The organism is uncultured Cohaesibacter sp., assembly GCF_963556055.3.
GTDB lineage: Bacteria > Pseudomonadota > Alphaproteobacteria > Rhizobiales > Cohaesibacteraceae > Cohaesibacter.
On the sequence record NZ_CAUVYE020000031.1, the window covers coordinates 65,172 to 122,842 of the forward strand.

40 protein-coding genes (2 of these 40 cut by a window edge) are annotated in these 57,671 nt (G+C 53.7%); 11 read left to right on the forward strand and 29 right to left on the reverse strand.

Annotation, left to right across the window (positions count from 1 at the left end; genetic code table 11):
* Positions 1 to 725: the 3' portion of a sulfate adenylyltransferase subunit CysD gene (cysD, locus tag ACHZB8_RS19845; protein ID WP_316862872.1), read on the forward strand. Its footprint begins 175 nt before the window's first position; only the last 725 of its 900 coding nucleotides appear in the window; its start codon lies off the left edge, out of view; it ends in the stop codon at positions 723 to 725.
* A complete protein-coding gene (cysN, locus tag ACHZB8_RS19850) occupies positions 725 to 2,629 on the forward strand; it encodes a sulfate adenylyltransferase subunit CysN (protein WP_316862874.1) in 1,905 nt (634 codons plus the stop codon). Before cysD ends, cysN begins: the two co-directional genes overlap by 1 nt.
* A 51-nt stretch (positions 2,630 to 2,680) precedes the next feature.
* Here the strand turns inward: cysN and ACHZB8_RS19855 are convergent, their stop codons facing one another.
* The 6 genes from ACHZB8_RS19855 to ACHZB8_RS19880 all read right to left on the reverse strand — a co-directional run bounded on the left by ACHZB8_RS19855 (position 2,681) and on the right by ACHZB8_RS19880 (position 9,232).
* Positions 2,681 to 4,699: a tetratricopeptide repeat protein gene (locus tag ACHZB8_RS19855; protein WP_316862876.1), complete on the reverse strand. Its 2,019-nt coding sequence runs from the start codon at positions 4,697 to 4,699 to the stop codon at positions 2,681 to 2,683.
* 306 nt (positions 4,700 to 5,005) lie between these two features.
* Positions 5,006 to 5,353 (reverse strand): hypothetical protein, encoded by a 348-nt coding sequence (locus ACHZB8_RS19860; RefSeq protein WP_316862878.1) that lies wholly within the window; start codon positions 5,351 to 5,353, stop codon positions 5,006 to 5,008.
* 264 nt (positions 5,354 to 5,617) lie between these two features.
* Positions 5,618 to 5,962, reverse strand: a complete 345-nt coding sequence (locus ACHZB8_RS19865; protein ID WP_316862880.1) for a hypothetical protein — start codon at positions 5,960 to 5,962, stop codon at positions 5,618 to 5,620.
* A gap of 274 nt (positions 5,963 to 6,236) precedes the next feature.
* Positions 6,237 to 7,499, reverse strand: coding sequence for a glycerate kinase (locus ACHZB8_RS19870; protein WP_316862881.1), 1,263 nt, complete (start codon positions 7,497 to 7,499; stop codon positions 6,237 to 6,239).
* Positions 7,499 to 8,380: a 2-hydroxy-3-oxopropionate reductase gene (glxR, locus tag ACHZB8_RS19875; protein ID WP_316862883.1), complete on the reverse strand. Its 882-nt coding sequence runs from the start codon at positions 8,378 to 8,380 to the stop codon at positions 7,499 to 7,501. Before glxR ends, ACHZB8_RS19870 begins: the two co-directional genes overlap by 1 nt.
* Before the next feature lie 72 nt (positions 8,381 to 8,452).
* On the reverse strand, positions 8,453 to 9,232 hold the full coding sequence (locus ACHZB8_RS19880; RefSeq protein WP_316862884.1) for an aldolase/citrate lyase family protein: 780 nt from the start codon (positions 9,230 to 9,232) through the stop codon (positions 8,453 to 8,455).
* Between the two features lie 632 nt (positions 9,233 to 9,864).
* Here ACHZB8_RS19880 and ACHZB8_RS19885 point away from each other — a divergent pair.
* Positions 9,865 to 10,602 (forward strand): FadR/GntR family transcriptional regulator, encoded by a 738-nt coding sequence (locus ACHZB8_RS19885; RefSeq protein ID WP_316862885.1) that lies wholly within the window; start codon positions 9,865 to 9,867, stop codon positions 10,600 to 10,602.
* Between the two features lie 27 nt (positions 10,603 to 10,629).
* On the opposite strand, the gene ACHZB8_RS19890 is transcribed toward ACHZB8_RS19885, so the two are convergent.
* The 5 genes from ACHZB8_RS19890 to ACHZB8_RS19910 form a co-directional block, all read right to left on the reverse strand.
* Entirely contained in the window at positions 10,630 to 11,679 is a 1,050-nt protein-coding gene (locus ACHZB8_RS19890; protein ID WP_316862886.1) for a LacI family DNA-binding transcriptional regulator, read from the reverse strand.
* A gap of 84 nt (positions 11,680 to 11,763) precedes the next feature.
* Positions 11,764 to 13,290, reverse strand: a complete 1,527-nt coding sequence (gene garD, locus ACHZB8_RS19895) for a galactarate dehydratase (protein WP_316862888.1) — start codon at positions 13,288 to 13,290, stop codon at positions 11,764 to 11,766.
* 19 nt (positions 13,291 to 13,309) lie between these two features.
* The gene (locus ACHZB8_RS19900; protein ID WP_316862890.1) at positions 13,310 to 14,800 is read right to left on the reverse strand and encodes a tripartite tricarboxylate transporter permease; all 1,491 of its coding nucleotides are present in this window, start codon (positions 14,798 to 14,800) and stop codon (positions 13,310 to 13,312) included.
* Positions 14,801 to 14,824: 24 nt separating this feature from the next.
* Positions 14,825 to 15,265, reverse strand: a complete 441-nt coding sequence (locus ACHZB8_RS19905; RefSeq protein ID WP_316862891.1) for a tripartite tricarboxylate transporter TctB family protein — start codon at positions 15,263 to 15,265, stop codon at positions 14,825 to 14,827.
* 117 nt (positions 15,266 to 15,382) lie between these two features.
* Positions 15,383 to 16,426, reverse strand: coding sequence for an ABC transporter substrate-binding protein (locus ACHZB8_RS19910; protein ID WP_316862892.1), 1,044 nt, complete (start codon positions 16,424 to 16,426; stop codon positions 15,383 to 15,385).
* A gap of 495 nt (positions 16,427 to 16,921) precedes the next feature.
* Here ACHZB8_RS19910 and ACHZB8_RS19915 point away from each other — a divergent pair, with 495 nt between their 5' ends.
* The 7 genes from ACHZB8_RS19915 (at position 16,922) to ACHZB8_RS19945 (ending at position 25,527) form a co-directional block, all read left to right on the forward strand.
* Positions 16,922 to 18,223 (forward strand): enolase C-terminal domain-like protein, encoded by a 1,302-nt coding sequence (locus ACHZB8_RS19915; protein WP_394706230.1) that lies wholly within the window; start codon positions 16,922 to 16,924, stop codon positions 18,221 to 18,223.
* A gap of 459 nt (positions 18,224 to 18,682) precedes the next feature.
* Positions 18,683 to 19,660, forward strand: a complete 978-nt coding sequence (locus ACHZB8_RS19920) for an ABC transporter substrate-binding protein (protein WP_316863375.1) — start codon at positions 18,683 to 18,685, stop codon at positions 19,658 to 19,660.
* Between the two features lie 82 nt (positions 19,661 to 19,742).
* Positions 19,743 to 21,251 (forward strand): sugar ABC transporter ATP-binding protein, encoded by a 1,509-nt coding sequence (locus ACHZB8_RS19925; protein ID WP_316862894.1) that lies wholly within the window; start codon positions 19,743 to 19,745, stop codon positions 21,249 to 21,251.
* On the forward strand, positions 21,248 to 22,225 hold the full coding sequence (locus ACHZB8_RS19930; RefSeq protein WP_316862896.1) for an ABC transporter permease: 978 nt from the start codon (positions 21,248 to 21,250) through the stop codon (positions 22,223 to 22,225). Before ACHZB8_RS19925 ends, ACHZB8_RS19930 begins: the two co-directional genes overlap by 4 nt.
* 50 nt (positions 22,226 to 22,275) lie before the next feature.
* Complete coding sequence (locus ACHZB8_RS19935; RefSeq protein ID WP_394706238.1) at positions 22,276 to 23,214, forward strand: ABC transporter permease; 939 nt, start codon at positions 22,276 to 22,278, stop codon at positions 23,212 to 23,214.
* 1 nt (position 23,215) lies between these two features.
* Positions 23,216 to 24,223, forward strand: a complete 1,008-nt coding sequence (locus tag ACHZB8_RS19940) for a LacI family DNA-binding transcriptional regulator (protein ID WP_316862898.1) — start codon at positions 23,216 to 23,218, stop codon at positions 24,221 to 24,223.
* Positions 24,224 to 24,285: 62 nt separating this feature from the next.
* A complete protein-coding gene (locus tag ACHZB8_RS19945) occupies positions 24,286 to 25,527 on the forward strand; it encodes a Gfo/Idh/MocA family oxidoreductase (RefSeq protein WP_316862899.1) in 1,242 nt (413 codons plus the stop codon).
* A gap of 121 nt (positions 25,528 to 25,648) precedes the next feature.
* On the opposite strand, the gene dctP is transcribed toward ACHZB8_RS19945, so the two are convergent.
* From dctP to ACHZB8_RS20035, 18 genes are all read right to left on the reverse strand, one after another.
* On the reverse strand, positions 25,649 to 26,701 hold the full coding sequence (gene dctP, locus ACHZB8_RS19950; RefSeq protein WP_316862900.1) for a TRAP transporter substrate-binding protein DctP: 1,053 nt from the start codon (positions 26,699 to 26,701) through the stop codon (positions 25,649 to 25,651).
* A gap of 144 nt (positions 26,702 to 26,845) precedes the next feature.
* A complete protein-coding gene (locus tag ACHZB8_RS19955; RefSeq protein WP_316862902.1) occupies positions 26,846 to 28,135 on the reverse strand; it encodes a TRAP transporter large permease in 1,290 nt (429 codons plus the stop codon).
* A gap of 30 nt (positions 28,136 to 28,165) precedes the next feature.
* Positions 28,166 to 28,690: a TRAP transporter small permease subunit gene (locus ACHZB8_RS19960; RefSeq protein WP_316862903.1), complete on the reverse strand. Its 525-nt coding sequence runs from the start codon at positions 28,688 to 28,690 to the stop codon at positions 28,166 to 28,168.
* Between the two features lie 189 nt (positions 28,691 to 28,879).
* The gene (locus ACHZB8_RS19965; protein WP_316862905.1) at positions 28,880 to 29,242 is read right to left on the reverse strand and encodes a hypothetical protein; all 363 of its coding nucleotides are present in this window, start codon (positions 29,240 to 29,242) and stop codon (positions 28,880 to 28,882) included.
* Positions 29,239 to 31,173, reverse strand: coding sequence for a M48 family metalloprotease (locus ACHZB8_RS19970; RefSeq protein ID WP_316862906.1), 1,935 nt, complete (start codon positions 31,171 to 31,173; stop codon positions 29,239 to 29,241). Before ACHZB8_RS19970 ends, ACHZB8_RS19965 begins: the two co-directional genes overlap by 4 nt.
* Positions 31,173 to 32,183: a hypothetical protein gene (locus ACHZB8_RS19975; RefSeq protein ID WP_316862907.1), complete on the reverse strand. Its 1,011-nt coding sequence runs from the start codon at positions 32,181 to 32,183 to the stop codon at positions 31,173 to 31,175. Before ACHZB8_RS19975 ends, ACHZB8_RS19970 begins: the two co-directional genes overlap by 1 nt.
* Positions 32,180 to 40,366, reverse strand: a complete 8,187-nt coding sequence (locus ACHZB8_RS19980) for a hypothetical protein (RefSeq protein WP_316862908.1) — start codon at positions 40,364 to 40,366, stop codon at positions 32,180 to 32,182. The genes ACHZB8_RS19975 and ACHZB8_RS19980 overlap by 4 nt, the downstream gene beginning before the upstream one ends.
* A 4-nt stretch (positions 40,367 to 40,370) precedes the next feature.
* Positions 40,371 to 41,636, reverse strand: a complete 1,266-nt coding sequence (locus ACHZB8_RS19985) for a hypothetical protein (protein WP_316862909.1) — start codon at positions 41,634 to 41,636, stop codon at positions 40,371 to 40,373.
* Positions 41,633 to 42,151: a hypothetical protein gene (locus ACHZB8_RS19990; protein ID WP_316862910.1), complete on the reverse strand. Its 519-nt coding sequence runs from the start codon at positions 42,149 to 42,151 to the stop codon at positions 41,633 to 41,635. Before ACHZB8_RS19990 ends, ACHZB8_RS19985 begins: the two co-directional genes overlap by 4 nt.
* Positions 42,144 to 44,321 carry a hypothetical protein gene (locus ACHZB8_RS19995; RefSeq protein ID WP_316862911.1) on the reverse strand — a complete coding sequence of 726 codons (2,178 nt, stop codon included), beginning with the start codon at positions 44,319 to 44,321 and terminating at the stop codon, positions 42,144 to 42,146. Before ACHZB8_RS19995 ends, ACHZB8_RS19990 begins: the two co-directional genes overlap by 8 nt.
* Positions 44,314 to 45,921, reverse strand: coding sequence for a hypothetical protein (locus ACHZB8_RS20000; RefSeq protein ID WP_316862912.1), 1,608 nt, complete (start codon positions 45,919 to 45,921; stop codon positions 44,314 to 44,316). Before ACHZB8_RS20000 ends, ACHZB8_RS19995 begins: the two co-directional genes overlap by 8 nt.
* Positions 45,921 to 47,012, reverse strand: coding sequence for an AAA family ATPase (locus tag ACHZB8_RS20005; protein WP_316862913.1), 1,092 nt, complete (start codon positions 47,010 to 47,012; stop codon positions 45,921 to 45,923). Before ACHZB8_RS20005 ends, ACHZB8_RS20000 begins: the two co-directional genes overlap by 1 nt.
* Before the next feature lie 30 nt (positions 47,013 to 47,042).
* Entirely contained in the window at positions 47,043 to 47,957 is a 915-nt protein-coding gene (locus tag ACHZB8_RS20010) for a hypothetical protein (RefSeq protein ID WP_316862914.1), read from the reverse strand.
* Positions 47,954 to 50,593 (reverse strand): VWA domain-containing protein, encoded by a 2,640-nt coding sequence (locus tag ACHZB8_RS20015; protein ID WP_316862915.1) that lies wholly within the window; start codon positions 50,591 to 50,593, stop codon positions 47,954 to 47,956. The genes ACHZB8_RS20010 and ACHZB8_RS20015 overlap by 4 nt, the downstream gene beginning before the upstream one ends.
* Positions 50,590 to 52,221, reverse strand: coding sequence for a hypothetical protein (locus ACHZB8_RS20020; protein ID WP_316862916.1), 1,632 nt, complete (start codon positions 52,219 to 52,221; stop codon positions 50,590 to 50,592). The genes ACHZB8_RS20015 and ACHZB8_RS20020 overlap by 4 nt, the downstream gene beginning before the upstream one ends.
* A complete protein-coding gene (locus ACHZB8_RS20025; RefSeq protein WP_316862917.1) occupies positions 52,218 to 53,189 on the reverse strand; it encodes a DUF58 domain-containing protein in 972 nt (323 codons plus the stop codon). Before ACHZB8_RS20025 ends, ACHZB8_RS20020 begins: the two co-directional genes overlap by 4 nt.
* Positions 53,186 to 54,400, reverse strand: coding sequence for an AAA family ATPase (locus ACHZB8_RS20030; protein WP_316862918.1), 1,215 nt, complete (start codon positions 54,398 to 54,400; stop codon positions 53,186 to 53,188). The genes ACHZB8_RS20025 and ACHZB8_RS20030 overlap by 4 nt, the downstream gene beginning before the upstream one ends.
* Before the next feature lie 7 nt (positions 54,401 to 54,407).
* Positions 54,408 to 56,165, reverse strand: a complete 1,758-nt coding sequence (locus ACHZB8_RS20035; protein WP_316862919.1) for a hypothetical protein — start codon at positions 56,163 to 56,165, stop codon at positions 54,408 to 54,410.
* 376 nt (positions 56,166 to 56,541) lie between these two features.
* On the opposite strand from ACHZB8_RS20035, the gene pelA reads away from it, so the two are divergent.
* Positions 56,542 to 57,671, forward strand: partial view of a pectate lyase gene (gene pelA / locus ACHZB8_RS20040; RefSeq protein ID WP_316862920.1) — the 5' portion only. Its footprint extends 406 nt past the window's final position; the window shows 1,130 of its 1,536 coding nt (coding positions 1-1,130); its start codon is at positions 56,542 to 56,544; its stop codon lies off the right edge, out of view.

Below are 57,671 nucleotides of genomic sequence, written 5' to 3' on the forward strand. Positions count from 1 at the left end.
ATATCGATACAAGCTGGAAATTTCGCGAAATGATCGAGTTTCGCGACAAGATGGCCAAGGACTATGAGCTCGATCTGATTGTTCACACCAACGAAAGCGGGTTGGCGCATAATGTGAATCCCTTCACTCACGGCTCTTCGCTCTACACTCAAATCATGAAGACAGACGCTCTCAAGGAGGCGCTGACTGCTCACAAATTCGATGCTGCCTTTGGCGGAGCGCGGCGCGATGAGGAGAAGAGCCGGGCAAAGGAACGCATATTCTCCTTCCGGACAGCCAATCACGGCTGGGACCCCAAGAACCAGCGCCCGGAGCTTTGGAACCTGTTCAACACGCGCATCAAACCCGGAGAAAGCATTCGCGTCTTCCCCCTGTCCAATTGGACCGAACAGGACATCTGGCAATATATCATGCTGGAGAAGATCCCCATTGTTCCGCTCTATTTTGCCAAGGAACGCCCTGTCGTTGAACGGGACGGCACCCTGATCATGGTTGATGATGACCGCCTGCCACTGAAAGATAATGAAGTCCCGCAAATGAAGCTGGTGCGCTTCCGCACACTTGGTTGCTACCCCCTCACCGGTGCCATTGAAAGCCCGGCCACAACTCTCGAAGCGATCTTTGAGGAAATGCTGGTGGCCCGGACATCCGAGCGGCAAGGTCGCATGATCGACCACGATGACAGTGCTTCAATGGAGAAAAAGAAGCGGGAGGGCTATTTCTGATGACCGACATCGCAACTGGAAATATCTCTGCCGCTGACGGCAGACGCCTTTCTCAAAGCGAGGACAAGCGCGATATCCTGCATTTCTTGACATGCGGCAGCGTTGATGATGGCAAATCCACCCTGATCGGCCGCCTGCTTTATGACAGCAAGACCATCTTTGAAGACCAGATGTCGGCACTTGAAGCCGTCAGCAGAAAACATGGCACCACCGGGGAAGATATCGATCTGGCCTTGTTGCTCGATGGCTTGCAGGCAGAGCAGGAACAGGGCATTACAATTGATGTCGCCTACCGCTTCTTTGCAACCGACAAGCGCAAATTCGTTGTCGCCGACACCCCCGGCCATGAGCAATATACCCGCAACATGGCAACCGGCGCTTCAAACTGCGATCTGGCCGTCATCCTTATAGATGCCCGCAAAGGGGTTTTGACCCAAACCCGCCGCCACAGTTTCATCAACTCTCTTCTTGGTGTACGCCATGTCGTGTTGGCAATCAACAAGATGGATCTGGTGGACTATTCCCAAGCGACCTTTGACGGGATTCTCTCCGACTATCAGGCGCTCGCCGAAAGCTTTGATTTCGACAGCATCATGGCCATTCCGATATCGGCACGTTTTGGCGACAATGTCGTTGTCCAAAGCAACAACATGGCCTGGTATCAGGGTCCAAGCCTCATGAGCTATCTTGAAACCATCGATGTCGCGAAAGCAGACCGTGCCCTGCCTTTCCGCTTCCCGGTTCAGTGGGTCAATCGTCCCAATCTCAACTTCCGTGGATTCTCGGGCACCGTCGCATCAGGCCACGCCCGCGTTGGCGACGAGCTGGTTGTTGCCAAATCGGGCAAGACATCACGGATCAAATCCATTGTCACCATGGACGGTGACCTTGAAGAACTCGAAGCAGGCCAAGCCGTCACACTCACCCTGGAAGACGAAATCGATATTTCCAGAGGGGATATGCTTTCTGCCAGTAAACAACGCCCATGCGTAACAGATCAGATCTCGGCCCATCTCATCTGGATGGACAACGCGCGGCTCCTGGTCGGACGCCCCTATCTTGTCAAAATGGGAACCCAGCAGGTGCAGGCAACTGTGACGGCGCTGAAACACAAACTCGACGTCAACGACTTCTCCTCACGAACAGCAGGCAAAGCGCTGGAAATGAATGAAATCGGTTTGTGTAACCTGTCCTTTGCCGAACCCTTGGCCATGGATGCCTACGAGGAAAATCGGAATACAGGGTCATTCATCCTGATTGACCGTTTCTCCAACCAGACGGTAGCTGCCGGCCTTGTTCGCTTTGGTTTGCGCCGCGCCGACAATATTCACTGGCAATCCGTGGATGTCGACAAGTTCGCCAGATCGAAAGCCTTGGGGCAACGGCCCAGACTACTCTGGTTCACCGGTCTTTCAGGATCTGGCAAATCGACAATCGCCAACCTGGTTGAGAAGCTGCTGCATCAAGAAGGGAAGCACACTTATCTGCTTGATGGCGACAATGTGAGGCACGGCCTTAACCGAGATCTTGGCTTTACCGATATTGATCGGGTCGAGAATATTCGCCGCGTCGGCGAGGTTTCAAAACTGATGGTTGATGCCGGTCTGATTGTTCTGTCCGCCTTCATCTCCCCTTACAGAGCCGAGCGTCAGCTCGCTCGGGAAATGCTTGAGGAAGGTGAATTTGTCGAGATCTTTGTCGATACGCCTTTGGAGATCTGTGAAGCCAGAGACGTAAAAGGCCTCTATGCCAAGGCACGATCTGGCGCGATCAAGAATTTCACTGGCATAGACGCCCCGTACGAAGCGCCACTTGACCCTGACATCCACCTCAAGACCGATGAAATCTCTGCCGAAGAGGCTGCGGCCAAGATTGTGGCCTACCTGATGGAAACAGCTGGATGATATCTGCCAAGAGGGCCTTGTCCGGCCCTCTTTCACACAGGGGCTGCCGCCTCAAGCAGCCTTGGGCAAGGTCTCGAATATGCCCTCAAGCAATGGCTCGAACTTGCGCCATGACTGCGAGCTCCCTTTATAGACCTTTTCTCTCACCTGCTGGTTCGAGACAGTGCGCACCACACGTTTGTTTTTATGCGGAGACAAGCAAGAGCTTTCCCAATCAAGCTGCAAATGCTTGATAAGGCGTCTCGTTTCCTTTTCCTGATCATCGGTCAGCGCATCATAGTCGACCTCGAAAATCTGGTCCCCGAACATCTCTTTCCAGTAAGCCATCAGCTTTTCATAAAGCCCGTAATATTTCACCGTGCTCTCCAGATCGTAGCTGTATCCCAGTCCGTTTGCCACAAAATAGGATTTGAAGTTCGACCAGCAAATCGCCGCTGCATCCCGCTTGATATGAAGAATGCGCGCCTCGGGCAGCGCAGCAAGAATAAGACCGATATGCAGAAAATTGTGGGGCATCTTGTCAGTGACGAAGGGTGCGCCTTTCGACAGCCCTTTTATCGCGTTGAGATAATTTTGCCTGAATGCATGGAGCGCTTCGGGGCTCGCAGCCTCCGTTCCCAAACTCAATTTCTTGCCGAATTTGGAGACAAACTCCAATTCCCCGGCTCCCTTGACCAGAGAATGGCTCGAAATGATCTGCTCAACGAGTGTTGTGCCGGATCGCGGCATACCAAGAATGAAAATCGGCGTAACGGATCGGTCAGCAGGGCCGATTTGCAAGGTTGACTCCTTGATGGACGGGGCCGCCTTTTCGATATTTGAAAATGTCTCTTCATTTCGCCTGAAATCATAACCAAGCTGCTTTTGTCTCAGGTGCCCGCCAGCTATGTAGTTTTTCAGAGCACATTCCAGATTACCGATATCCTCGCACATTTTCGCCGAGGTGTAGTGCAAGAGGCATCTGGCTTCTAGCGACTGGTTGGGATCCTTGAGGAACTGCTCAACCTGCACGATTTGAGGATCCTGAGGAGTATATCTGGTGAGCCGACTGATGCCGAAATGAACTTCGGCATAATCGGGCTTGAGAGAAAGCGCTTTGCGAAAGGCCTCGAGAGCCTGCTCTTTATTGCCAAGCGTCTCATTGATAATGCCAAGATTGCTGTAAGCCTTTGCATAGTCTGGCCTGATCGATAGCGCCTTGTTGCAAGACTCGATCGCATTCTGAAAGTCTTCAAGTTCGAAATAGGCATGGCCAAGACTGTTATGCGCCACGAAGAAGTCGGACCGCAACGCGATTGCCTTTTCAAATGACGAAACCGCCTCTTCAAATTCCTTCAACTCGCAAAGAACCGTTCCCAAGTCATGATGAGCCTCGGGAATGTCCGAGCGAACCGCTATTGCATTGGCATAGGCATCCCTTGCCTCACTCAGTTTTCGTTGCTCTTGCAAAGCATGACCCAAGTTGTAAAGAGCCTCGGGAAACTCGGGTTTGAACTCCAATGCCTTCCGATAAGCAGCCTCCGCCTCTGCAAACTTTCTCTGCTTCTGCAAGACGTTACCGATATTGTTATGAGCCTGGGCCAGATCCGGCTGGATGGACAGCGCATTTTCAAAGGACAGTCTGGCCTCTTCGAGTTTTCCCAAAAACTGGCAGGCATGTCCCTTGTTCAGATGTGCTTCAATATGGTCAGGTTTGCTCGCCAATGCCTTATCGAATGCCTTGACCGCATCTTCAAACTGCCCCGTCTGCATATAGGCAAGCGCAAGAATATTGGATACGAGAAAATTCTTGGGCTCGATCTTCAGGATCGACCTTGCACCCTGAATGACTTCCCTGAACCGCTTTTGAGCAAACATCTGTTTGAGAAGATCGATGTCACGATCCAGACTCGTACCCTCGCCGAGATTAGCCCCCCGGCTGCCCAACGCCATCAGACCTTTCATGGCTCTTTTATTGTTGGGATAATCTTGCAGAACAAGCTCGTAGTTTTCCCGTGCCTCTGCGAACTTACCCTTCTTGGCGAGAGAATTTGCTTTTCTTAAAATATTGTCGACTTGGATCTTCGCCATTGACACTCAATTCCTTTTTCGAAAATGCTGACCCCTGTCAAGATTGCGGGGTCTTGACTCATCGGGATCGCAGGAATTGACTCTGCAATAATGTCCTTGTTGTGTTCAATTGGACTAGCGTTTAGGCCGATATGCGCACTTTTCTCGCCTTTATGTCTAAAAAGACACCGACAGACATTTGCAGAAACACTTTAACAGCACTGGTCGGCCGGTTGCAAAAGAGACGACAACCTCTCTGACATCAACAGCAGGACTGGCCATCCGGACACGGGACGGCCAAGCCAAGATTTTTTGCCTGAAGCAGCCTCATCGCACGGGAACATTTTGCACGCAGAAATATTCCGGACTGTTCAATTCCCGCATGCCGATCACATATTTACCCGGTTTGCTAAGCCAGTCACTGGCCTTCACATAGCCCGCCTTGGTTGTCCAGATTTTGTATCGGCTGCAAGCCAGAAAAGCATAGACCGTGCTGACGGACGGATGAAACCGCCTCACATCAGCTTCACGATCATAATAGATTTTGGAACCAAAAGAGAATTTGACATATTTGGGTGCGGGAGCGGATGTCCCGAAATCGAAAACCAATTGTCCGGCCTGTGCCGAACCGAACATCGACAGAGCCAGCAATGAAGTGAGCAACAGCTTTTTCATAAATCACCTATTCACGCCCCGGCCTTGCGGATGGCGCCAGTCGTTCCTGTCCATTTATCAAGCTCATGGCAAGCCAATTCCATTTTACCTAATTTTACCAGAAGCTTATACTGTCACAATCTACCGATCCAAGCGCCAAGACAATCGGTCAGATGTACCAGAACCGGCAGGCTTTCCGCCGCAAATCAGGAAAAAGCGTGAAGAAGGAGGCCGACTTTGCTCAGCTCCGTATCAACAGAAGAAACCGAAGAAGAGCACAATCCGTCAACGGCAGGGTGTCGCGGTGATTACGCAGCGGTAAGGCGAGGTGACATGCCGGAACATGGGATTGCAGATGATTTCCGGATTTTGTGCTTTCTCAAAATCCGCATAGTCGACACCTGCCAATTTTTCAGCTTCCTTGTGCCAGGTAAACATCGCAGCGGCTCGTGCCCTTGCCGACCTGCTTTCGTCAGGCACATCACCGGTCAGATTTTCTGCAATCCCTGATGCCTCGATCCGCATGCGAAGACACTCATTGCCCGCAGCATTGCTCGCGACCGGAGCACAGAGACACAAAAAGACAATAGCGCTTGGCACCGATCCAAGCTTCGGCAATCTATTCTGCATAGGGACCCCTCCCGCAAGCGAAAAGCCAAACTGCCCACTTCGTGATCTGACAGGATGGTTTCTCAACCAATCAAACGATTTCAAGTCTGCCGAACCTGCCGCCCAATGTCGAGCAGACAAATGGTCCCGGACGCAGGCAACCGGCGCCTTTCCGATTGCCGAGCCACCCAATAAAAAAGCGCACGATCTTGCCAAAATGGGCAATCCTGTGCGCTTCCTCTGATGCTGAACGAACAGCAATCCATAGTCGCCCCCTGTCAGGAGCCCATCAAGCCTACTCGATCAGAATAGCCCTGAAATCATTGACATTGGTCATGGTCGGCCCCGTGACAACGCTGTCTCCCAGCGCTTCAAAGAAACCATGTCCGTTGTTATTGGCAAGCTCCTTGCGTGGGTTCATGCCCTTGTCAAAGGCCCGCTTGATGGTGTCCGGCGTGGCAATCGCTCCGGCAATTTCCTCGACCCCATCAACCCCATCGGTGTCACCGGCAAGGGCATGAACGCCCTCAAGTCCATTAAGCCCGACGGCGAGGGACAGAAGAAACTCGACATTACGCCCGCCGCGTCCATCCCCTTTCAGGGTCACCGTGGTCTCGCCACCCGAAAGCAGCAGGCAGGGTTTTTCGAAAGGCTGCCCCTTGGTCACAATCTGACGGGCAAGACCGGCCATGATCGTGCCCACATCGCTTGCCTCACCTTCAAGACTGTCGCCCAGAATATGGGTTGTCACGCCTGCATCACGCGCAACCTTGGCAGCCGCCTCAAGCGCCAACTGAGGGGCCGCGACAATATGGGCCTCACACCGCGACAATTTCGGATCACCGGGCTTGAGGCTCTCGCTTTTCGAGCTTTCAAGAGCAGCCATGACGCTGGCAGGCAAGTCCAGCTTGTAACGCTGCACGATTTCCAGAGCGTCGTCACGTGTCGTCGGATCGGCAACCGTCGGACCCGAAGCGATATCCATGGGATTGTCACCCGGCACATCGGAAATCAGCAAGGTTGTAAGCTTGGCAGGATAGCAGGCGGCAGCCAGCCGCCCACCCTTGACAGCCGAGAGATGGCGCCTGAGGCAGTTCATTTCGGTGATGGTCGCACCGCATGCCAGCAGGGCCTTGTTTACGGCCTGCTTTTCCTCAAGCGTAATGCCATCAAGCGGCAGGGACAAAAGAGCGGATCCTCCACCTGAAATCAGACACAGGATCTCATCGTCTTCGGAAAGATCGGACACATAGTCCATCATGCGTCGGGCGGCCAATAGGCCTTGGTCATCAGGCACTGGATGGGCCGCCTCGACTATCTCGATCCTCTCGCATGGCACATTATAGCCATAACGCGTAACCACCAGACCTTCCAACGGTCCATCCCAATGATCCTCCACCGCCTTGGCCATCGCAGCGCTCGCCTTGCCAGCCCCGAGGACGATAAATCGTCCCCGAGGAGGCTCTTGTGGGAGGAACGGAGCAACACAACGCGAGGGTTGCGCTGAACTGATTGCGGCATCAAAGAGCGACCGCAGGAAGGATCTGGTGTCTCGCATTAGGCTACCGTGTGGTTTGCAAGAAGTTCAAGAGCTTTCACCATGGCTGAGTGATCCCATGCCGATCCACCATTGGCCGAACAGGCATTGAACAATTCCTGCGCAGTCGCGGTGTTGGGCAAGCTGATCCCCATGGCTTTGGCATTGCTAAGAGCCAGATTAAGGTCTTTTTGATGCAATTCAATACGGAATCCTGGATCGAAGGTCCGTTTGATCATGCGTTCACCATGAATCTCGAGGATTTTGGATGATGCAAAGCCACCCATCAGGGCCTCACGCACTTTCGCAGGATCAGCCCCGGCCTTAGAAGCAAACAGCAATGCTTCGCTGACAGCTTCGATATTGAGCGCCACGATGATCTGGTTGGCAACCTTGCAGGTCTGTCCATCGCCATTGCCACCAACGAGCGTGATATTCTTGCCCATCAGATCGAACAGCGGCTTGGCTGTTGCAAAGCCTTTCTCCGAGCCACCGCACATGATGGTGAGGGAAGCGGCCTTTGCACCAACTTCACCGCCAGAAACCGGTGCGTCGACATATTCGCAACCAAGATCATTGATCTTCTTGGCAAATTCCTTGGTATCGACCGGAGAGATCGAGCTCATGTCGATGACGGTTTTGCCAGCAGAAATCCCTTCTGCAACACCATTTTCACCGAACAGAACAGCAGCCACATGAGGCGTATCAGGGACCATGACAATAATGATGTCGGATTTTTCTGCCACTTCCTTGGAAGATGCAGCAACGCTTGCGCCTTTTGCCGTCAGGCTTTCAGGCACTTTGCCCACATCAAAGGCTACGATCTCATGACCACCATCCAGGAGATGTTCCGCCATGGGTGCGCCCATGATGCCGGTACCGATAAAACCTACTTTGCTCATAGTGAAAGCTCCCTCTTTGTTGCATGACATGCAACCGTTTAAATGGATTGTTTGTTAAGGCTCTAAAATGCCTCAAGCATTTCTGAATTCGTCAAGTTTGGCCTGGGCACCGGCGCGCATCATTGCACTCTCGGCCCCAAGAGCAACAAATGTGTAGCCCCACTCGAGATAGCGTTTCGCATCAGCGGAAACCGGTGCGAGCGTGCCAATTGGAATACCTTTCGACTTGCAGACGTCAGCGCAATGCTTCATGGCGGACTGAACATCCGGATGGCCCGGATTTCCAAGATGGTCCATGCTTGCGGACAAGTCGGCCGGACCGATGAAGACACCACCGAGATTCTTCACGTCACAAATCTTCTCGATGCGATCAACCGCATTTCCTGTTTCAACCTGAACCAGGGTGCAAACCCTGTCATTGGCTGTTGTCAAATAGGAGGCATCGGCACCGTAAGAGCTGGAGCGCTGAACGGTGGCAACACCACGCACGCCTTCCGGGGGATAACGCATGGCTGCCACAGCGGCCGCAGCTTCATCTTCATTTTGCACATAAGGAACAAGGATCGTGCGGAAGCCGATATCCATGAAACGCTTAATCAGAACGGTGTCATTCCAGGTTGCCCGAACAACCGGTTCGCTGTGACTGCCACGCAGGGCCTGCAACTGCGGAACCAGAGTGGTCATTTCGTTGGGTGCGTGCTCGGCGTCAATAACGAGCCAATCATAGCCGATTGCCCCGATAATTTCCGTTGCCAGATTGCTGGTCAGGCCGATCCAGAGGCCATATTGTTTTTCGCCCTTCGTGATCGCTTCCTTGAAACGGTTTTCCTGTGGGCTGATAAAATTCGTCATCGCTATGACAATCCCCCTTTTGGGTTATTTTCTCAAAACGCTCATTCAGTGAAGGGAATGCGGACCAGACAACCGGCTCAAGGTCGACATCTGCCAACCCTCAAGAGCCTTTCGACTTTCAGTTTCTTACGCACCCGACCGTCCCGATCGTTGGAGGGGAATAAAAGGGACACAAGGATACATTTCCCGAAACTGAAAGCCGAAACCGTGTACGCGATTCCTCCAGAGCCGCCATTGCTCTTCTCGTCACAATTTCTATATTGATCATATTAATTAATCAGCTCAATTTTCAAGGAAAAATTTCAATCCTCGCAAAAACTGCTACAAAATGACCAGTTTCACCCTCCAAATAGTGGCTAAAACCGACCAATTCCACATGATTTGTGGATAGTTGGATTTTCACTTGCAGACCACTCCGAAAAATATAGCATATTAATATGATTTATCCATAATTAGTCAGATCAATAATCTGGCGAACTGGATATGTGTGTATGACCTCAAGACCTGCACGCCAATCGCAAAGTCGGCATTTTCGTAACAGAGTGATCTTTTTCTTGCCTTCCCTGCCATGAAGGGGTCTAAACAAAAAGGGACTGCCGACCAGAACCGAAGCAGCAACAGACAGGACAACAATGTCGAGTGGTGAATTCATAGCGGTACAGACCGGCTCACTCAGTGATCGAACCGTACGGCAGATCGAAAAGATGATATCCGACCGCGACCTGCGACCAGGCGACCGGCTACCGACCGTACAGGAGTTGAGCCAGCGCCTTGGGGTGAGTCTGTCGGTCGTGCGCGAAGCCATCGCATCACTGCGCGCCAATGGCACCATCTTGACCAGACAGGGAGCCGGCATTTTCGTCGCCGAACAAAGCCCGGTTGAAAATCGCGGTCTTTTCTCAGGCGACCTGTCACAAATATCATCGATTGTCGAAATTCTTGAATTGCGCCTCGCCGTTGAAGTTGAGGCCGCAGGCCTTGCCGCAGAAAGACATTCCCTCGCTCAGGAATCGCGCATCTATGAAGCCTTTCAGGATATCGAGATAGCGTGCACCCAGGGACGAACCGGCGAGAGGGAAGACTCGAGATTTCACATCACCATTGCCGAAGCGACCAACAACAGGCGATTCGTCGACTTCCTTGAACAGCTTGGCAACGCGATGATCCCAAGGAGTGAATTGGGCTCTCTGTCTTCGGGCAAACCGAAACAACAGGATTATCTGAACCAGCTTCAGAAGGAACATCTCGCGATCCTCGAAGCCATTTCAAGCGGCGATGTCGAGCAGGCGAGAACAGCAATGCGCAATCATCTGTCCCATAGCCGCGACCGTTACCATCGCCTGATCAAATCCAAGACAGGGTCCCGCTAAATAGCGCACGCCATGTCTGATCCCCGATCAAGCAGTATCGCGCTCCATAATCTCAAATCCGACATCAAGCATTTTATGCTCGACAGGCACACCACCCAACCGGGCAAGCAATGAATTTGCCGCCTGGCGCCCCATCGTCGCGCGATCAATCCTTACCGTGGACAGCGCCGGATAAGTGTGCGCGGCAAAATTCTGATCACCAAATCCGACAATCGCAATATCGTCGGGCACAACGAGTCCCCGCGCCTGCACTTCTGTCAAGACACCATGAGCCAGCGTATCGGAGCTACAAAAAACAAGATGGCCATGCAGACCTGCGTCCAACAACTTGGCAGCGCCCTGTCGACCGAGCTGAAGATTGGAGATTCCGCTGACAAAACTGGTCGGAACGTCAACAATACCGCGATCAAAAAGTACCTTCTTGAAGCTGTCATTGCGTATCTGGGCCCGCTGGTCTTCGGCCGACACAATCGCAAATTTCCTATAGCCCTTGTCATAGAAATACTCAGCGGTTTTTCGGCCGACACTCCTTTGCGAGAAACCAACAACGATATCAAGTGGTGTCGGGGTGATGTCCCATGTTTCAACAATTGGAATATCGGCAGCAAGAAGTTGACGACGACAATTGTTGGAATGCTGAATGCCGGTCAGGAAAATGCCATCGGGACGCCTGCTCAAAACAGCGGTGACAAGACGCTCCTCCTCTTCAAGACTATATCCGACCTCCCCCTGAAGAACCTCGTACCCGGCCTCTTTCATAGGCTTTGCAAAATGTTGAACGGTCTCCGCATAAACGATATTGACCAGACTTGGCACGATCACAGCAACAAGACGGCTCTTGTTGGAGGCAAGTCCCCCTGCCAGCATATTGGGCACATAACCGGTCTGCTCGATCACCTGATTGATACGATCAAGTGTTTTCTTTGCGACTTTGTCAGGATAGTTGAGCGCACGCGATACAGTGGTCGGAGCAACACCCGCCAGACGGGCAACACTTTCAAGCGTTACGCGCTGTGTTCCCTGACGGGTCCTTTTGGGTTCTTCATTCAGAATTTGCTCGTCTGTAACATCTGCCACGTGTCGTATTCCAATTTCCGCCTGTCCCCTCAAAACCATGATTGCCAAGGGCATGGACGAAAAAAGGGAAGCAAGATCTTTACTCTATGTAATCGGAGCGGGATTGAACAGCACCAGATCATTCCGGATACCAAGCTTGTCTGCGGCCGTCATGGACCGCCCACTTGCAATATCCAGTATGAGCCTGAACAGCTCCCATCCACCCTCTTCGACCGAAATCTCACCGGACGCAATTCGGCCCGCATCAATATCCATCAAATCAAACCAGCGAGACGCCAGACCGCTATTTGTCGCGACCTTGATCGTCGGCGTTGTTGGCAGATTATAGGGAGTTCCGCGCCCAGTCGTAAATATATGCATATTCATTCCTGCGGCCAACTGCAAGGTTCCACACACAAAATCGCCTGCCGGGGTCGCGGCAAAGGTCAACCCCTTGCGCCGCAACCTTTCTCCCGGACCGGTAACATCAACAATCGGGCTCGAACCTGACTTCGCGACAGACCCGAGAGACTTCTCAACGATACCGGAGAGCCCTCCGGCCTTGTTTCCCGGCGTCGTGTTGGCAGATCGGTCTGCTCCACCCTTTTGCAGATAGGCATCATACCAGGCCATCTCGCGCACAAGACCATCGACAACATCAGGCGACGCAGCCCGCCCCGGAAGCAGATGAACCGAGTCGCGAACCTCGGTCACCTCCGAAAACATGACGCTGCCACCAGCCCGAACAATCAGGTCGGCAGCAGCCCCGAGCATCGGATTAGCAGTGATTCCTGAAAAAGCATCGCTCCCGCCACATTGCATGCCAACGACCAGTTCAGAGGCCGGACATGTTTCCCGTTGCCGCTTGTCAAGACGCTCAAGATGCATGCGAGCTTGCATGAGAATATCGTCGACTATTGCCGAAAAGCCGGTCAGTCCCTCATCCTGGAGGAACATTTTGCTGGCTTTGTCGTCACCCTCGAGCATGATCATTTCGGGGCGCAATTTCTCGCAGCCCAGACCGACCACCATGACCTCACCACCGAAGTTCGGATTGAGCGCAATATTCTTGATGGTGCGGATCGGGATGACCGCATCCGGCGCATTGATGGCAACGCCACAGCCATAGGAATGGTTAAGAGCAACGACATCATCAACATTGGGATAGAGCGGCAGAAGCTCCTCCCGGATCCGCCTCACGGCATGTTCAACAACACCGGCAACGCACTGGACACTCATGGAAATCCCCAGAACATTGCGCGTTCCCACACTCCCGTCAGCATTGCGATAGCCTTCAAATGTGTAGCCTTCAAGCGGCGGCAGTGCCTTTGGGGGTACAACAGGAGCCTTGAGGCTTTCCAACGCAGGCGGCTCGGGCAACTCGATCATATGCTCGTTGACCCAAGCCCCTTTTGCGAGAGGCTGCTTTGCAATACCGATAACCTCACCATAGCGGATCACCGGACCACCCGATGCGATATCTGCCAGCGCGACCTTGTGCCCGAAAGGAACATTTTCAAGCAAGACCGCGCCGGTATCCAGCTCCGTCCCCGCCGGCAGCCCACCCGCTGTCAATATGATTGAAACATTATCGTCCGGATGCACTTTCAGGCTGGGAACGGATGATGACATGGCTGCCTCTCTTTTCTTATTAGTGTTTTTTCTGCTTGATCAATCCATAGATCGAAAAAGCAACCGATATGGCAATCAGGATCCAAAGCACAACAGCAATCGGGCTTTTCGTGAAAAAGACCGTCAGAGTGCCGAAAGATTCAAGACTTTTGACGAAATAGACTTCCGCTTGCTTGCCCAGAATGAAGCCAATGATGAAGGGCGCGACTTCAAGCCCGACCTTCTGGCCCAGGAAACCGAACAAACCAAAGAAAAGCAGCGTCCAGACATCGAACATGATGCCGAAATTGATCGCATAAGCCCCGACCACACACATCATGATAATGCCGGGATAAAGCAGATATTTCGGAATGGTGATAACCTTGACGATGTAGCGGATCGCAAAGAACATCACGACAAACATCACGATATTGGCAAAAAGCAGGGCCACCATCATGGTGTCCCAGGTTGCCAGATTGTTGCCAATGAACAAGGGCCCCAACTGAATGCCCTGAAGAGTGAAGGCCCCGATCAACACAGCGGTTGTCGAGTCGCCCGGAATACCCAGAGAGAGCAGCGGAATGAGCGCCCCACCGGTCAGGCCATTGTTGGAAGATTCCGAAGCGATCACACCCTCAGGCGCACCTTTGCCCAATTTTGACGGATCCTTGGAAAAATTCTTCTGCTGGGTATAGGCCAGCACCGAAGCGGCCGACCCGCCAACCCCTGGCAACATGCCAACGAAGGTGCCCAGGCTGCTCGAACGGATCAGATTGATAATCTGGCCCTTGAAGACAGACAAAGAAAAACCCGCCCCGCCATTGAGGTCCAGTTTCTTGCCCTTGCCGATCTCTTCCCTGATGCCTCCTTCGGCTTCTTGCAGGATTGTGCCAAGGCCAAACAGACCGATCAAAACCGGCAACAGGGAAAAGCCGCTTTCGAGATACTCTTCCATCCAGCCCATCATCAGCCGATATTCGCCATTGCCCCCAAATGACACATCATATGTACCGATCAGGCTGAACCAGACACCGAGCACACCACTGAAAATCCCGAGCAGGAGATTGCGCGACAATGAAGCAATCACCGTAAGGGCAAACAGAATGATCAGAAACTTCTCGATATAGGAAAACTTGATGGCAAAATCGGCCAGTGTCGGCGCAAACAGGAACAGAACAATCGTGCTGAACAGACCACCGAACAGAGATGCCGTAATACCGGTTTTGAGAGCGCGTTCCCCCTCCCCTTTCTGGGTCATGGGATAACCGTCAAAGGTCGTCGTGATGGATGAAGGCGTACCTGGTATGTTGAGCAGGATCGCGGGTACGAGCCCCCCGGAAATCCCGCCAACATAAAGGCCAAGCAACAGCGCAAGACCATTGGTCAGATCCAGCGCATAGGTCATCGGCAAACACACAGCCACAGCCATGGTTGCGGTCATGCCGGGGATAGCTCCGAAAATGATGCCGACCACGACGCCGAAACCGATCAGAGCGAAGAACATGGGCGACAGATAAGATATAAATTCCATGATTCAGCCTACTTTGTTCGAATCTCAAGGCAACGTGATGTTGAACATTTGCGCGAGCACATACCAGGCCACGGTGGGCGATATGATGGAACTCAGCGTGATCGTGACAAGTTCGCGACGCCCCGGTTCATGCACATATAAAATGGACAGCAGGAACATGAAGGGGATTGAGGTCAGCAGAAAGCCAAGCCCCATATTCGGGAAGAAATCACCAACGGTTTCCATCAGGGAAAAGTAGATGATCGTCAGCACGATCGTGCCCAGGAGCCGCATCCAGTCAGTTTTCGACTTTTTGGCTGTTTGATTGTCCTTGCGATCTTTCAAAGAACGCACAAAGGCAGGACCTTTTGTGAGGGCAATCAGGACGATGAGGATCAACAAGATCCAGTGAATGATATTGGGAAAGAAGAGATGCGATTGACTAAAGTCAATCGATACCTTCAGAAGAGAGCTTCCTTCAGCCACGGCGGTGTCTCCTATGGAGATGCTTTGGACTTGGATTGTTCTGATTATCTCGATCTAACGGATCCAGCCAAGAGTGTCTTCCTGGCTGGATCCCAGTCTTTTTACAAGGATCAAATCTTAGCGAATGCTGTCGATGATGACCTCGTAGCGATCCATTTTCGCTTTCAGATAATCAGCAGCCTCTGCGGAAGGCTTGAAGTTCGGAATGAAGAAGGAATTCTTCTGGGTTTCCTGAATTTTGCCTTCGCCATAGATTTCAGCCAGAGCTTTGTCGAGAGCTTCAACAAGGGCAGGATCCATCTTCTTGTTGTACAGGAAGAAGAATTCTTTATCGAAGGTGAAGTCTTTTTCGCCATCAAGGGTAACGGACACTTTTGGAGACACATATTCAAGCAGGTCAGCCTGTGTGGTTGCCCCCATGCCTTCAGCTTTGGTCTGTTTGATGGTTTCTTCGCGAGCGGTCAGCCAGACAAAGCGCATGGCTTTCTGGTCTTCGGCAGGCAATTGGGTATATTGCTCGTTTGACTGAACAGAGCCCTGGATCAGGTCGGCCTGACCATCAAACAGAAGCTGGTTCTTGTCGGCCTGAGAGCCTGTATTGACTGCAACCAGATTGCCTTCCTTGCCAGGATAACGCAGTTTGATTGCGTTTTTCAGAGCCGAATAGCCGATCTCAGAAACGCCGCCGGGCTGAATGGCTACACGGATTTTGGCATCGTTGGCACAAGCCTGAATGATATCTTCAAGTGTTTTGTATGGGGAGCTCTTCGGCACCAGATAGGCATTGCCCGGGTTGATGGCAACAGTTGGGCCAACGGTGAAATCTTCAAAAATGTTGAAGTAGCCTTTCACACCATAAAGGAAGCCGAGATAGGACTGATCATGGAAAATCATGATCGTGCTGCCATTGGACATGCGACGCAAGGTCTTGAACGCAGCACTGGCGCCAACAGCATCCACTTTGACGTTGATGCCGAGCTTTTCAGCCATGGCCTGAGCCACGATTGCCGAGTTCTGATAGGTATCACCACCGGTTGATTTCGACCCGATTACGATACGCAAATTGTTAGGGATCTTTGCATCAGCAGCAACTGCCTGAGATCCAGCAAGCCCCATGAAGGCGCACATTGCCATTGCAAGGCCAGTTTTCATAAATTTCATAATTCTCTCCCTTTCGAACACCAAGATTGGGTCCCGTGACCGAAATCACTCCGAACAATCGGCGCTATCTGATGTTCAATTATGGCGACACATTTCGTGCACCAATCCTCCTTTAGCCTCGAAATTCGGACACGTCCCGTCACAAACAGGGCGGCGTCCGATTTTGAAGCCTCGCAGCGTTTCAGATCTCCTACCGATGAAAACGCTGTCATTAAATACTAAGACCAGGTCAACCAAACTGTCAAGAGGTCTAAAACACTCCACCATGCATTCTCAAAATTCGGCAGAAACCATAGGATTTAAGTATTAGTTGCCGACATCTATCCACAGAAAAAGGACACAAACAAAATAATGGTTGCGCTTTCATTAGTTGTTTGTCGAAATAGGGACAGTCCCGTTTGACATGCTGACCCTGGGTCAACCGGAGGCAACAGGAGGAATAACAAGATGGTAGCGTCTGATGCATTCGGGACAGGTTCCCCGAAGGTAACTGGGATGCGTGTTCTGCCCGTCGCAGGGCAAGACAGCATGTTGCTGAATTTGAGCGGAGCCCACGCTCCCTACTTCACGCGAAATGTCGTACTGCTGGAAGATGAAACCGGACATATCGGTCTCGGCGAAGTGCCGGGGGGTGAGAAGATCCGACAAACCCTGGAAGATGCGATTCCGCTCGTGGTGGGACAACCAATCGCGACGATGAACAGCGTTCTGGGCAAGATGAACGACACCTTCGCGGCCCGCGACAAGGGCGGCAGAGGCACGCAGACATTCGATCTGAGGATAACGATCCACGCACTGACGGCGGTCGAAGCCGCAATGCTTGATCTGCTCGGCCAGTTTCTGAACCTGCCCGTTGCAGCGCTTCTGGGCGAAGGTCAGCAGCGCGACAAGGTCCGTATGCTGGGATATCTGTTCTATGTTGCCGACAGAAACAAGACCACCCTGCCCTATCGTTCCGAACTTGACGCCTCCGATCCGTGGTTACGCCTGCGCAACGAAGAGGCCATGACCCCTGAAGCGATTGTTCGTCTGGCTGAAGCGGCCTATGAGCGTTACGGCTTTGAGGATTTCAAACTCAAGGGCGGCGTGCTTGCTGGCGAAGAAGAAATGCTGGCGGCCGAAGCCCTCAAAAAACGCTTCCCCGAAGGCAGAATTTCGCTCGACCCCAACGGCGCCTGGTCACTCGAAGAAGCGATTTCGCTCTGCAAGGGGCAAGACCATATCCTTGCCTATGCAGAAGACCCTTGCGGCGCAGAAAATGGTTATTCAGGTCGCGAAATCATGAGCGAGTTCCGCCGCGCAACCGGCCTTCAGACCGCAACGAACATGATTGCGACAGACTGGCGCCAGATGGGCCATTCGGTCATGTTGCAATCGGTCGACATTCCGCTTGCCGACCCACATTTCTGGACAATGCAGGGCACCGTGCGAGTCGCTCAGATGTGTCGTGACTGGGGACTTATCTGGGGATCCCATTCGAACAACCATTTCGACATCTCCCTCGCCATGTTCACCCACGCAGCGGCGGCTGCTCCGGGCCGCATTACCCCGATCGACACTCATTGGATCTGGCAGGACGGTCAACGCCTGACCAAAGAACCTTTGCTTATAAAGGGTGGTGAAATCGCGGTCCCAGACCGCCCAGGTCTTGGCATCGAACCGGACATAGACCAGATCATGGCCGCCCACGACCTTTATAAAAACAAGAATCTGGGTGCGCGAGATGACGCAGAAGGCATGCAGTTCCTGATTCCCAATTGGAGCTTCGATAATAAACGACCCTGCCTGGTCAGATAACAGAGCAAATTTGCCAAACCAGCCCTAGCGCAGACTATTTGCCCCGGATGACACCCGTCTTCCGGGGCTTTTCTTGTGCCGCCACAAATGACGTCACGCTGCAAACAAAAATCTGCTTTTCCCCATCACAAACCTCCCAGACAGCCTCTTCAGGCAAATCATCCACTAGGCTTCCGTAGGGGTTGACAAGCCAGGCGAGAGACTTTGAAGAGCGAAAATATTGCACAGATTTGTAGAATATAATGATTACACATTAGAAGATTCAATCAGTTGCACACCCAACATAGACCTTTTCTAATAAATTCCAAAAATCCGCAGAAATCCAACAATGAAATCGAATTCATTTTGCCGATTGAAATCGATTTCATTTACCCCCAGACTATGTCCATCATTTATATGATAAGGGAGAGGAAACAGATGAAGTTGAAAAGCGCACTTCTGGGGATTGCCACTCTGGCAATGACCCTGCCGATGGCTCAGGCGGAGGAATTCACCATCGGTCTTTCGAATGGCTGGGTTGGGTCTGAATGGCGCACCCAAATGATCGAGGAAGCTCAGGCAGCAGCAGAAGCCTGGAAAGCAAAAGGAGTAGATGTCAAGGTCGTTGTCCAAAGCGCCAACGTTGACGTCCCCGGTCAGATCGCCCACGTCCGCAATTTCATCAATCAGGGCGTCAATGCCATCATCATCAACCCGAATAGCCCGACGGCCTTTGATCCTGTCTTTTCACAGGCCAAGGAAGAAGGCATTCTGGTTATTTCAACCGATGCCGAAGTCTCTTCACAGGACGCGATCTATGTAGGCATCGACCAGACCAACTGGGCAGCACTGAGCGCCAAATGGCTCGCAGAAGCCCTGGAAGGCAAAGGCCAGGTCGTTGCGATCAACGGCGTCGCAGGTCATCCGGCCAATGAAATGCGCATTGCCGGCTATACCAGCGTCTTTGATACCTATCCAGATCTCAAGGTCGTCAACGAAGTCAATGCGAACTGGGATCAGGCCCAAGGTCAGCAGGCAATGCAAAACCTGCTTGCAACCTATCCCGACATTGATGGCGTCTGGGTTCAAGATGGCATGGCAGCGGGCGCATGGCGCTCTCTGATGGATGATGGCAAGGCTGGCGACATCGCGGCAACCGGCGAAATCCGCAAGGACTTCATCGACCTTTGGGTAAAAAATGACTTCATGTCAGGTGCATCCGTGAACCCACCGGGCGTGATGGCCAGTGCCTTGAATGTCGCTGTCTTCATGTTGCAGGGCCGCGAACTCAAAGAGCCTGCAAATGCCGGGCAATACAAGAATGCCCTCTATCTGCCAATTCCATTCATCGACAGCCAGAATGTCGGTGAAGTTGCCAAGGAACTGGACGGCAAGCCGGGCTTCTATTCCTACACCAGTGCTCTGAGCATTGATGAAGCAGAGGGCTATTTCAAATAATAGCCAGTAGCCACAATCAGATGTCGCCGATGACCTCATCGGTGACATCTTCCCGACCAATTGTGATGAAAGCTCACGAGACATGGCGCGGTTAAAGCTTCAGAAGATATGCAAATATTACGGTGCGACAACGGCATTGGCATCGGGAGATCTGCAACTGGATCCCGGAGAAATCAATGTCCTGATTGGCGCAAACGGATCGGGCAAGAGCACCTTGTGCAAGGTCGTGGCTGGCAGTGTCCGTCCCGACGGTGGCCAGTTTGAACTGGATGGCAACGACATCAGGCTCAACGACCCGCAAGAGGCACGGGAGCACGGAATCTGTCTCTTTTATCAAGAACTGAGCCTTTCGGGCAGCCTGTCCATCGCTGAAAATATCTGCCTTTACGATCTTCCGGTTCGCTCCGGTGCCCTCGTTGATACATCGCGGATGACCGAAACAGCGCAAAGCTATATCGACAAATTCGCAAGTGTCGTTGGCGAAGGCTTTGCCCACGACACGCCCGTGAACAAACTGCGCCCCGACCAGAAACAGCTGGTCGAGATCATGAAAACCCTGGCGAGTGAAGCACGCATTCTCATTTTCGACGAACCGACTTCAGCGCTCGACCGCTCTCAGGTGGAATGCTTCTTCAGCATCCTGAGAGAACTCAAACAGGAAGGCCGATCCATCATTTTCATTTCCCACCGCATGGATGAAATTTTCGAGATCGCCGACCGCATCACCGTTATCCGGGATGGAACGACCGTCTCCTCCCATCCTGTCGGCGAAACCAATCAGGAAACCGTCATAGCCGACATGATCGGGGAACACCCCAAGGCCACCGAGAAGAAGGCCGAGACAACCGCTCAGAAAGGTCAGGTCACCACCCGTTATCTGGACGTCGAAAATCTTTCTGGCAACAAGCTCAAGCAAGTTACATTTTCTCTTGGCAAAGGGGAAATTCTGGGGCTTGGTGGCCTGCATGGTCAAGGCCAATCGGCTTTGTTGCGGACCCTATTCGGAGCCGAGAAGCGCCAGTCCGGAACCATAACCCTGGATGGCAAATCATTGCGATCCGGCAATCCAAGGGCCGCCATTCGAAACGGACTGTCCTATGTTTCAGGCGACCGTGTACGCGATGGGGTCATTTCCGAGCGACCGATCCTGGAGAATGTCTCGCCAATCCATTTCATCAAGGAAGGAAAGCTCTTTGCCTTCCCGCAGACGCTCGGGCAGGTGGTCATTCCGGCGCTCAAGGTTCTGAATACCAAATATGCGCACCTGAACAACTCGATCAACTCTCTGTCCGGGGGGAACCAGCAGAAGGTTGTCATCGCCCGATGGTTGACCAATCCGCCCGATATCCTGCTTCTGGACGACCCGACGAAAGGCATTGATCTTAGCGCAAAAACTGAACTTTTCGCATTGGTTCGCAAGTTGGCGGACGATGGCATGGCGATCATTCTCTACTCATCCGAGGATGCCGAATTGCTCGCCCATTCCGACAGGATTCTCGTCTTCAACAATGGCTCGATCACCAGAGAACTGGTGGGAGAGGACAAAAACCGCTTCAATCTCTATCAGGCAGCATATTCGGGGGCAGAATGACCAGGTCCAATTCTTTCAAAACCCAGGCGGCAGCGACTCTGAGGCGCTTTCCCTTTTTGCCAGCTCTGGCAATGCTTGCTCTTCTGCTGATCCTCAATGGCATTGCCGAACCGAACAGCCTGACGGTTCGCGCGCTCAAGGGTGTCATAAGCACCTATCTCGCCCTTGTCTTTCTGTCTGTTGCCCAGACCTTTGTGGTCTATACCGGTGATATCGATCTTTCCGTCGGGGCCATTCTCTCCTTCGTGAATGTTTCGATAGTGGTCATCATGAGCCAATTGGGCTCGGCGCCCCATCAAGTCCTGATTGCATGCCTTGCAGGCATTCTGATCGGAGCCCTTTGTGGCCTGTTGAACGGGTTCGTCGTAGCGGGCCTCAGGATGCAAGCGATCGTTGCAACATTTGCCACCAGCATCCTGATATCCGGCCTCGCTCTCTGGGTCCTGCCGGTTGCAGGCCTTCCTGCACCATCGCTGTTCTGGAAAATCTATGGCGGACGCAGTTATGGCATTCCCAATGTCTTCTTCTTCATCACGGTCCTGATCTTTGTGCTGGCAGTCATCGCCAAGACCCGCCTTGTCACACGCTTGCTCGCAGTTGGAAACGGACAGCTCACCGCTTACCAGACAGGCCTTGCAGTCACGAAAATCCGCATCGCGGGTTATGTCGTCTGCGGCATCTTCTCGTCTTTCGCGGCCATCTGCATAACCGGAGACACGGCAAGCGGTGACCCGCTGGTGGGAGGAGCAATGACGATGTCGAGCGTGGCTGCCGTGGTACTTGGAGGCACAGCCCTGTCCGGTGGTGTCGGCTCAGCCTTCGGATCTGCAATCGGCGCATTGATTATCGGCCTTATCAGCTCACTGGTTTTCTATGCGGGAACACCCTCTGAATGGCAAAATCTCGCACAAGGCGCAACGATCCTCATCGTCCTGATGCTCGGCGTTCTGGCGTCCCGGAGGATCAATCAATGACCCTTTTCTCTCAAAGCCAAAAAGGCGGCACCCCCATCTCGCTCGCTGAAATGATCAGGAAACCGCTACTGGTTGCGCTCATTCTCATCATATTGCTGTTGGGCGCAGGTGAGGCCCTTTCACCCGGCTTTGCCTCCATGCAACAGATCTTGCGGCTGCTAATCGTTGCCGCCCTTCTGGGCGTCGTCGCTGCGGGGCAAAATCTGGTCATTCTGGGCGGTCGGGAAGGTATCGACCTCTCCGTTGGCGGTGTCGTTTCCCTTGCCGCCATTCTGGCTGGCAATGTCATGGACGGCAACAATGCCAATATCATCGCAGCAATCGCGGTTTGCCTTGCAGCAGGCGGACTTGTTGGCCTGTTCAACGGGGTCGGCATAACGATATTCGGTATCCCGCCCCTTGTCATGACCCTTGGCATGCTCGGCGTACTGCAAGGCCTGCTGGTCGTCATCCGACAGGGCATCCCCTCCGGTCTTGCCGCTCCCGCACTTGCCAATTTCGTCTCAAAACCGTTTTTGCTCGGCCTACCCGGCGTCATATGGCTTTGGATCGGCGTCGGACTGCTGATGGCATTTCTACTCAGACGCACAACGCTTGGCTATCGAATCTATGCCATCGGATCCAACGAGAATGCTGCCTTCATGGCAGGGACTCCGGTGAAAACGGTGCGCATTATGCTATTTGTCCTCTCCAGCATGTTCTCGGCTCTGGCAGGCCTGTGCATTCTGGGCTATGCGGGAACCTCATTTGCAAATGTCGGAGACAGCTACATGCTCTCTTCGATCATTGCCGTTGTGTTGGGCGGCACCCCGCTCTCTGGCGGCAAGGGTGGCTATACAGGAACCATGGCCGGAGCATTTCTACTGGTGCTCATGCAGAGCATTTTGACGACATTGAGTATCGGAGAAGCCGGACGCCAGATCATCTACGGCATCACCCTGCTCGTGTTGCTGCTCTTCTACGGCCGCAGCAAGGCACTGAGAGGGTAACGTGAATCATAAACCGAGAATAAAAGATATCGCAGTCAAAGCCGGTGTTTCGCCGACAACCGTTTCACGTGCCCTGAGCGGCTCGGGGCTGGTTGCAGAGCCGACACTGAGCCAAATCCGCGATATTGCTCGGTTGATGGGCTATTACCCAAACATCAGTGCCCGCAATCTCAGAACACAAAAGACCATGTCGGTCCTGATCGTTGTCAGAGACATCGGCAACCCCTTCTATCTCAACATTTTCAAGGGCGCTGAGAATGCCGCTCGAGATGCTGGCTATTCGATTCTCATGGCCAACACCGAAGACGATCCCAAGAAGGAAGCCGATTATTTCGACATGGTCAGCCATGGCCATGCAGATGGCATGATCCTGATGACGGGCAAAATGCCACACCAATGTCAGATCCCCGAAGACACAGCCCAGAAAGTGCTGATCGCACTGGAAATGATCGACGGTGCCGACTTCACTCATGTCATCATCGACAATGAAGCGGCCTCACACAAGGTCATTGAGCATCTGGTCGGCCTGGGCCACAAAAAGATCGCCCATATCTCGGGGCCTGTCCCCGAGGGCATGAGCATCCGGCGACGCGCCGGCTTTGAAAATGCAATGGCAAAATTCGGGCTTCCCATCCCCCAAGACTATATTCAGCGCGGGGCTTTCTCCTATCAAAGCGGAGAGGAGGCCTGCCGCAAGTTGCTCCAGTTGGATGATCGACCAACAGCAATTTACGCGGCCAACGATGAAATGGCCTTCGGAGCCATTCGCGCAGCCAAGACTATGGGACTGTCCATTCCTCGTGATCTCTCCATAGTGGGCTTTGACGATATCTATCTGGCGGACGGCTTCGTACCTGCACTTACCACCATACATCAGCCCTGTATGGAAATCGGCAGATGCGCCATGAATCGCTTGCTCGCACATCTGACAGGCGAAAACCCAAAAATCGAAACGATCACCATACCAACAGAAATCATCATACGGGAGACAACCGCTCCGCCGGTATAGGGTTTGGCCTGAGCTGGCGACATTTCGGGAAAATCAGGTCATCCTTGAATAGGGAGGAAAGAATGACGTTACCTAAAGAGGTCTTGAATATTGGTCTGATCGGCGCAGGCTTTATCGCCGAGTTCCATCTCAGATCCATGATTGGCGTGCGAAATGTGCGCGTAACCGGCGTCCACAGCCGCAGTGACGAACAAAGCGCAAATATCGTCGATGTTGCTGCGCAACTGGGACTGGGACCTTGCACCGCATTCCCGACCCTTGATGCCATGCTCGAAAGCGAAGAGATTGATGCGGTATGGATTCTGTCGCCAAACTTCACCCGCCTCGACATCATGCGCCAGATCCATGCTGCGGTTATGGAAAAGCGCAGCAAGGTCTTTGCTGTCGCATGCGAAAAGCCGCTAGCACGAACTATATCTGAAGCAAGGGAAATGCTAAGGCTGGCAAAGGATGCCGGTCTCAATCATGGCTATCTGGAGAATCAGGTCTACGCAACGCCTGTCATCCGCGGCAAGGAAATCATCTGGCGCAGAGCTGCGGCAAGTGCCGGTCGGCCCTATCTGGCCCGCGCAGCTGAAGAGCATTCCGGACCCCACTCGGCCTGGTTCTGGCAGGGCGACAAGCAGGGTGGCGGCGTTCTGAGTGACATGATGTGCCATAGCGTCGAAGTGGCCCGTCACCTTCTGACAGACCCGAAAAAGCCACGCAGTTCCCTATCGGTCAAATCGGTCAATGGCACGGTCGCCAATCTGAAATGGACCCGCACCCGCTATGCCGATCAGCTCAGAGAGCGCTATGGCAGCGATGTGGACTATGTCAATCGCCCTTCGGAAGACTTCGCCAGAGCGACCATTACATTGCAAGATGAAGATGGCAATGATCTGATGATCGAGGCAACCACATCATGGGCTTATATCGGGGCAGGATTGCGCATCCAGCTCGAATTGCTGGGGCCGGAATATTCGATGGAATTCAACTCCCTTGCAACTGGCCTCAAGATCTTCATGTCACGCGACATTCAGGGTGAGGAAGGAGAGGATCTCGTCGAAAAGCAGAATGCGGAACAAGGATTGATGCCGGTCCTGGAAGACGAGGCCGGTATCTATGGCTATACCGATGAAAACCGCCACATGGTCGAAGCCTTCCGCAAGGGAGAGAGCCCGACGGAAACCTTCGAGGATGGCTTTGCCGTGGTGCAGATGCTGATGGGGCTCTACTATTCCGCAGAAACGGGAAAAACAGTTTCCTTCCCGACCGATGAACTGGAGAATTACGTCCCCGTAGTGGCAAGGACCGGAGCCTGAACGACAAGATTGCCACTTGCCAGCATCTGTTGGCCAACAAGCCTTGAAGGGCCAGACAAAAGACAAGCAAAAAGGGGACGACCATGTCGTCCCCTTTTCCGCATTCGCTCATTGTCAAAGCCTATTCCGAAGCTTTGGCGAATTCCGCGTCGATCGCCCCTTCGCAAGCCTTGATTTCAGATGAAAAGCGATCAAGCCACGCCTGTCCGTCTTCACCGGCTTCCTTGATGAAATAGTCGCGCACGGGAGCCGTTGCATCCTGAAAGGCCTTTTTCTCTTCCGCACTTGGTGTGTAAACGGTACCACCTGCCTTGCGGAAGGTCTCATAGGCGTCGAACTCTTTCCATTTCGGATAGACCCGCAGGAACTGGTTCTGCGCCTTGATGCCATCAATGACAACCCGTTTCAGTTCATCTGGGAAGGACTTGAAGCGATCATTATTCATGATCCAGACACCGCCCATATAGGCATGACCATCAAGCACGATATAGTTGAGGCTTTCCTCGAATTTCATCATGGTGATATCGACGATACCGTTTTTCGTGCCATCCACCAGACCGGTGGACAGGGCCGTATAGACCTCAGGCCATGCAATCGGGGTCGGAGCACCACCAAGAGCCTTGACCAGTTCCTGCTGGATCGGTGCTGGAACGGTACGGATTTTCAAGCCCTTGATATCTTCGGGTGTCTTGATCTGCTTTTTGGTAGTTGCGAAATTCCGCCAGCCACCAGAGTTCGACACCATCATCAGGCGCAGATTACCGGTCTGCTCAAGCACATTCTTGCGAATATCGACAAGAAAATCCTCATTGTCATAAACGCACTCGGCCACCCGATCATCCCGCAACATATATGGAAGATCGAACGCGCCAACCGGAGCCCAGTAATTGGCCAGCTCCGGAATAGTCGTCTGGAAATAGTCAAATGCTCCCGACTGCACACCCGCCAGACATTCACGCGCCGTGCTGCACAACTGGCCACTTGGATAGATATTGACTGTGATCGCACCGTTGGAGTGATTTTCAACGAAATTTTTGAAGACGAGAAGTGACTGATGATTATAGCTTTCAATATTGGTCACATGCGGAACAGTCAGCTCGAATTCCGCAGCCTCCACACCAGCGGTCACGAAACCAGCAGTCAGAAGCGACAGACCAATTTTTAAAAATCTCATTTTTACCTCCACGAGTAAGTTAGCCAATTAACGTAAAAGCCCAAGAGGGTTGAGGCCCACTTGAAATACTCCATAGTCCTCAAGGCCATGGCACAACAGGAAGACCTCCCCGGCTCGCCCCCCATACAGCCCCCAAAACACCCCTCACATCATGCCCAACAATTTCGGAAGTCCTATGACAAGTGGAGGAAAAAAGGAAATCAAGAAGATGACAAGCGCCTCAGCAATGAGAAACGGGATGATCACACGGGATATCTTCTGCAAGGGCACTCCGGAAACCGCTGACGCCACAAACAGGACCAGCCCCATCGGCGGCGTTGCAAGCCCGACCGACAGATTGACCACCATCACCACCCCGAAATGCACCGGATCGATCCCGACATTGGTCATGATTGGTGCCAGAATAGGGGCAAAGATCAGAATGGCCGGTCCCGCATCCAGGAACATCCCGACGATGAACAGGAAGATATTCATGATGAAGAACAGCAGATACGGATTGCTCGTCAGGGAATAGAAAAAGGCCGTTATATCCTTGGCAATTCCGGAAAGCGAAACAGCCGATGCAAATCCGCTGGCCGCAGCAACAATGATCAGAATGGCCCCCGCATTGATGGCAATGCGCACGAACATGGGAAAAACATCGCGCAGCTTCAGAATCCGCATGATGAAAACCGACAACACGAGCGCATAAAGAACAGCAACAGCGGCCGCCTCGGTCGGCGTAAACACCCCGCCATAAATGCCACCCAGAATGATCACGGGGGTCAATAACGGCAGGGTCGCCGCCTTGAAAGCGGCCGTCCGCTCGCCCGGCCCTGCTCGGTCGAACTGCTGAACTTGCGGATATTTCTTGATCTGCCACCGGTTGACCAGCATCAGGGCCCCACACAGCAAAAGCCCCGGCACAATCCCGGACATGAACATCGCCGCCACAGATGTATTCATCACGAAGGCATAGATCAGCATGATCCCGCTTGGCGGAATAATTGTCCCCAGCACGGTCGCAGCAGCCGTAATCGCTGCGGCATAGGTGCGGTCATATTGATAGCGCTCCATCTCCGGAATCATCATCTTGCCAATAGCGGAGGTCGCGGCCACAGACGACCCGGTCAACGCGCCAAACATGGTGGCCGAGAGAATGACCACATGGCCCAATCCGCCGCGAAAATGCCGCACCATGGTCTGCGAAAAGGTGATGATCCGCGTGGTTATGCCGCCATTGACCATGAACTCCCCGGCCAGCATGAAAAAAGGCAAGGCAAGCAGCAGGAAATTGTCCATCCCCGTATAGAGACGTTGATAGAGCACATTGAGAAACAACAGCTTGTCAGCCTGGAACAGGGCGATGGCAGGTGCCAGCCCCAAGGCAAACAGAACCGGCACGCCAATCAGAAGCAGGACCAGAAAATAAACGGCGAAAATTGGCGAGACCATTTCAGATTTCCTTACCGGACGAGTGAAGCCTTAAATTTCAACAGAATGTTCTCTCACACCCTGCCCAAGCAAAAGGCGAAGTTCCATGACAATTTTTTGCATGGCGCTGAGAATGGTAATCGTCATCATCAGCGGGGGGGCAGCATAGATAACGCGCATAGTGATCGGTAAACTGTCGGCTCGACTATTCCCGCGCAGGAAAAACTCGTAACCGAACCTGATCCAGATCAGAAAGGCAACAATCGCCAGACAATGGATAACAATCATCAGAAGATGTCGCACCCGTTTTTCCTGCAAGGCCTCCAGCAGAAAGGTCATGGCAATATTCTTGTCTTGCAGATAGATCAGCGGCAGGCACAAATAGGCCATATAGATCATCAGGAAACGCGACATTTCATCGGTCCAGCCCAGAGGCATCCCCAGAACATATCGAAACACCACTTGCAAAAGAACAATAAGCGTCATGATGACCAGCATGCCGCCACCAATCCAGCTACCAATTCTGGCCAAGGGCGAATTGATCGCACTCAGTGCTTTTTCAATATATTCCAACATGAAGCCTGTCCCTTGAGATGATTCATTGCCCGGCCAGGATCATGTCCTATTCGGCAAAATCCCATTGAAGGCAATTATCGTCTATAGATGGCAAAAGATCCGGAATGGGCCAATCTGATGAACGGATCTCGGAATGAAAACCGACATTTCATATGCCGTTTTATACAAGTTTGCGTGAAATCCATATGACTACTTTAGGTCGGAAAGCTCATGCAGCGTTTCGATGACAGCATTATGAAGTTTCTGTTTTTCATCATCCGCAAAATCGCTTTTGAGACCTTTAAACGCCTCGTAAGCCAAAAAGAGATTGCCCGCCCGTTCGGCAATATCCAACGCATCGACACCGTGATTGCTTATGTAATCAACCACATAGCCTGCATATTCCCACATAAACTGCATATCAAGGGGCATGACGCCGTCAGCCCTTGCAACACCATAATCCACACCGGGCTTTGCTTCGCCAAAATAGGCGTCATAGGTTTCACGCTCATCAACGGCTTCGGCCATGGCCTTGGTCAATTGCGATCTCAGTTGTGCTTCATTGATGATCATCGGTTACTTCCCCATGTCATTGTCTTCTCAATTCGTGTGAGTTCAACCCGAGCCACAAACCCGACAACTCGCAACGCCAAATAGAAGATGGTTGAAATGGCAGCAAAATACAAGGCTGGAGACCAATCGGCTTTCGAGAACAAATGGACAAGCCAATGAAGATCTCCTTGAGGTCGAACCTCCCCTTGTCGTGCACCGACCAAAACATCGAGATCCACAATATAGGCTACATTCACAAGGGCGAAGACTATCACCGTTTCAGCCAACACCACCGCGACAAACAAGCGCAATTTGGAGACAAAAAACAGACGATATTGATGAAACAGCAATACCAGCCCGACAATCAGCAACCCCAACGCACCGAGTGTCAACAAAAGACCGGCATCGAAAAATCGTGCATGCAGGAAAAATCCCAATGGAGCCAGGCAGAAGATCAGTCCGACAACACAAAACACGAAAAAGCCCAAAGCGGCGCTAACACTCTGAACTGAAAAAAGCAGAAAACGCCTCAACAGCGAGCCTTTCAGCCTGTTCTCTGATGAATGCCCCAGAGCTGCCAGTTTCTTGAAACCGAAAAACAGGCAGCCAAAGAAAAAGATTACGAACAAACTCAGCCCCGGAATGCCCATCAACTGGGCATTGCCATTGGAGAAGAATCCACTGTTGAGCATCTTGACCGCGCCAGCCTGCCCCGGGCCTGCCATCTCGATCGCAAAAATCGCCAGAAACGTTAGGAGCCACGGCAGACTTGGTTTGCCTACCCCGGCATCGGGCCGTTTTGGCAAAGTGACGAACAGGCCTGCGAAAGCAACAAGCGCCAAGAGATCGAACCCCAGCACCGTCCAGCACAATTCTTTCGGAGCAACAAGAATATACAAGGAGCGAATGCCAAAACAGAAGCCCCAGAAAAACACCAGAAGATTGCGCGCATGCAGACTGACGCCCTTGTGATGCAGAGCGCGCTCATAAGGAGAAATGCTTGAGCTGAGAGCACTGAAAGCGCTTGGCCTTGGCCGATCCTCCAGATCACCATAGGGCATCATCCCAACATCAACGAAGCGAAAGGCTGCCTGATCCGCGAAAAACTCACGCGCCTTGATGTAGGAAATCGCCATGCCATAAAAGGAGGAAACCACTCCGGCGCAAAAAAGCACAAACAGAACAAGCGTTATAGGAATACCGACCAGAGGGCCCAGTGGCGTATTCCCCATGATGGCCGCCCCATAGACCATAATTGGCCCGAACAAAAACAGAAACATGAAAACCAACAGGGAAACAACGACAAGAAAAACCGAATTGGCCAGATTGTCTCGCGTCACCGCATGGGCATATTCATGGGCCATGAAAAATGTGACCACTTTTTGCTGATTGTCCGAGGGCTTTCCCTTCAAGATCCGCGAAACCTGCCCCTTTGGCGCAAAGAACACATTTCGATACGCAAAGAAATCGGTTACCGGAATTCCATTCGCGGCGAAAGGAAACTGAATGTCCCTGAAATAGCCGAACTGATCGAGCAGCGTCCGTGCAACGGGGCGGGCCTCTGGACTATCCAGCAAGCTCTCTCCATGTGGCTTGGCAAAGCGCGACATATGAGCGAAAAACAGGATCGCGCAAACGAGGGCAAGGATTAACCAGGAGACCGGATCGAGACTCGTGTGCCCCCTCGCCGCTTCAAATGTCACCATCGCTGTGTCAAGCCACGCCACAAGACCATGCGGATCGCTATTGATCAGAAGATTGAACTGGGGGAGAAACGGAGAAAACCCGATGATGGTGTCCATACCAAACAGAATTGAGAGGGACAAAAAGGCAAATGACACCACGCCCAGCAACCAAAAAGCGATGACGGACCAGACCCCGCCTCCAGCCAACACAAAGGCCCGAACTTCAGAAAAGAGATATGTAGGATCGCCTTTTGGATTGGAAGCCATCAGATTTCCGCTAAGTGAAGATTATTGGCAACAGGCAAATTCGGAATGTCATGCTTTTCGAGATGCTCCAGAATCACAGCCCGATAGGTCAGCAATGTCGGTGCTTTGAAGGTCAATGCAAAAACAGGTTTACTGCTGCCATATTGCGACAGGATGAAAGCAAGAGCGATCTGGTTTCTTCGACAATGCATGCTTTGTAACAACTCGCTTAGCATGATCGCCACACGATAGGCTATTTCCTTGACCCGCTGATGCGCGACGCCCGTGCCCGTCTCCACCATCAGTCTGTCGCAGTTATCGTTCGGTTTGTGCCGTGCTGCACCAAGACATTCATCCTTGTCCTCGATCCTGAGCATTATGATAAGCTTTTCCTGATCGGGAGCCTTGATTTCAGCGATTTCGATAGCCTTGAAAATCGACTGGGATACGGCACGCAGGGCCGTCTGCACTTCCACGGTGAAGGCTCCCGCTTCAAACTGTCTGCGCAAATGACCAAGATATGCCTCGTAGGGACCTTCGGTTGCATGGGAGATCGCAGCCTGTTCGCGAAGGTCTTCCCATCGCCTGAATTCCGTATCAAGCCATCGGGCCATTTCCTGCCGATGGGCATGAACCGCCCTGCCTTGCAAAAAATGAAGTTTTTCAGGCAACCAGTCCACACGAGACAACAACTCGTAAAGCCTGGGCAATTTGGGGAGTGTATCGATATTGATCCACCGGCCAGAAACCCCGTGTTCGCTTGCAGGATACTCAAACAGGGAACGCAGGATGTCATCTGCCCGCACGTCCGCATCAATGCCGAAGAGCGGCTCAAGATCCCTGTCAAGCCACTTCGCCCATTGCCAGAGCCATTGGGATCTCCGGGCAAGACCGACATTCGATCCTACGAGACCAGACAGGCGTGAAAGTCTGTCTTCAACCCCGCTCTCTTTAACAACGAGGCTTTCCTCATCAAACAGGTAAGTCACGTCCTTGAGGGTCAGGGTCAGGGGAGGTGCCTCTGTCATCATTGTCTCACGCTCTCCATCACATCTGAAAGCAGGGGCGCGAGTTCCGCTTCGAATATTTCATTCGAATTGACGAGGATGAAGCGGTCACCGACCAGCCGCGCAAAATGCGGTTTGCCCACAAGGGTGGAGAGCCGTTTTTGCCTGCCATCCATCGAGACCATCACATCCCCGTTTTCCTCGATCCAGAGCCGTAGCAAGGGCGAGGGCCGACCCCACATCTCGAAATGGCTGAGATAACGGGTATGACGGTCAAGATTGGACCAATCCCCTGCGATGCTTGGCTTTTTCCCATCACAGTCAAGAGCAACTTGCGTCAGACCCTGCTGAGCTGTCTCCAGATGAGCATAAGCATGGGTGCCGGTCCATTCCACCCCCCGAATACTGGACGCCGATCCCTTTTGCTCCAGCGAAGAAATGACTCCATCAAGGCCTGTGCAGACAAGTGGTTCCCGAGCCTTGAGACTTCCACCAACCTTCTTGGCAAAAACACCAATCTCACCACCTTGCGTTACAAACAGGAAGTCCGGCTGCTGGGTCCAGCTCCAGCCACCCACCTCACGCAAGTCAACCGGATCAAACAGGCTAACGCGTTTCTCGGAAATGAAGGCAACAACGGGCTTGCCATCCAGACGCGCAAGAATGGCATGGCCTGAAATTGTGAGATCGCTGAAGCGCCCCCTTTCCAGCCGCCGGCCCAGGATACTGCCATTAAGACTGGCAGAGGTAATCCTCAAGCCATTTGTCCCTTTGTCACTGGCGCGGTAAGCAAAAATGCCATCAAATGCTTCAATGCCGTCACAAGACAAGACCTGCTCGACACGCCCGTTTGCCCACCATCGATGGTAGGAGCCAGCATCATCAAGCAGACACAATGATGTGGAGTGGGGACGTTCACGATGCAATATGCGATCAACATCCATGTCCAGCGAAATGGATTTTGTTTTCGCAGCCAACTCGCCCCTGTTGACCGGACGCTCCGCACCAGCCTCATTCCAGATTCCCATTGACTGGCGAACCCAACCAAGACCTGTCGTCAATTCGACCTTGTCCGGAGCGATAAGCGCGATCTGTGAAATGTCATCAAGAGCAAATCGTCCGCCAGAAAGGCCATTTTCCTCTCCTCGCCAGGTAAACTGCAAGCTCCCCTCACGCCCGGTTGACCGACCGATGCGCCGAATGGCAATGGTATCATCTGCAAAGATATTGCGTGACAGGAACGGATCTTCAGCCTCACTCGACATTGCAGGAGCTTGCCCTTGATCTTGAGCAACGAGCCGTCCCCGAAAAACGCGTCCATCCCGACAGCGCAGATAGGTGGAGGGCTTCTCCTCATCCGAGGGCAAATGAGAAAGGCGATCATCTGCGGTCTCTGCCACATCATAAGAACAGGCCGCATCATCATCGCCATCAAGCGCGACAAGCGCGAAATTGTCCGGGTCAAGCCCCCCCGTCAAGCTGTTGATCGTAACGAACCCCTCTTGAGTATAAGCCCAAACATGCCCGTCCGATGAAACCAAACCTTCCAACTGGTCAATGTCTAAACGTCCTCCGTTTGCCTTGAGCGCCTCCCAGCTGTCGTTGCGGCGATATTCAAATCGCACCAAGCCCGGCTCATTCCGAATACGCAGCCGTTTGGATTCATATGCTGTTTTGCCACCCTCTCTCATGGTAAGCGAAGGCCTGCTCTCTTCAGCCCGCACCAGTTTTTCACCGGTCCAGCGCCACAAGCCTTTGCCTTTGACATAAAGCCCCTTGGCAAGGCCATCGGGATCAGATCGCGAACCATCAATGTCACGGGTTTGGCAAACCAGCGAAAGGGACTCCCCGTCCTCCACGGCAAAACTGGTCCCTTTTCTCAGATCCACACCATCGGAGAGGATCGTCAGATTCCCGCCCCAGCTCTGAGCAAGCATACCGTCGCAAATCTGAACATCCTCAAGCATATCATGAGGAAACCGCCCATTGACAGGCGCAGCCATTTTCAGACCCAGAGGATGATTGTCAGCATCCAGATAGGTGAGAGTAATCTCTCCGTTCTGCCGCATCCATTCCCAGAAGCTGTTGCGCCCCAGACTTTCGCGGTCGAAGGCCTCTTGGCCGGAACAAGCCGATAACGCCCCATCTCGCCAGCGCAGACACCCCCCTCTTCCCAGAATATAGGCACCTGCATCATGGCCCATGAACTGGCCAATATGCAGCACGTCGTCAAACGCGTCGGAAACCTCTTCCAAAGCATCCCTTCCAATTGCCCGATCCCGGAGCAGGACAAATGTCTGGTTGGTGATATGGCCCTCGGAAACCTCAAGCAGCTGCAAGCCGACCGAAGTCCCGGCAAGCAGCTTGTTGCCCACGCCATGAATGGCCGTGAACCGATCAAAAGGCATTGTTTGGCCGGCCCTCCAGCCAATCGGCACCCAATCAGCTGTTCCCGAAGGGCTTGTCGAAAGCAAATCGATCGACGGGCGACCGGCATCAAAGACAACTCTCAACCAGTCCAGTTTTACCGCCACGCGATATCGATCAGGATTTTGCGCATTGGGAATGGACACAAAAGCACGACCATCCCAACGCCTTGCAAGTCGGCCCCGCTCATCAAGCGCGACAATCTCCCGCCCGCCATCCTGCATTGGCCGCACATCTAGCAAAAGATTGGACGGCAGGCTGATCGTCGCCGGACGTGCCGTTTTCAATGCATCGAAGTCCGGGAACAGCCGCAAGCCATCGCCGAGCTGAATGAGAAGACCGGCATCCGAATAGGCCGCATTAAACAGGATATCGCTTTCAAATCGCAGCCCGAGGCGCCGCTCATCGCTCATGTTGCGCTGGGACGAGCGGGTCAGCAAACGCCCTTTCTGATATTGCCAGACCAGGCCCTCATCTTCCGCGATGAACCGGTTTTCATAAGGCGAGGCGGTCTTTTTCCAGTCGGACATTTCGGTTGCAAGCCAATTTCCGTTGCGATCGACAACATAGATCTGGTCCTTGAAACTCGTCGCTCCGACAATACGGGCATCCGGCAGCGGAGCGTTGTCAGAAAGGCTATCCGCCCCGACCAGACCGACAGGCGTCAGGAACCAGCCCTTGCCATCGGCAAACGCAAAATCGAGCCGCTCGTCAAAATAGAAACCGCGCCGGGAGAAAGCCTGATAATCCTGCTCGCCATCCGACCAGATTGCGGCAACCTTTTTGCCAATGACATCCGCCTCGATGCGCAGGGCACCGCTGGACATCGAGTGAACTGGCTGGCTCTTGACAAGCCCGGCATCTGTTTCACCAATCGAGCGATTATCTGCAAAGAAGACCCTGCCGCGACCAGCCCCGACAGTCTCGTTGAGCAGGGGCAGAGGGTGCCATCTGAGATATTCAACCAAACCCTTTTTGTAAATCCACTTACCGAAGCGGTTGACGACCATATAGCGATCAGCGTCGAGCATCACGGCGCGCCCCGGCCAGGCAAAGGCAAATCGCCCCTGAGGCATTGCCTCCTCGGGCGGTACAACAAAGGAAGCTCCGGCAAGGTCTGTAAAAACAAAAGCCCGACCGTCCCTCTGCCATCGATAGGATGCGGTCTTGGCCGCAGGCGCTTGCTCAAAGGAAACACTTCCGTTGAAACGGGTGATTTCAAACTCGCCAATCGCCAGGCGTATCCCCCCCATGTCATCCTCAAGGCGGGTCTTGTCCAGCACATGGCTTTCCTGATCTATCGCCGCAAACAGATCATTTTGCCGCGAGAAAATCCGCTTCTCCGCCAAATGGGAAGGAGATACCAGGTCATCAGTCTTGCGCAGCAGACATCGTTTCAACATGCGCGTTTCTTCTCGCCCGAGCCCATCGCCCTCAAGCGCGATCTTGCTGCAATTACCCGGTTTCCAGAGACGACCATCCAGAACAAACCCGTTTTCGGCAAAGGACTGAAGATAGGGTTTTGTTCCAGTCAGAGCCTTGGGGAAGCCGTAGCGGGACTTGATCACAACGCAATCCGTAAAGGCATCGGACGAACCGGCCCCTTGAGCCCCGCCTGTCTCCTGCGCAGTCGTGGGGCACGATCCCCTTGTCACATCGAAAATGGCATCGTCTGCAACCAGAAGCCATCGCCCTTTTGAAACCGGAACGACCTGATCAAATTGCCCCGGAAGAGCCGAAGCGCCCGGCAGAGACAATATATCGTCATCGCGCAACCGTCCAAGCTGATCGGAGAAAATCAGTTGCAGGTGACCGTCGATCTCGACCTGCCCTGAAAGCCCATCCTCCCAGACGTCGAGATCTCGCACCTTGCCGTCTTCGGCATATCCCTCGATCTTGCCCAACAAGTGGTTGTAGTCAGTGATCGCATCGTCACCCAACAGCAGAATACCCTTGTCATATTGAATGACATCGAGATCGGCCAAGGAAACGAAACTGCGAAAATTGCTGACCACTCTGACCATTGAAGCGTTCGCCAGATCAAGAGAGAAAAGTGCGCCCTCGACATCCTCAATCAGAAGCCCGGAAGCGCCGCGATAAACGGCTGCGATGCGCGCAAATACCCCTTCGATATCTCGTCTCTGACGTCCCACACGATCAATCAGGATGAGAGCCCCGCTCTTTTCCTGCAAAAGCCACTGCGTTTCATCGAGCTTATAGGCATCCACGATCTCGCCGGGATCAAGCGTCAAACCGGCAGGGACCACAAGGCTGCAATCGGAGTAATCACTTTTGCCAGAATGCCCACGACACAGCTCAACCGCACCATCTGCCCCTTGCTTGAGAAGCCGTGAGCCATCAAGCACCACATGCCTTTCCCCCTCGCGAGGTTGCAAATAGAAGAAATCCGTTTCTGTTTCCCCGTTTGAGAAATCTCGCTTGCTCTCATTGATATTGGGGAGAACCAGAATGGATCTGGGTTGTGCTTCATCCCCCTCGACCACAAGAGTCTGACCATTTTGCCTGAAGACTTTTCGGCCAAGTTTTGACGGTGGCAGGGACAGTGGCCTTGGGAAATAGGCCTCATCACTGTTGGGGTGACGCGCCACCGCCAGATTGTCATCCCCAAGAAACAGCCAACTGCCATCATCCAGAAGCGCAACATCGGCAAGGCTCTGAGGTTCAAATGGCAAATCCGGGAAGGACCATTGACGCAAGGGCGAGAGCGATTTTGTCGAGAGGGCGGGATCGACCACACCACCGATAACCTCTCCATTTTCGCCATCCAGCGTTACGACAAGCTTGTCATCATGGGCCCAGACGTCGACGGCTCGCGCTTCGGCTCCCGTCTCATCCAGCGACAGCCGAGACCACTCTCTGCCCGGTATCAGATAGCGCCAGATCTCGGCACCATTGGCAAAATAAAGTGCGTTCTTGAGCGTGTCTGCGGATTGAAAACCCACCGGATTCGGGCTTGTTGCCCGGCTATCGGTAGCGGCAAACTGTTCGGCAAATTTACCATTTTTCCAAACGCCATAGGATCCGTTTTCACCCAGCAATCCAATCGCATGGCCGCCCGTTGAAACGGCAAGTTCTGCCGCATTGACCACCGTGACAAACTGCGTGAGATCAGTGAGCGCTCTTGAGCAACTGTCCGGCAGCACGAAACGGCCAAGAGGGACAATCCATGCCTGCTGCTCCGTGTGGGCGACAAGATATTGACCCAAAATCGCGATCTTCGCACTTGTCGGCAAATCCGTCTCTGCGATCCTGAAACCGACAAATCGTCGATGCGGTTGATCCCGAAGCCACAAGATTCCTCCCACAAGGGCGATAATCCGATTCCCCTCAAGGGAGGCAACATCTGTAATCCTGTCATTAGCGGGGCCGGGATTGCGATAATAGCAGACCGGAGGAGCCGCTTTGCCATTGACGACCTCATGACGTGCCAGAAACACCGTGTCGCTATCGGTCTGTACGGTGGCAACCGTCTCTCCTGCCAATCCGGCCGAAATCACTTGCGCCCCATCAACGGAAAGAGCCTGATCGCCAAGCCAGGCATTCTGACCGTCATAGGCAATGGGAACAGATTCGGCCAAACCCGAAAGGCGTACAGTGTTGCTTGCCTGAAAAGCATAGTGACGGACCAGACCACGCGCCCGCGGGGAATAGACCGCAACTCCCTTTTTCGATGCAAGAAACAACTCTGCCCTGTTGCCCAAGGCATCGGTGATTTCACTGGATGCAAAACTGAAGGGCGCATCACTTCCCGTCATCCGGCGTCTTTGATCCGCCGAGACCAGGCCGCCCCTGTCGCCCAGCAGATAGAGGGAGGACTGCGCAGTCGTGATTTCCCTGATCGCTTCGTCGACCGGCATGGCAACCGTATCAACATAGCCGCGCGTGGCTGACGAATAGACGCTGACCTTGTCTCTCCGGGCAAGATAGGTCAGGTCCCCATCGAGCCAGACGTCACCAATCGGACCTGTCTCTTTACCCACGCGCCCGATCAGGGACCGCTCTTCAATCGAGTTTTCAACCAGCTCGAACCGGTAGGGAATACCGTCAGATGAAACAACGAGCAGCCCGTCCCCGTTGCCATGCACGGCCCTGGGTGTCATTTGGAAGGGCCTGCGCGCGACCCGTGATATTTCTGAAGCAGCCCCGCTCCCCACCAAGCGGTAGGCTTCCATTTCATCGCCCGATACCGCCCAAAGCACGCCCGGCCCGCCAACAAGCTGTGTTTCCTTGCCGAACAGAAGCCCGTCTGGCAAATACAACTTGTCAATTGACTGATAGCTGCGGTCCTTTGGATCGTGCAGAACCAGGTATTTCTCACCGATCAGAACAACCTGACCAAAAGCGGAGACCGCTCTTTTCATCTGCGACAGCGCTTCGCGGGCAGGAACCCCATCGGTAATCCTTGTAGCCTTGCCATTCGCAACCCGCCAGGTTTGATTATCAGCGGTTTGCACCACAAGTGCGCCATCCTGAGCCAGCGTCAGAGACACGACCCCTTGTCCCTCGATCGCCCAGTGTTTGATGGTGCCGGAGGGATCAACATGCCCCACCTGACCGGGAGACGCGAAATAGATGCCGTCAATTGCCGGACCCTCAAGATAAACGCTGGTTGGTTGATCCCAAAGGCGGGTCCATCCTCGCGTCTGCCTGTCATAGCGATAGACACCGGCAGATCCGAGTGTGAAAATGCTTTGCTTGTCTTGTGAGAGAAAAGCACGCGAGAGGCGCGCCTGAGACAGATCGGGATAATGGGATGCCTCCCCAAACAGCTCCGTTACACCCCCTTCTGCCTCGTAGCTGTAAAGCTTCAGACACCCTGCGTCTTCGCAGTCTTTTCTGGCAAGAAGCAAAGCTTCATCGCCGGACACTGCGATATCGAGAATATGCCCCGGAGCGGCTTCAATTGTCTCGAGCGTTTCAACTTCACCAACATCATCAAGCTCAAGAACGACAAGTCCCTTTTGCGTGCCGATGAGAAAGGCCTGCCCCATCGACGCCAGCGTCACATCACCGGGTGCATCGGGCTGCTTGAATATTCCCTGCTGTAGCTCTTCAGACAAAGGCACCCAGATTCGCTGTTTCAGGTTGAAAAGTCCCAATCCTTCAGACCTGGTGGTCAGCAAAAGCCAACGCTCGTCACCCGTCACCGCTGCATGGGTTATCTCGTTCTGCTCGACCCAATTTCCTGACAGGCCCTTGAAGCGGCTATCGGGTATCAGAGTTTGCCAACGGTCCTTGAAACGGAAGGCCAGACCATTGTCAGCGCTATAGGCAAAAAGAGCGTCAGGATCCTCACAATCCTCAAGCGCTGTGCCGGTTTGTGTCGAGCAGGCCGTCGACAGATCCACAAAGGAACTGCCAATTCCATCGATCTGTTTCAGTTCGTCATTGTCCGACCACAACCCCGTTGTCAAATTCAGGGTATGCAAAAGCCCTTGCTCGCGCAGAACTGCAAGGTGATTGGTCTTGGAAAGCGATGCCGTTGCAACAAATGGTCCTGATTTCTCGGCGTCCTCCGAGCGGATATTGGCTGAAAGACGCTCGTCCGCGACACTCCTGAATGACGCGGCATCGAACCAGCCAAATCGCGCTTGGCCACTCGCAATGCCATAGCCCAAAACCAGCAAGAGCAGCAGCAGCGCAGCCCCAAGCCCGACAAAGATCAAATCGAACCGCCCACGCAAGGACACGGCCTTTTCGCTCTCGCGGCGTTTGGCTGCAAGCAGATCAAGAACACGCTCTCTCCAGATTGCGAACAAGATCTCACACCCCTCCCGCCGCCAGGCGACTGCCCTCGTGCGTCCAATAGCTCTGCGCTTCTTCCGGCCAGATCGAAAGCGGTTGATAAGGCGCGCTGTCCACATGACGTTTTTCATGCATCCGCCGGATCGTCGCCAGACGGGATCGCCTCATCCACCAGGCCAGTGCCTGAGCTTCATCCTGATAGGTTTTTGACAAGACGAGCGCGTTGTAAAGCCGGTCAATCACGGCAAGACCGGCATGCGCAGCGATGGCCCAGTTCTTGTCGTCCATTGCAAAAAAGGCAAAGGCACAAGGGCGCAGCAGATGCGCAAAATCGATTTCTCCGGGCTCTATGGAGCGCAACCGGGAATTGCTTGCCATGGCGGAACTTGCCAATTGATCCAAAGGAGCGAAAGCCTGCCTTAGCGGCTCCAGACAGGATGACAGCGGGGCTCCGGCATTTGCCTGTCTGGCAAGAAAAAGCCCAAGGTCAGCGTCTGCGCCAGCATCCTCATGCTGACTGATTTCAAAGCTCCTGAGACGCTCGGATAGCGAAAGAACCTGATCGACATCGACATGACTGAGAAAAGCCAGATCAAGTATTGCTGGCAAATCCTGCATAATCTCGCCGCTTTGCATCAAGGTGTCAGCAAAAACGGATTGCGCGTCCAGAAGACGTCCGGCTTGACGAACCTGCTGACCGTCAATCGCCTTTCCACACAGAAAGGCATGCTCCATCGCATCGAACTGCGCTTCCAGCGTATGCTCTGTCACCAGCCCGATGAAATCGGTTTTCAGCATCATCCGACGACTGGCCGCCACAACTGACCGGAAAAACCCCAAATGATGAATTTGCCCCTTCGGCAATTGAAGCCGCGACACCCCGAGCAACGTCAAGATAGCCTTGCGATGCAAAGCGCGAACCGGCTCAATCCCGAAAATCCACGAGACACCAACGATCCCAATGAGGAAGATGACCGGTACCCACAAGACGAGGCACCATGGATACCAGGCAGTCCAAAGCCAACCCTTGAGTGGCAGATAAGCCGCATCATGAAACCTGTAGAACAGACCAAAGAGCGGAAGATCTGGCCATGATCTTGTTTTGGTAAGCACGAACAGAACAACGAGCATAAGAAGAAAAACGCCAACGCCACCAACAATCAAGAGTCCGGGGCGGCGGCGCCTCTCATATTGCCGATCCTGCAAGAGCGGAGAGAGCGAGGACGCCCGTTGGGTTTGATGAAATGTCTGCTTCTTGCGTCTCCGCCGGATGTGAAAGCTCATGCGGGGCCCTCCATCAGACTTTGCAACGCTGGCCAGACGAACCCTGTGGTAAACTCTCGAGCCTTGTTTGCGTCGGGCAGGGGACTGAACCAATCAAGCGCAAGCGACCACAGGATGGGCACATAGGTGGTTACGAACCAGACCAAAAGCACAAAGGCCACAATCCCGAGCAACGCATGGCGATAACGCAACAAGAACAGGCGCAGATAGAAGAACCATTTGACAGCAAGGACTTTCAAATAGACACGCCCATAAAACAGCCTTCCGATGATCAACACACGTCGGATATCTCTGAAGTCCTGTTTGGCCTGAAGAACGATCTCCTGTCTCTCTTCGCGCAAAGCGGCAACGGTCTTGTGTCCGCGTTGAGACGCATTCAGAATGCGCATGATGCTCCGTCTCGAGCGCTCGATATTCTGCGGAATCTCGGCTTTTCCCTGTTCGAGAGACTGATTGAAGGGGTCAAGCAGCGTCTGATAATCGCCAAGAGCCCGCCGGTCAGAAGGATCACTCATCTTTGGCCAGCTCCTCGCGCAATTTGGTGATCATCTGGCCCATCGCCGTGATATTCTTGTTGGCGGTCTGAACGAAAGCCTCCGAATTCTGATATTCCGTCCAGATTGCATCCTGAACGGCCCGCCGGGTCTGCTCCAGCTCTGAAAACTGGCCTGGAATCTTGTTGACCATATCTTCATAGGATGTGGCGTTGCGCAAACTCTCGCCAACCAGCTCTTCAAGTGCCACCGAGCGATCACTGAGATCTTCCATCAATCCGGTAATCTTGGAGAGATAGAGACGCAGAGCGTTGATCTCTTCGGTCATGGCCCCCAGCAACTGCTCGCTCTGCGCAGCCAACTGGCGGTCCAGAGCAGCCATTTGTTGCCCCAGTGTCTCAGACATGGCGCTGTTCTTCTGCTGCAAAGACTCAAGTCGGTCAGAACGCCATTGGGCATCGGTCACATTGGCAATGAAGTCTCCGATCCTGGTATGATGCCCGATTTCCAGATTGTCATTGAGAAAGGGAACAACCCGCTTGATTGGCTGAAAGCTTGATGCATCCATGATCTCGAGACGAATGCGATCCTCCTTGGTGAAACCGAAAAGATAGATCGGCTGATCAAGCTCCCTCTCCTCCCCTTCGACAAAGGCCGCGCCATAGTCGAAGAAACCGCCAAACCCCTGTCGCAAATAGGCATCGATATCGCCCTGGGTGGCCCGAAAATTCGGCACGATCGCGTGGCCCTGTGGGGTAAAAACCAGACTTCTGGCCTTGTTGGCAACCGAGAATTGGGCAAACATCGGATCGATGCGATGACTGATCGTGCCACTATCAATCCTGCTCTGCCAGAAAGCCGACGGATAAGCCGGCTCTATTCCGACATCACGCAGCCGGTAGAGCAGATAATGCACGCCCATTGGCGCATGCTCACTGGACCGAAAACCATAACGCAGGTAGCCAGAATCGACCACATCCTGCCGAAAGCGCCGCAAATAGTCGACGAAGGCATCAAGATTATCGGCAGAAAAGCGCAACAGACGCCAGTCGCCCGCCCCTTCTCCGACGATCAGATCACGACGAATCGAAAGCTCATCAATCTGCTGATCGATCTCGAGCAACACCTCTTCGGAATCAGGATAATAGGGAAGTCTTTGCAAGCTCAAACGATGCCCTATTTCCCCGGCATGATCCTGCAACAATTGGCGCAGGTTCAGGGTTGCATCATCGCTATGTTCAAATTCAACATATTGGACAGAAACCGGCCCGCCGCCACTTTGCGCAGCTTTGCTGTCAACCGTCGGAATGACATCAAGCCTGGGCAAATCGACCTGCAACGCCTCTATCTCGACAAACCCGCTGTCATCGCTTTGCCAGTCAAGAGCAAGAGCAACCGTGTTCTTCTCGCCAACCAGCTTACGCAACACGGCATTCAAAACAGCAGAGGCAGCATAGCGAACCGGCACCTCAAGCTGGATGGACGGCTTGAGCAGCAAATGGTGCCCACCGGACATGGGAAAGGCCAAACGGAAGTCGACCTCGGATTCAAACAGGTCGCGATATTTATAGGTTATGTCCTGCGTTCCGCCCCATTCCGGACTAAGACCGATCCTTGCGATGGCAAGACTGGCGGCCTCGTCAACTGCGCCTTGCGGAGCGGACTTGACGAGATCAAGGCAGGATACGGCCATACCGCTCGAGCGCCATTCAATGCGAGCAAAGGACTCGGCCGCTTTGGAAAATGGCCCCAAAGCCCCAAGAATATAGGCGCATTCTTCAAGCGGGGTGACTTTGGCGATTCGGCTGCCCTCGGTCTCGAGCAAAATCCGCGTCTGGCTGGACGCAATGGACAACGCAATCAGGCCTGAAAGGGCCTGCATCAGATCCTGCTCGGGAAAGTCTTCAAGCCTGATATCTGCCAGATCCTCCGGCAAATGCCAGCCCTTTGTGGCAACATATTCATGCAGGTTGAAAGCATCGAACAACACCCCTTCAACCTTGGGATCGGAACGAACACCAAGGCGCGTGTGTTTTGTTTTCAGGGAGAGAACGGCATTCCCGTCCGCCTCGCACTGGATGTGCACCCGATCAAACATGTCCCGGTCGGACGTCTCGAACAGATCGACCAGAATTTCCAGCAGCACGAGAGCCGGCAGGCGCGGCAATATATAGATTGCTTGCTTAGCCATTCACACGCTCCCAATAAAACTGCATGATCTTTGCGATAAGTTCCGCAGAAATCTGGTTGAGCGCCTCGCGAGACGCCGGCTTTCCCTCATCTCCGGCAATTGTAAGGGAGGAGGTGCTCTTGTGACCATCCTCGACAACAAACTGCCCGCCACCAAGCAGTTGATCAGGACAATCAATGACGCATCCATGCACCGGCACGAGCCAGTTGATGCCCGCCATGGCAATCGGGCTGGACTCCATCCGGCTCTTGCGAATGACCACCACCATGGCAGCGCTGAAGCTGGCTTTGTCTTCCTGAGGAGGATCATTGGCTTCTGGAAAGAGCGCGTCAAGAATCGTCAGCATCTGCATGTCCTGATGCTGGGATTGCTCCTCGCGATTGCCTTTGGCCTCAATGTCCGCATCGAGCGTCGGCACGACGGAAAGAAAGCCCGGCAACCATCCAGCATCGCAGAAAAACCGATGCATTTGAAATCGTGTCGCTGAAAAGGGATTGAGATTCTGTAGCGACTTGTAGTCCCCGACACGAATGCCCGAGGCGGCAAGACCAGCTCCCTCGCGCCACTGGCCAAACCGGATCTCTGAGCCGAGCAGATCATTTTCGAAAAGAGCAATCGCCATGCGAAAAACAGCTTCAAGCCAACTCGCCTTGACCAATGCAACGGCGGCATCATCGCCATCGTCAAGACATGTTCCCATCAGCATCACTTGTTGCTGCTCATTGAGTGGTGGCGGACGATGACGCGCAAAAAAGGAAGAGTTCAAAAGCTTGTCTGCCAGAATCTGTGGCGGAAGCAGGAATTCGGAGACGAGCATATCCTCCACATCCTCAAGCCTGGAAGAGGTGTGAATCCCCACAACCCCACCCTGTTTGGGATGGCTGAGAAGCGGGTTTTGCTCCTCGGTAAGCTCAAAGCTCCGCCGCCCCGGATCAAGCGCAAATTTGGGTTTTGGCACGAGCCCGTAAAGCATGCGCAACAGGACATCATCGCAATAGACGCGAGAAAGCATGTGGGTAACCGATGCAACACCTCCCTGCCGCGTCCTCTGCACCTCGCCCCAGAGCTGATGCGCACACCGTTCAAAAAACAGAGCCCATTTGTCCCCGGCGGCTTCCGTCTCGGCCTTCCTGTGACCGTGACTTTGGCTCGCGTCGAAAAACAGGTTCTCGAACCGATCAGCATAGCTGTCGAAAGCCAGTTCGGGCACCAATGCAAGTTCGCTGTCAAAGCTGAAAAGATAGGTCTGGGCCATCTCTTCCACAATCAGCCCGGCCAGAGGAAGAAGGCAGAGATCATAAAGCATATGGCGCGGAATATGGTCAAACTGCCGCGGATCCTGTTTCATCGCATCTGTGCCATCGAGGCTATCGAGGAGCCTGCGATAAAGCGCAAGACGAACCGGATTGGAATAATCTGGAGCATGAAGCGAAAAGCCCTTGGCCAGCTCAAGCGCAAAACGCGGGGAAATTCCGATATGACGATCATGGAACATCCGCAACACACGACGTGCCTCATCCTGGAAGGCAGCATCAGCACGTCCGACCGCTGCCGCGATCAGTTCGTTCGACTGCTGAGCTCCTACCAGAAAGACATCCATTACAATTGGCCCTTAACCAGCAGGGATTTCAGATCATTTTCCTGAAACGGGTCCGGCAGGCGATCAAATCCATGGCGCGAAAGCAGCATCAATTCCTCGGAAATGTCGATTTCCGGTTGCGATGAGCCTTGCTCGGCTGCGCGCAACAGCGCATTGACGAGGAACAGTTTCGAAAACCGCACCAGACGACGGTTGGAAAGCTGCGACAAGCGCCGCCCCCGCGCATATTCGGCAACACAGGACAGACGCACCAGCATTTCGCTTACCGCCTTTTCCTCGCGATCAATGGCGAGCCCGCCTGAAAGGCTCATGGCCCTTATGTCGGCCCGAAACCGGTCTGCCCGTTCCAGAAGATGCGGAAAGGTCTGTCCCAGATCCGTTGCGTTGGTCTCCTGCCAGCCAGCCTGCAACAAAGACCCTATCGCATTGGGTTCGGGCGGAACATTCTCAACCCAGCTTCTCAGCAAAAAGCGGTCATAGATGGCCACCAGTTCCGAACGCTTGGGCGGAAAGTTCGTCGCCCCGAACAGGCAGGAAAGCTTGACCTCGTAAGACTTGCCACGATCATGAAACTTGCGCTCGTTGATAAAGGTGAGCAACGAGTTCAGGATGGCGCTCGAAGCATTGAAGACTTCATCGAGAAAGATGATCTCCGCATGCTGCATCATGCCTTCATGCAAACGCTCAAGCTGAGCGCTTTTCTGCTCGCTGTCGAACAGTTTACCAATATCGAAAAATCCGAACAGCTCGCCCGGTTCCGTAAAAGGGGTCAGAAGATATTCGAAATAACGCGGCTCGGCCTGAAACTCTCTGAGATCATCAACGGACAAGCGAGATTCCGAACCGGCCAGCTCGTCATCGCTGAGCAATCCACACAATTGCGCAAAGGCACGAATGAGACGCGACTTTGCCGTGCCGGGAGGACCGATCAGCAGCATGGATTCACCAGAAGCGACCGCCAGCATCTGACAGTGAATCTGCTCGGAAAGACCAAAAAACCGACCATTCAAGTTTTTCTTGATCGCGACCAGGTCTTCGAACAGGTCCGAATTCCGATCCAGTATCTCGGCCATAATCCGTTGGGAAAACATGTTAGACTCCATTCAACCCGACAAAAACGCTCATAACAGGCCATTTGCCAATCTTTTCGCGAGGGCAAAAATGGTACCCTCCCCTTCAGTTCCGTCCCCAGCCCTTTCGGGATCTCCGAAACAGGGCATGAGCGGCGAGCTTTGGCAGAAAGCATCGAAATGCTTCGATTTCTTGTCTCCTGCCATTCTGACCGTGACATCCATCGCAACCAGATGGTCCAGATCCACCTGCTGACCAAGACTGTTCAATGCAGATTTGGATCTCACAGACAGATAATGACCGATTCTCTCAGTCTGTTGCGCCCTGATTTTTCTGATAAAACGGGAAATTCGCTGGAAAAGCGATCCACCTGTTTGATTCTCTGGAAGGAGAGCCAGAACGACGAGAATCAGTATCAAATCCAAGGATACACGATCCGGCCAGGCAATGTTGCTGGGATCAAGGATCGTTCTGGCTTTCCAGTCCCTGCGAATGGTCTCCTGGACATGAAGTTGCAATGCCGGCTGACACCAGGCCACTTCGAAAAAGAGTGGCAACAACTCATCGCTACCCAGAAGGCCGCTATTGGTCTGCCATCCCAGATTGAGCAGCCGCCAGCGCCAGCTTTTCCGCTGTTCGCTCGCCCCGACAGCCTGAGCCATGAGATTCTTGTGAAAAGCGCTTTCATCACCCGAAAAATGAAGAGCTGTCTTCAGGAAGCCCAGGTGACTGGATTTCCGATTGCGCAACCAGCGCGTCCCTGCGAGCATTAGCACGAGCACCCGCACAGCGCTACGGGAGAGATGTGGCTTGTCACCATTCTCGAAGATATGAGCCACCGACTGGTAGACAAGCGAGCGAAGCACTTCGATCACCTCTTGCGCCTCAAGTCGCTTGAGATCAACAAGACCGCTTCCTTCGAGTTTTTTCAAGGCCGCTTGATCCAGCGCGAAATTTTCCGTCATAACCGCCCTCCCTTTGCAAAAAAGGCAAAGCCAAACAAAAGTGCCGCGACCAGAATGAAAAAGTCATGCACGGGCCAGGGCGGTACCCCAAGGCGCCTGCCATCGGCATCAAAGGCGGAAAAGTCGTCAAGAGCCCCACCGCTTGCCTTGGCAATGGCTTCAAGAGCTTGCAAATTGACCCCGAACGTGGCTGCTTCACGCCTGCTCGTCTCTCCCTTAACCGGATCAGGTAGACTGATCGGAATGGACTGAGGACGGAACAGAGCCCCTCGTCCCTCTTCCTCAAGAAAAAGAAGCCATTTGGTGGCACCATGTGGCGATTTCGGCAAGGCAAAGCGCCCCTCGAACACGCCTTTCTGGCTCCCCACCGCCTTGAGGGCAATACCTGTCTTGTGCAGACCCGTCACCAACGTTGCAGACAGGGCCTCTGGCAAGGCTTGATGTGTCCCATCGCTCAAGATCGTGATGCGCAGACCGATCTCGTCACCAAGATCACTCAGCTCGAAGCCATAACGGGACCGCTCAGACCATTTGACCAATTGCAAAAGGCTTGCAGCAATCGCCTTTCGGCCTGCTTCATTGTCAGTCCAATTGGCATCAAAATCGGAAAGGAATGCTGCCACATTCCCGTTCCCTGCCAGATCTGATTGACGAAATGCTAGCACCGGCTCCCCCTCATCCCCATCGCTGATCAACGCGCGAACGGCATCAGCTCTCGCATAGCTGAAGGCGACACCGCTTGTCTCGATACCCCCTGAGATATCCTTGATCGGTGTAACGACTCGGGGACTGACAGGATCGGGAGAAAAGAATTCCGATTTTTCCTGCGGATCGAAGAAATCCGGTTTGAACGTCAATCCCTGCCCCGCACGCAAGATTTGAGATTGCCTCGCAGCTCCGGCAATCTCGCGATTCAGTGAGCCGCTACCACTGTTATATTGCAGATAGTAAAAGGAAAGTCCCGCTTTCGCATAGTCGTAAGGATTGACCATGCCATCGGTAATCAGAAAGACAGAGGTATAGTTGCCGGTGAGCCGGAGTGCCGCCTCGAAGGCCCGGGACACATCGGAACTGTCGCCGGTGGGAAACCGGCTGGCAAAGGACCGAATGGCGCCTTTACCAACCCCGTCCCCGCGTTGGCGTCCGCTGGAAAGACCGCCGAACGTGATGACCTGCAAACTGTCCTGCGGGCGCATATAGTCGAGCAGATCGGCAATCGCCGAACGGGCGGCGGCCAATCCACCCCCTGACATCGATCCCGACGTATCCACAAGCACGATCGTATCTCTGGGCGGCGGGTCTTCCAGCAGAAACTTGGGGTCGGGCGAAACCGGCAGGAGCAGATCGAGCGCCGTTTCGTGATAGCTCTGCACGACCGTTGGCTCATCAGGCCGTCCCACCATCGGACCATTGACGATCATCAACCCCAAACCACGCTCGGAAATCGCCTTGGAAAGCTCCGAAAGCCTTTCCTGCCCCAATTGCTGAGCCCTTACCGATCCGAGGACCAGAATGTCGAAATCATCCATATCCTTGAGATTGAGATCGAGATCCGGTAGCTGCTCCACATCGAATTGATCCTTTGGCAAAACCGACAGGAAATCCGTATCGCCAAGCCCCAGAATCCGGATTGGAGCCTCAACCAGCGTGAAAATCCTGTTTTGAAACACACGCGATTGATCGCCTATACGAAAATCGACGAATTGCAGCCCCCGACCATCGAACCGAACCGGCAGTTTCAGCGATTGAACGGCAGATGAGGATTTGAGTATGTCCCAATCAAGAGCGAGCCGTTCCCCATTCCGAAAAAGAGAAATCGTTTGATCCGCCAGAGCCCTCGCACTCCCGGGGTCAAACACGACCCGCAAATTCGGCTCCGTCGCGTTTTTGACAACCGCAGGCAAATAACTTGAGACGATCCCCTCGGCTGGCGACCCTGCATTGAATGAATAGGCAAAGAGGTTTGGGAGACTGGCCCCTTCGCTCTTGCCCAGACTTTGCAAATAACCCGATGTATCGAGTCCGTCACTCAGCAGCAGGATGATATCCTCATCGCTTTGCTCGCTTGCAAGAGCCTTGGCCAGTTTGAGAGCGGAACCAATGTCCGTCCCGTTCTGAGAAAAGCCGAAAGGCATCTCGTCGCCAAGAAGCATAGTGATACCGTCGGCAAGGCTTCCGCGGTTGAGCCTGATCTCCTGTCTTGCAGCAAAATCGATCAGGGAAACGCGCGGATCCTTGTCGAAAGCGCTCGACAGCAGCCTCATTTGCTCAGCCACCTGAAGCAGTCGCGCCCGCCGCGCCACTTCCTGCCTATGGGCACTTTCCGACTGATCGAGAAGCAAAATGAGATGCCTATCTCCCGGATCCGACTGACGCACCAACAGGGGCCGCCCCATCGCAACGGCAAGACAGAGACAAGCCAATATGATGCTCCCCATGGCGAGCAGCCGATGAAGACGTGTCCGCTTATCGGTCCAGCTGCCACGATAGACATGATAGAGGCCAACAAGAACAACAAGCGTTGTCACCAGCACCGCAGCCCAGAAACCGGCAACCGGTGCCCATCCGGCCCCAAGGCAATCACCACGCCAGCCAGATAACGAGACGTGAGGGGCGATCAGCGTGCAGGCATTCATATCCGCCTCCTCAAGGGCTGATCGAGCACCCTTTCAAGCCCCAAAGCAAGCAAGGCCGCCAATAGAAGCCAAGGCCAGACAACGTGGCTTTCCTGTCTGATCTCGGCGACCGGCCGGATATCTTCAAGCTGTGGATTCAAGCCAACGGGTTTGGCCACATCGCTTTCAAAGGCGACATCGTACAAAGGGGCTCCGGTATCATCGACATGGGCCATTGCAGTGATCTGGCCACGATCTTCATTGACATAGCGAAAGGCATTGAGAAAGGCGACGAGCCAGGTCTGATTGGCTCTCTCGAGCAACATGCTTGCAAATCCGCCCGGAGGCAGAGGCATGAGGACCGCCCGATTATCCCCTTCGCGCATGGCCAACAACAAGGCCCCATCCGCGTCAGACACAACCGCTTTGAAGCCCTCTGGCACCACCTTCAAGCCTGTTGACGGCATCTTTTCGAAAAGATCGAGATCGACAGATCTGAGCAGTTCATTCGAGCCATCAAAATAGCCCAGACCGGAAGAGCGCGTTCCCTCCCCTTGAAGGAAAAAGATCCCGCGTTTGACGGAAACCGCATCCGGAGCAAATAGACCGATGGAAACGCTCATCTGATCTGGGTTGGTATGATGCACCGTTGAGATCTTCTCAAGCAGAGGCTTGAGCGAGCTTTGCGACAAAGCCTCATCCAGAATCACAGGCATTGCGGCGATAGAGTTCAGCGTAATTTCAAACCGGTTGTCGATCGCAAGTCCCCCGGTCTCATTCAGCAGCGCTCTATATCGTCCCGCCTCAGAGACCCGAAAATGAAGCCTCTTGCGCCCCGGCACGCCAAGATCCATCGCCTCCACAGGATCAAGCCTTTTGTCATCAGGCCCATAGAGCTCCAGAGAAACGGGGCCGCTCGGCTTGCCATAATCCTCCAGCTCAATCTCCAGATCCGCGTCTCTTCCCTCGGGTGTTTCTGGAGAGAAATGGGCACCACTGATCGCCATGTTGGATGTGGGCGTACCGACCTGAAACCAGAATGGAGGTGTCCCGGTTCGTTCTCGCCCTTCAAGAGCAAGCATGGCTTGCGGCGGCAGATCGCTGATCACCACCAGATGGGTCCAGTCGCATGACTGATCTCTTTCAAGGCTATCAGTAAGAGAATTGATCAGCATAGCGGGGGCAAAACCATCCCGAGCAATCGCCTGCGCCGCCCCGATGGGCACGGACGGAAAGGCAATTGTCTTCGAACATCCCTTCAAAGCCGAGACATGTGCCCTGACATCCTCGGCCTTCTGATTGGCCAGTTGCAATCGGCTCGGCTTGCCCATTGCCATGCTCGGAGAATGATCAACAACAATCAACACCCCAAGGGAGGCCTGCCTTTGGGTATGGATGGACACACCATCTGCCAAAAGAGCCGCCAAAAGCAAAGCCAGAAACAGCAGACGCAGCCAGAATAGCGGGCTTTGCAGAGGCATGGATATTTGCCAACGCACCCGCTTTTGCCGCGCACTGGCAAGCTCTGGCAGAAACTGAAGCGCTGATATCGAAACCGAGCGAACCATCGAGCGGCGCATATATCTCACGATCACCGCCAGCAGAACGACACTCACGCCCCCTATCGCAAATAGCCCGAACCCGGTCATACAGACCTCCCGAACAATTCGCTTCGAAGGAGAAAATCATTGAGCTTCACCCTATAATCATCTGCAACGGCCCTGACGTCTCCCTCTTGCGGCAAGTCCCAAGGAAAATGAATAACGCCTCCCAGATGCAAGACTTCCATGAAAGATTGCCTTTGTTGCAGGATCGCCGCATCCGCTTGCCGAAGCTCACGTCCCGACGCCTGAAACTCTCCTTTTCGCGCAGCAATTCCGCCAACTGCTGCCAGCGAGACGATTTCCCTTGCAAGAATGGCCCGTTCAGCAGGCCAGCTATCAAGCTCACAGACGACGACCTGTCTGAAGCCTCGGGACGCCAGTTGAATAGCTTCCTGCAAGGCAGACTTGTCAGTCCCGGTGCGATAGAAATCGGAAATGAGCACCGTCACGGAAGATTGTTTCAGCCCATGAAGCACCGGAGCTATATCCACCTCACACCCCGGCTCAGGTGCCTTCAACGACAGCAGGCGGGTCTTGAATTCCAGCCCTTGCGCCTCAATCTGCCCCCCTTGCACAAAGACCGGACGGCCCATGCCCGAACGGCCATCAAGAGCGGCAAAGGCGATTGCAATATTCTCTCTCATTGCAATGACCGAAAGGGTTTCGACGAGCCAAAGCGCGACCTCCAGCTTGCTGACCCGGCCCTCGTCTTCCAGACCGGCCCGCATCGTGGCGCTTGCATCAACAACCACCAGCATCAGGAACTGCTCTTCTGCCTCGAAAGAGCGCACGAGAAAGTCTCTTTCTCCGCCATGACGCGCAGACGCCCGCCAATCGACATGGCGCACATCATCCCCCAGATTATAGGAACGATGGTCGCGATAATCGAGTGATTGCCCCATTTTTCGCCGCAAGATAGCCCCGGCTCCGGACGTCATGAAACGCTTGCGAAGACGCAGGCGGATCTCCTCAAGCGCGTCACTGTCAACGGGATTTGGATGCAGATCTCTCATGATGCAAGAAGATGGGGTTTGAAATAGTCGCTATAACCGGGGATCTCAGGAGCGGAGAGTGCGAGCAGATGAAGCAGCAACGCATTGCGCATCTGTTCGGTTTCCTCAATAGCCTTCAGTTGCGGAAAATCCTGCTGCACCAGACGTTCCCAGTTATATTTGAATTTCAAGCGATGCCGCAAAGCAGAAGGGGCCATGGCCACAAGCGCGGCGGCAACCATCGCCTGCATTTCCGATTGCGGATTTTCAGCAGACAGCAAAAAGGCTTTGGCTTTCGTCGCCATGATAAGCGAAATGGCCGCCCGTGGACCCAATGGCCACTCGAAATAGCGCTCCACAAGCTGCCCCAACGCCTCTTTTCTGCGATCCGACAAATCGATCAACTGATCGGAATAGGCTCTGCCCTGCGTCGCCTGCACCAGATTGGTGCCATGTTGCAGCACTCGTTTGGGAATGGTCATCTCAAAAAGCAGCTGCTTGACCTGATCGACAAGCCAGCCACATTGCTCTTGGGAATAAAGATCGATATCCAATGGCTCGCGCCCGCCAGATGCGGCCATCCCTCCACTCGCAGCCCGCTCGACAATTTCGACAAGGACATCACTGTTCGTGGGCTTCATCAGGAGCTTGAGCTGGAAACGGTCGAGCTGCGCCTCTGGCAGATCATAGGTTCCTTCCTGATCAATCGGGTTTTGGGTTCCAATCACCATGAAGGGTGTTTGATAACGCGCTCTTTGCTGATTTTGCGAAAAGTCTCTTTCCACCACCAGCGAACGGGTTTCTCCCAAGACCGTCACCTTTCTCTCGGCCATGGCCTCAAGCATGGCCGCCTGGGTTTTCGGCGTCGCGCGGTTGATTTCATCGGCAAGTAGGATCTGCCGGAAAATCGGGCCCGGCTGGAAAACAAAGGCCTTCCCACCCCCTTCCAGATCGGGCATGAAGGTGCCCGTGATATCGGAGGGCAACAGATCAGGTGTGAACTGAATGCGCCCGTAACCAGAGCCATCGATCATTTTCAGACTGTTGGCGAAGGAGACCGCAAGCGATGTCTTGCCAAGACCGGGATTGCTTTCAAGAAGCACATGACCACCGGTAAACAGAGCCGCGATCAGCCCATCGATCACCTCTTCCTGACCGATGATATCCCGCTGCACAGACCGCTTGACCTGAAACAAAAAGTGACCTGCTTGCTGTGGCGAAATTTGGCGCATGACTTCCTCATTTTGATTGGGATTCTAACAGGATTCTCATCCATTGCGGCAACTGTTGAATAGGAATATGGGGTTGAGTTGGCAGATTTTTGTCATCCGCCCCAACTCTGGGATGAAGTGTCTGGACTTGAACAGGTTTGGCACCCCTGTCGGCAAAGGCGCTGATCCGACGCCTGTCAACATGATCAAGCCGCTCGGCTGTTGCTGTATCCTCCACCGCAGACTGATCAGGAATGGCAACATCTTCAAGCGCTTTCAAACCGGATGCCGGAGCGCTCCCGCTTGCTCCGCCCTTGCCGGTATCGGTAGAGCCGCCCTGATCCCCTGATCCTGTTTCACCTGACTGTGCAGCCTGAAGGGCAGAATGCTGATCTTCCCCTTGCCCGAAAGCTTCTTCGTCTTCATCAGTTGCACCCTTTCCATCATCAGACCCCTCACCAGACAGCCGCATACCGATTTCAAGCGGAGCACGCCCATCGGAGGCAGATGGAAAATCCGTCCCATTCTCTGATAACGCCTGAGGAGCAGATTGCCCGACGCCGACGCCACCGCCATCACCACCTTCACTTCCACTTGAGGAATCCGGCTTGCCACCGGCATCCTGACCCTTTTCATCCTGAAGATCCGAACCAACACCGCTTTCGGAAGAAGCATTAGCCGCCGGTTCCGATGATCCTTGAGCGTCAGCCCCGCCTGCCGCACTCGCCTGCTCTTCGGCTTGAGAGGCAGCGCCATCACCCTTTGGCCCATCCGCAGGACCATTCCCGTTCGCGTCCGGGAAATCTCTGTTTGACGCCACATGATCCCCGCGAGAAACCCCTCCGGTCTCGGACATCGGCGCGGACATAGGTGCAAACTGGCCTTCAGACGCTCCATTGCCCCCGACACCGGGATGAACGGAATCCGGATTTGCAGCCAGCCCGCCTGTTGCCATCGGCGCCCCGGAAGCATGCGAGCCCCCATACGGCACCACCGGCTGGTAGTTGAGCCCGATCACCCCGAACAGGATGACGGCGGCAGAAAGCCCTGACAAACCACCAAATCCGATCAGTATCGCGCTTGCTCCAAGGCGCAGTTTTGCCTCCCGTACAAGCTTCAGTCCGGGCCAGTCACCAAAGCGAGGAATGCGCAAGGCAATACCGTCGGCCTGGGCATCATCTTCATGAATGACGGCGAGTAGGGAGGCAAGATCATCCGGGTCAGCAATCCTGTCGGCATCAAGGCGATATCCGGATACAAGGCCATAGCGAACCACCCTGCTCCATCCAGTCAAGGGCAAAGCATCCTGACGACATGAGAGAAGGCGGAAGATTGACCTTCTGGCAAAGAGCCCAAGGAACAAATGCGCCCCCCCGACCCCAAGGCATCCACCCGCCAGCACATAAGATACCGAGGTCGCCCCAAGACCGAACAGGATTGCAGCCGCCATGAGCCAACAGCCACCAGCCCAGATCAGGGCATGGGCCAAAAGGAAACTGCGGTGCGCCTCTTCAATCGCCCAAATCGCATCAAGGCGATGAAAGGCACCGCTTGAGTAAAGACGAAGCGCCCTTCTCTTCTGGCCTGCGAATCTCAAAAGGATCAGCAACCCCGACAGAAGTGAAATTGCGCCAAGAGCTGGTACAGAAAGGGAGATGACATGCGAAAGGCCGACAAAAGGCAACAAGGCAACAGGAAAGAACAGGGCAATCAAGGCCGGAACGCCAAATGACCGAACGCCTTGCAAAAGATCACGCCAACTGTGCCAATGATGTTGCCTCGCCATCCAATCACCAAAATACAAAAACAGAGGGTGGTTGCCACTTATCCCTCACTATTGGACTTATCTGAGTCCCTTGGCCTGCGCCTTAAAAAAATCCACACAAAAAAGAGAAACATCGCTTCCGCCAAAATGCAGGCTTTAGACCAGGCCCCCAGCTGTCTGCCGGATACGGACGACTTGCCTACGGCGAGAAATAACGGGCCAAATCCGGGATTGGCTTAAAAATGCTCACACTTAGCCTTAGGACCAAGATGGACATTTTCGTAGCTCCGCACCCGGTTTAGCCAGATTTCCCCCATGGCCATCATCAAGGCCCGTTGCCTATCATTCATGTCAAGCGCCCCCCACTTGGCGCCCCATAGAGAGGAGACATATTGCCATGCGCAATAAACATTTGGCTCTGGCCAGCCTTTGTGCTGCGGCCAGCATGATTGCTATTGCCCAAGCGCAGGAAGCCGTTACCTGGGAGAATAGCGATCTTCACACTGTTTCGCTGATCATGAGCGAACCGATGATGAAGGTTGACGGAGGCTATCACGAGCTGATTGACGGGCTCTATCTCAAACCGAAACTGGTCGACAAGAAAATCGTTACCGCACCATTGCGGGACATCATGGACGAGCTGGACGGCGGCTACAGTTTCGATGGCAACACCGTCAAATATGAATTGAACGGCAACATCGTTTCCATGACCCTGGGCACAAAGGACGCCCTCGTCAATGGAGAGAAACTGGAAGCTCCCCTTGCACCGGAATTGGTTGATGACGCTGTCTATGTCCCATTCCGTTTTGTGTTTGAGGCACTGGGGGGAAAATATAGCTGGAATTCCAAACGGGGAATGGCTGAAATTACCCTTCTGCGGCCATCTGGCAGCATTTACTCGGCCCCCAAGGGCGAGATCACACGCAAGACCATCCTGAAGCAGGATGCTGACTGGTACGGATCTGATGCGGCGATCAAAGTCGCCAAGGGCATCATGGCCAACCAGAATCCGGACGGCGGCTGGTTCAAGCTGGGCAGTTCCGATGATATGGCCGCCATTGTGGATCGCGATAAATTCCCGACCTATCGTCAGAAGTCAACCATCGACAATAACGCGACAAGCTATCAATTAATCGCTCTTGGACGGATCCTGAAAGCAAGTGGAGATACATCCATCGAGCCGAGCATCCTCAAAGGCATCAATTACCTGCTCGATGGCCAATATGAGAATGGTGGCTGGCCGCAATTCTTCCCCGTCACCGTCGGCTATCACAAACATGTGACCTTCAACGACAACGCCATTTCCAACGTGTTGGGCGTGCTCGAAGATGTTGCCGCCAAAAAGGGTGGCTTCGCCTTTGTCTCGGATGAGCTGGCGCAAAAAGCGGATACAGCGGTCAAGAAAGGCCTCAAACTGATCCTCGACCAACAGGTGGTCGTTGATGGCAAGAAAACCGGTTGGTGCGCACAATATACCTTTGACACTCTTAAATGCGTCAAGGGCCGCTCCTATGAACTCGCTTCGAT

Excerpts from the sequence above, each read along its gene's own strand:
- cysN (WP_316862874.1), top strand. The coding sequence starts at position 725 with ATGACCGACATCGCAACTGGAAATATCTCTGCCGCTGACGGCAGACGC.
- ACHZB8_RS19855 (WP_316862876.1), bottom strand. The coding sequence starts at position 4,699 with ATGGCGAAGATCCAAGTCGACAATATTTTAAGAAAAGCAAATTCTCTC.
- ACHZB8_RS19860 (WP_316862878.1), bottom strand. The coding sequence starts at position 5,353 with ATGAAAAAGCTGTTGCTCACTTCATTGCTGGCTCTGTCGATGTTCGGT.
- ACHZB8_RS19865 (WP_316862880.1), bottom strand. The coding sequence starts at position 5,962 with ATGCAGAATAGATTGCCGAAGCTTGGATCGGTGCCAAGCGCTATTGTC.
- ACHZB8_RS19870 (WP_316862881.1), bottom strand. The coding sequence starts at position 7,499 with ATGCGAGACACCAGATCCTTCCTGCGGTCGCTCTTTGATGCCGCAATC.
- glxR (WP_316862883.1), bottom strand. The coding sequence starts at position 8,380 with ATGAGCAAAGTAGGTTTTATCGGTACCGGCATCATGGGCGCACCCATG.
- ACHZB8_RS19880 (WP_316862884.1), bottom strand. The coding sequence starts at position 9,232 with ATGACGAATTTTATCAGCCCACAGGAAAACCGTTTCAAGGAAGCGATC.
- ACHZB8_RS19885 (WP_316862885.1), top strand. The coding sequence starts at position 9,865 with ATGTCGAGTGGTGAATTCATAGCGGTACAGACCGGCTCACTCAGTGAT.
- garD (WP_316862888.1), bottom strand. The coding sequence starts at position 13,290 with ATGTCATCATCCGTTCCCAGCCTGAAAGTGCATCCGGACGATAATGTT.
- ACHZB8_RS19900 (WP_316862890.1), bottom strand. The coding sequence starts at position 14,800 with ATGGAATTTATATCTTATCTGTCGCCCATGTTCTTCGCTCTGATCGGT.
- ACHZB8_RS19910 (WP_316862892.1), bottom strand. The coding sequence starts at position 16,426 with ATGAAATTTATGAAAACTGGCCTTGCAATGGCAATGTGCGCCTTCATG.
- ACHZB8_RS19915 (WP_394706230.1), top strand. The coding sequence starts at position 16,922 with ATGCGTGTTCTGCCCGTCGCAGGGCAAGACAGCATGTTGCTGAATTTG.
- ACHZB8_RS19920 (WP_316863375.1), top strand. The coding sequence starts at position 18,683 with ATGACCCTGCCGATGGCTCAGGCGGAGGAATTCACCATCGGTCTTTCG.
- ACHZB8_RS19925 (WP_316862894.1), top strand. The coding sequence starts at position 19,743 with ATGGCGCGGTTAAAGCTTCAGAAGATATGCAAATATTACGGTGCGACA.
- ACHZB8_RS19930 (WP_316862896.1), top strand. The coding sequence starts at position 21,248 with ATGACCAGGTCCAATTCTTTCAAAACCCAGGCGGCAGCGACTCTGAGG.
- ACHZB8_RS19935 (WP_394706238.1), top strand. The coding sequence starts at position 22,276 with ATGATCAGGAAACCGCTACTGGTTGCGCTCATTCTCATCATATTGCTG.
- ACHZB8_RS19945 (WP_316862899.1), top strand. The coding sequence starts at position 24,286 with ATGACGTTACCTAAAGAGGTCTTGAATATTGGTCTGATCGGCGCAGGC.
- dctP (WP_316862900.1), bottom strand. The coding sequence starts at position 26,701 with ATGAGATTTTTAAAAATTGGTCTGTCGCTTCTGACTGCTGGTTTCGTG.
- ACHZB8_RS19955 (WP_316862902.1), bottom strand. The coding sequence starts at position 28,135 with ATGGTCTCGCCAATTTTCGCCGTTTATTTTCTGGTCCTGCTTCTGATT.
- ACHZB8_RS19960 (WP_316862903.1), bottom strand. The coding sequence starts at position 28,690 with ATGTTGGAATATATTGAAAAAGCACTGAGTGCGATCAATTCGCCCTTG.
- ACHZB8_RS19965 (WP_316862905.1), bottom strand. The coding sequence starts at position 29,242 with ATGATCATCAATGAAGCACAACTGAGATCGCAATTGACCAAGGCCATG.
- ACHZB8_RS19970 (WP_316862906.1), bottom strand. The coding sequence starts at position 31,173 with ATGGCTTCCAATCCAAAAGGCGATCCTACATATCTCTTTTCTGAAGTT.
- ACHZB8_RS19975 (WP_316862907.1), bottom strand. The coding sequence starts at position 32,183 with ATGATGACAGAGGCACCTCCCCTGACCCTGACCCTCAAGGACGTGACT.
- ACHZB8_RS19985 (WP_316862909.1), bottom strand. The coding sequence starts at position 41,636 with ATGAGCTTTCACATCCGGCGGAGACGCAAGAAGCAGACATTTCATCAA.
- ACHZB8_RS19990 (WP_316862910.1), bottom strand. The coding sequence starts at position 42,151 with ATGAGTGATCCTTCTGACCGGCGGGCTCTTGGCGATTATCAGACGCTG.
- ACHZB8_RS19995 (WP_316862911.1), bottom strand. The coding sequence starts at position 44,321 with ATGGCTAAGCAAGCAATCTATATATTGCCGCGCCTGCCGGCTCTCGTG.
- ACHZB8_RS20000 (WP_316862912.1), bottom strand. The coding sequence starts at position 45,921 with ATGGATGTCTTTCTGGTAGGAGCTCAGCAGTCGAACGAACTGATCGCG.
- ACHZB8_RS20005 (WP_316862913.1), bottom strand. The coding sequence starts at position 47,012 with ATGTTTTCCCAACGGATTATGGCCGAGATACTGGATCGGAATTCGGAC.
- ACHZB8_RS20010 (WP_316862914.1), bottom strand. The coding sequence starts at position 47,957 with ATGACGGAAAATTTCGCGCTGGATCAAGCGGCCTTGAAAAAACTCGAA.
- ACHZB8_RS20015 (WP_316862915.1), bottom strand. The coding sequence starts at position 50,593 with ATGAATGCCTGCACGCTGATCGCCCCTCACGTCTCGTTATCTGGCTGG.
- ACHZB8_RS20020 (WP_316862916.1), bottom strand. The coding sequence starts at position 52,221 with ATGACCGGGTTCGGGCTATTTGCGATAGGGGGCGTGAGTGTCGTTCTG.
- ACHZB8_RS20025 (WP_316862917.1), bottom strand. The coding sequence starts at position 53,189 with ATGAGAGATCTGCATCCAAATCCCGTTGACAGTGACGCGCTTGAGGAG.
- ACHZB8_RS20030 (WP_316862918.1), bottom strand. The coding sequence starts at position 54,400 with ATGCGCCAAATTTCGCCACAGCAAGCAGGTCACTTTTTGTTTCAGGTC.
- ACHZB8_RS20035 (WP_316862919.1), bottom strand. The coding sequence starts at position 56,165 with ATGGCGAGGCAACATCATTGGCACAGTTGGCGTGATCTTTTGCAAGGC.